Source organism: Nostoc sp., from assembly GCF_036916735.1.
In the GTDB taxonomy this organism is placed as follows: domain Bacteria; phylum Cyanobacteriota; class Cyanobacteriia; order Cyanobacteriales; family Nostocaceae; genus Nostoc.
Map to the genome: position 1 here is coordinate 1 of NZ_JBALFV010000053.1, position 57,671 is coordinate 57,671.

The following is a 57,671-nucleotide window of genomic DNA, read 5'->3' on the forward strand; positions in this document are numbered from 1 at the left end:
TGTAGCGACTATTCTCAAGTCTGTAGCGACTATTCTCAAGTCTGTAGCGACTATTCTCAAGTCTGTAGCGACTATTCTCAAGTCTGTAGCGACTATTCTCAAGTCTGTAGCGACTACTCTCAAGTCTGTAGCGACTACTCTCAAGTCTGTAGCGACTACTCTCAAATCTGTAGCGACTACTCTCAAGTCTGTAGCGACTACTCTCAAATCTGTAGCGACTATTCCCAAGTCTGTAGCGACTATTCCCAAGTCTGTAGCCACTACTCTCGTGTTCCTACCTTTTGCCTTATTATATGAGTAATTATATACCGAAATATTACCGATATAAGCTAAAAATTTTATGATCAAAAATTGCGATTTATGCTGAACCGGAATCGGGTTGAATTGAGGCAAGCTAGCTCTAGAACTATCTTAAAAGAGCAAATTTATGTCTCGTAAAAAACGTATATCCCGCGTTTTAGAAAAAGTTGAGTTAAGAGCTTCCGGGATGAAATCGATTGTTCCAAGCATTAAATTTGAACAAGATTATACTTTAGAAAAACTGATTGATTCAATTGAACAGTTACGTAACAAACTTGATGTTCATAACAGCGCTCTGGCTATAGTTGACTCTTCTTTAACAGAAGTTGAAGAGATGGAAAAAAATTTGAGTCAGCTTTCTGAAAAAATGTTAATGGTAGTTGCTATCAAGTACGGCAAAGACAGCGCTGAATATGAAATGGCGGGTGGTGTTCGCAATAGCGATCGCATCCGCAAAATGAGAGCAAGCCGCTTAAAAAATCTTGCAGAACAAGCATCAGATAAGAATAAGAAAACTGCATAAAAAATGAGATAATACCATTTTGGATTTGAGATTTTGGATTGAACAATCTAAAATCTCAAAGGTGTTTCTACCTCTAGCGGACGGAATATGCCCTAGGGAAATATTAGAGTATTGGATTGTTGACCCACATATGCAACAAATTACAATTTGCCAGTGGGTGGAGGGACAGTATGAGGATAAGGTATTTACAGGTGCGACTTGCATAGAATCAGTGGTAATTGTTGATTTAGCGCTAACAGTAGAGCGGGTGTTTAACAGCGCAAACCGACCAGAATTACCCGGCGAATAGAAAGTGGAATCGAGTTTTTTATTCTTCTTGTTTTCCTAAATATACTTCAATCACCCGAGAGTCATTTTGAACTTCCTCAAAATTTCCTTCGCACAACACCGAACCTTCATGTAACACTGTTACTTTCTGAGCAATTTGACGCACAAATTCCATATCGTGTTCAATTACTAAAATTGAATGACTCTGCGCTAATGCTAAAAGTAGTTCGCCAATATTATAAGTTTCCTCATCTGTTAAACCAGCAACAGGTTCATCAACCAGTAATAAGTCTGGAGACTGTGCTACTAACATCCCAATTTCTAAACGCTGCTTTTCACCGTGGGAAAGTAAACCTGCTCTAATGTCAGCTTTTGGCGTCAAACCGATAGTTTCTAATAATCCTTTAATACTATTTTTTTCAGCAGTATTAGAATGTCCAAACAAAGTAGAAAAGACATTTTTATTGCGGTTGCTAGTAATTTCTAGATTTTCGCGGGGCGTTAAATTTAAGTAAATTCGCGGTGTTTGAAACTTGCGCCCAATTCCTAACCGTGCAATTTGATGTTCAGGTAAAGAACGCAGGTTTCTTCCTTTGAACATAACTCGCCCTACAGTTGGTTGCACTTTCCCCGTAATTACATCCAGAAATGTTGTCTTTCCCGCACCATTGGGGCCAATTACTACCCGCAATTCACCCACATCCATATTAAAGTTAAGCTTATTTAGAGCCTTAAAACCGTCAAAACTAACAGTTACGTTTTCAGTTTCCAATATTTTCGCGTTCATGTTGCACTTCAGGGTCTTCTTCCAAGGTGGGATATGTAGCAATTTGTTGACGGCGGTGGAAAAGAGAAATATTCTGACTACGCAACCATCCCACTATGCCGTCAGGAAGCACTGTAACAACTATCAAAAATAGTGCGCCTTGGAAAAATAGCCAGATTTCAGCAAATTGTTCACTTAAAAAAGTACGGGCAAAATTTACTAATAAAGTTCCAATAATTGCCCCAATTAAAGTAGCGCGTCCCCCTACAGCTACCCAAATCACCATTTCAATCGAAAAGGCAATATCCATTGCTCTGGGTGAGACAGAACCACTCTGAAGGGTGTAAAATGCTCCTGCTATGCCTGCGATCGCACCTGAAACTGCAAACACTAATACCTTATAATCTGTAGGGTCGTAGCCAGAAAATCTTACCCGACTTTCATCATCACGAATAGCTATCAACAACCTCCCAAAGCGTCCAGTTGTCAACCAGCGACAAATTCCGTAGGTGGCTGCGAGAAACACTACCGTCAGCGTATAGAAAACAAACTGCGTTTTGGCATCGCTGACCGTTGCTCCAAACAAGGTTGTAAAATCTATCAGTCCGTTCGTACCGTTGAAAAGCTGTTGTTGACCGTTAAAGAAATTGAAAAATACAATAGTTCCGGCTTGAGTCAAGATAGAAAAATAAACTCCCTTAAGCCGATTTCGGAAAACCAAATATCCCAACAATCCCGCCAATAACCCTGGAATTAGTACCACAAAAGCTATTGTCACAGGAAAAGAATAAAAAGGTTGCCAAAACGCGGGAAGTTCTGTAACCCCATAAAGTCCCATGAAATCAGGTAACTCACCAGTAGGGACTTGCAGCTTCAGGTACATTGCGATCGCATATCCACCCAAACCAAAGAAAATACCATGTCCCAAACTTAGTAAACCAGTATAACCCCAAATCAAATCAATACCTAAAGCTGCGATCGCCAGCGACAAAAATCGCCCCAATAAATTCAGACGAAACTCCGTCAGCAACAGTGGCAGAATCATAATGAGGAAAAGTGTGATCGCAACTACCACCCCAGCTTCGATTAATAATCTTCCTCCCTTTATTCTCATTCTCTGCGTCCTTGGCGTCTTGGCGGTTCGTTCAAACATCAACAGTACGTCCCTTCTGCGGAAAAATCCCCCCAGGCTTCCATTGTAAAAACACAATAATCAGCGCAAACACCATCACCTTAGCCATACTCGTTGTTGCAAAAAAAGTAAACAAATCAGCCAAAGGCTTCACAGGAGTCAACAACAAAGCCAGAGTCCCAGAACCAATTAAAAAATTAGCCGTACCAATACCCAACGCCGCCACAATCGTCCCAGCTAAATTCCCCACACCCCCGACCACAACAACCATAAAAGTATCAATAATATAATTTTGTCCCGTATTTGGTCCCACAGAACCAAGTAAACTAATTGCACATCCAGCCACACCAGCTAAACCAGAACCCAGTGCAAAAGTAATTGCATCAACCTTTTGAGTTGGTATACCTAAACAAGCACTCATACTGCGGTTTTGCGTCACAGCCCGAATTTTTAAACCCCAGCTAGAACGTTGTAAAAATAAATAGATTCCCACCACACAGACTATCGTTAAACCAATAATAAATAATCTGGCAAAGGGTATTTGTACACCACCTAAAGACATCCCTGCTTGTAACCAAGTAGGCGCTGTTACATCCACATTTTGAGCGCCAAACCAAGGTTGAGTTACAGCTAACTGATAACTTTGACTCAATAAATTACCCGTTGTGATTGTCACCCCCAGCGATAATAAAAATATCACCGCCACAATCCAGTTACGAACTCTTCCCAAATCAGTGCGAGAATTTAAAATCCATAAACCTCCAAAAAACAATAGAGAAAATAAGCCTATATCAATTATCAATACCCAATTTACACTACGAACAAACTGCTGAAAAATTAAACTTACTCCCCAAGTTGCCAAGAGAGTTTCTAGAGGTCGTCCATAGAGATAACGAATCACGCCTCTTTCTAGAATTAATCCCACAACAGCCGTGAATATAAAAGCAATAATCAAAGCCAAAAATATATAAATTTCAAACCACACTCCGCTTAATTGTTTGCAAATATTTTGTACAACATAAGTTGTATAAGCGCCGAACATCATCAATTCACCATGCGCCATATTGATAACGCCCATCAAACCAAAAATAATCGCCAATCCCAACGCAGCAATTAATAAGACAGCGCCAATACTAATACCATTAAATATAGCTTCTAAAAATCCTGCTAACACTTTTTTCCTCACATACTAATTCGTAATTATGTTTAGGGTGTGTTACAGCACAAGTAACTAAACATAGCTACAATAAATATTTTTACCGTAACGCACCGATATAAATGGTGTATCGCACTTCGCTATAATCCCTTACAAAGTTCAGATTGACTAATTCGTAATTGGTAATTAATTACGAATTAAGAATTATTTAGGCTTTTTTGTACTTACCACCCTTAGCCGGGTCACTCCAATCACAAGCAAATCCCTTAGTCTCTTTCACAAATTGATTCCAAGGAACTGGCTCAACGGCTGTCGGAGTAGCATAGACAATATCAAACAAACCATCTAGCCTTACTTGACCAATTCGCACGATTTTAGATATGTGATGATTGGTGTCCATTGTCACTTTACCTTCAGGTGCATCTATAGTTTGACCATACGCCGCAGCACTCACTTTCGCTATGTCTGTAGTACCAGCTTTTTCTACAGCTTGCTTCCACAAATAAACGGCGATATATGCTGCTTCCATTGGGTCATTTGTTACCCGATTTTCACCGTATTCTTTCTTGAAAGCTGCTACAAATTTTTTGTTAGCAGGTGTGTCTACTGTTTGGAAGTAATTCCAAGCAGCGTAGTGACCTTTAAGATACTCTACACCAATTGCTTTGACTTCTTCTTCGGCAATACTGACAGACATGGAAGGATATCTTTCTGGTGTCAATCCAGCACCTTTCAATTGTTTGAAGAAAGCAACGTTGCTATCACCATTGAGAGTATTGTAAATTACACCTCCATTAGGCAAAGCTTGCTTAATTTTAGTGATAATTGGTGTAACTTCTGTATTGCCAAGAGGTAAATAATCTTCGCCAACTGTTTTTCCGCCCAAAGCTTCTAATTGGGCTTTAATAATTGTGTTAGCAGTCCGAGGAAAAACGTAGTCAGAACCAACTAAGAAGAATTCTTTTCCTTTATTTTTTAACAGCCAATCAACAGATGGTTCAATTTGTTGATTTGGAGCAGCACCAGTGTAGAAAATATTTTTAGAACACTCTTGACCTTCATATTGCACAGGATACCAGAGCATGTGATTTTTGCTCTCGAATACTGGCTTAACATTCTTGCGGCTAGCAGATGTCCAACAGCCAAAAACTACAGCGACTTTATCTTGATCGATTAGCTTAGTTGCTTTTTCTCTAAAAGTATCCCAGTTAGAAGCACCATCTTCGGTAATTGCTTCAATTTGTTTACCTAAGATACCACCGGCTGCGTTAATTTCTTTTATAGCTAATTTTTCAGCATCAACAACGCTTTTTTCACTAATAGCCATCGTGCCACTAAGGGAGTGCAAAATACCTACTTTGATTGTGCCACCAGCAGTAGCAGCAGCTGGAGATGCAGCAGGAGGTGCGACTGGACTCTCTGTAGCAGTTGGGGAATTATTCGCGCAAGCTTTTAAAAAAAAGCTGCTTCCAAAAGTTAAAGAACCGTAAATTAAAAACTTGCGTCTGTTAAATTGTCTTCTCATGTTTTTATAAATTTTCCTCTTGACCAATCAGCCAACTTAATAGAAAGCTGACAATATTAAACTTTAAAGTGTGATGATAGTGCGATAGGTTACTAGTAAAAAGTTACTTATTATACAAAATAGATGATTTTGTCACAAAAAAATAACTTTCCAATATTAAACTTTGTTAAGTTTAGTCTGAGAAAATTCTTGTCAGTAATGAAGAGATAGCTGGATAATAATCTCATCTTTATTGCCAGATACAAAATTAGCAAAGTGCTTTGCCAAAGGTGGTATAATCACCAAAGGATTGCTAAATCCAGAGAATAGATAAATGCTTTCACAATCTGGAATAGTACCAGTCAAGGGCAGGCGATCGCTACTAAATGCCACCAAGCAATCATGCCAAGTTCCTGGTAAATTCTCCAAAGTTGGTAAAATTTCACCAACACTTTTTCGCAGCCATTTTTCACTTTCCTCTGAGTTTACATTGGCATAAGGATCTGTGAGAACACGGCTAATTTGACCGATGCGAAAACTACCATCTTGAAACTGAATCGCACTTGCATCTAAAATTGGCGGTACTGGCTCATTACCTGATTGATTCCACAATTCATCAACTTGAGTAGATTCAGCTTCTAGTTGAAATCGTTGCAGATTAGCTGGCATAACTAAGGTGCGTAACTGCACATCAACAGGTGAGGTTTCAATAATTTCTGCATGGGTAAAATACAGTTTGACGGGAATACCAGCAGATTTTAGTAGCTGGCGGCTGAGTCCACCCGCACAGATGACAACGTTCGCACTGAGGAAAGTTCCAGTAGTTGTTTTTACACTATTTTGCAATACTTGCAATACTTGGGTAATCTGCATTTCACCCCCAGCACGCAGAAAGGCTTGAATGTAGGCTTGTGCTGTTTTTTCTGGGTGAATATGACCGTGTTTAACAGTTAAAGCACCAGATATCGCTTCTCGATTTAGCAGTGGTTCCAACTCACAAGCTTCTTGGACACTCAGTAAACGAGGTGGAATGGCAAAATGATTATATGATGCAGCCGTTGCTTCTGGGTCATTCGCGGCTGAGATAGTAAGTAATAAATCTAATTCCCGAAACTGGATATCAGCGTCTAACTCTTGAGATAGGATATGGTAACGTGCGATCGCTTCTTCGCACAATAGATTAGTTAGTGGTGTAGTACCCGACCAATAAGCAAGTCCACCATAACTATAACGAGTTGCATTCTGTGGTGTGCCGTATTGCTCCAACAAAAGTACACAAAAGCCTTTCTTCGCTAGTTCGTAGGAGAGTGCAGCACCTGTAATTCCACCACCAACAACAATCCAGTCGTAGGTTTTCATATTTTGCAAATTATGAATAAGTCATACTTGCTTTATTCTGGAGTATTATCAAAGCAATTGTACGCTTGATTGAAATTAATTCTGCTACCGAAAGCCCTACAGCATCAGCTTGCTGCTGCAAAGTTGCATAGACATCATCACTTAATTTGAGTGTTAGCAGTTGGCTCATAAGAATAAACGATTTTGATTTCAACTCAAGCTAGGGCAATTATAGCTTTTCTTTTAATATGACCAGAATCAATCTCCTGAAACAATAATTTGTACTCGGTTATATAGATATTTAAGTAACTAATATTACTAAAATTATGCATAATTTATTTCTGTTAAAACTTGAGAATTATTAATAAAAATTTTTCAAATATTAATTAACAAGGTATAAAATTATACTTTAATATTAAAGTATGATCGAGGCGATCGCTAAATCCCGCAAAGAAGACAGCCATCGCCCCTATCTAAACCCCAAGATCGATAAAGGCGATCGCCAAATCCCGCAAAGAAGACAGCGATCGCCTTTATAAAAACCCCAATATCGGAGTATGAATATCATCATGTCACAATTACCAGAATCTGCCCAGTCCAAGTTAGAACAGTTTTTGCCTGGGGAAAATTTAGATACAACCACCAGCCATCAACCAACCGGACAACCATTACCTCGGCGAGAACCGATTAAACATACATTGATTGGTTCTCCCAAAGCCGTTACCAGCACCATTCACTATTTACAAGTAATTGGCTATTCGGCAGTTGGCGACTGGAGTTCACTAGTACCCACCGAAAATCCACATGAGGTGATGAGCATTTTAATCCGCCAGATTCTTATGCAATAACCCAGATGTAGAGACTAGCAATTGCTAGTCTCTTTTTCTATTTAATTTACGAATCAGTAGGTGCGGGTTCACCGAGAGCAGGAACCACGCTTTTACGCACATTAGGCTTGCGATCGCTTTTACGAATACCTCCAGCCATCTGATACTCATAGCTATTCTTACCAAATTTATAAGCAATACCACGCAAAATTTTCTCAGAATAATCTGCCAAATCTTGCTCATTTTCAAGGATCTGGGTTAGTAAGACATCAATAGTGGAGAGGGTAGTATTGTATGCTTCTAAAGATTGTCGCAGGCTTTGGATTTTTCCAGTATAATCTTTGACTGACAATCCCTCTCCGACATCTATACTTGAATTGATAGATTTAACGCTTGCTAGACGTGTTTCAGCTTTGCCGAGAATACGTAAATTACGTTTTGGTCTTGCCATAATTGTTACTTATTTTTCAAATCTACCATAACTCTATAGTGGACAATTGTTTCAAAAGTTGTCATACGTAAAATTATTGGTTTTTATTTAAAAACCTCAAATTTAAGTAATTTCCAGCTACTTCTGATAACGTCAGAGCGGAAGTTGATACAGAGTGCGCGAAACACTCAAACGTGAAGGCGGGATTTGATCCAGGGAAGACGGAATTTGATACAGACTGCGCGAAACACTCAAACGTAAAGGCGGAAGTTGATCCAGGGAAGGCGGAATTTGATACAGACTGCGCGAAACACCCAAACGTAAAGGCGGAAGTTGATACAGGGAAGGCGGAAGCAGTTATTTCCGCAAAATGTGAATTATGTGTAATTCCAAATTTTGCACCAATTGCGGAATCTATAAAAGAAGCACAAGTTTTTGTGGTGCAAATTTGACCGATGCTGATTTTACATTTGCAACACTCAAAAGTACAGATTTCCGAGATGCTCTTCTGACTCGTACCTGTTTCTATCAAGCAAAAATGCTCAACCGTGTTTGTGCTGAGAAAACTTACCTTCAAGAAGCACAAGTGCGCCATGTGTTAGTTACAGGACAGGGAGAGGATAAGAATTTTGACCGCCAAGACTTGTGCGGTGTCAACTTCAAAGGAGCGAATTTGGTGGATGCTAGTTTTATTGGTGCAGATTTAAGTGGAGCTAATTTACAAGATACCAATCTATCCAGGGCAAAGCTAGTCCAAGCACAACTTAATGGAACGGATTTCACAGGCGCTACTCTCACCGGGGCATACATTCAAGATTGGGGCATTACCACTGATACAAAGTTTGATGGGGTGCGGTGTGAATACGTTTATATGCGACTGCCCACTAAACAGAACCCTGATCCACTTCGCAAACCTGATAATAATAAAGAGGTTTTTGCTCCGGGGGAGTTTGGGGATTTTATTCAACCAATATTTGACACCCTTGATCTTTACCACAACCAAGAAGTTGACCCAAGAGCGATCGCAATTTCCTTTAAGCAGTTAGCAGAAAATCATCCAGATGCTGAATTAGAAATTGTGGCGATGGAAAAACGGGGACAGGATAAGTTTCTGCTTCGTGCCAAAACAGCGATCGCGGCTGATAAATCCTATCTGAGTGCAGAGTATTTCGATACTTACAATGAGATAAAAGGCTTGCCGGAGCGGGAGATTAAATTACTACTAGAAGAAAAAGATAGCAGAATTCGTAGTTTAGAAAATTTTGTTAATCAGGCGCTACAACGCCCTAGTTTTTATTCAAATGTAGAACAGGTAGGTACTATGACTAATAACCCTGGTGGATTTTCAATTGATGGTTTAGTTGGCGGCAACGTCAACAACGTTCAAGGTGAAGGCAACCGAGTATTTCAAAGAGATACAACAATGTCTGGCGATGCCTACGGCGGTAAACTACGCAATATCAACACAGGTGGCGGCAACTATAACGAACGTATTGAACACGATTATATCCAAGGTAATTACTATGCTGCTGGACAACCCCAAAGTCTTGCCCAAGCTGCTGCCGAGATTCAGCTATTGCTAAAACAATTAGAGCAAACTTACCCGACCACTACTACATCACAGCAAATGGTAGTAGCAGCAGAAGCCATAAATCGAATTGAAAGCAACCCAACCTTGAAAAAACGAGTAATAAATGCTGTTAAAGAAGGTGGTTTAGCTGCGTTTGAGAAAGCTATTGATAACCCAGCAGGTGCTTTTATTGTTGGCGCTATCAAAGGCTGGCAGGAAGTGGAGTTTCGCACCGCGAACTAGTCTAAAGTCCAGTAATTACGAATTACGAACTTGTATTGAGCTTGTCCTGAGCGGCGTCGAAGGGCGCAGTCGAAATATTACGAATTACCATAAGTTGCTTGTAAACGACTTAAAAGATATTCTCCTGCCAGAATAGGCGGATAAATAGGTTGTTGTTCTTTCTGGCAACTTTCCAGGCAAGCAATTTCTGTATCATCATTAGGATGACAGAAAAAAGCCATAGAATAACGGGACTGCTTCACCTTGTTATTGTCGGGAATTATCACCCGATGCTTGGTTGAGCAAAACATATCGTTTGTCCACCGTTGCATTAAATCGCCAGTATTAACTACCACAGTATCAGGAATCGCAGGTGCGGCAATCCACTCTCCAGATGCCGTCTGTACTTCCAACCCGCCAACGTCATCTTGGAAAAGTAAGGTAATACTACCATAATCGGAATGCTCACCAGCACGTACTTGTCCGGGTTGAGGTGGTGTCTGCAATGGGGGATAGTGGAGCGATCGCAAGGTATGATTTTGTTGATTGTGTCTTTTTATAAAAAAATCCTCTGGTAATTCCAATGCCAAAGCATAAGCTTGTAACACTGTGTTAGCAAGTTCTGTGCAATTATCATAAAAGGTGACAATAGAAGCATCTATTTCTATAGCCGCTTGTTTGTTTACATTAAACGCCTCTTTTAAGTCGCCTGGTTTGTTGGGGTCAAGACGTTCTCTCTCAAGACCAACGTATCCGGTATTATTAAACTCATCACTCCAAGCTTGCTTTTGCTTGACTTCTAAAGGTAAATTGAAGAAAGATTTACTGTAACTGAATACTTGCCTAATTATGTCTTTTGATATTCCTGAATTCTGCAAGTACATGAAGCCAATTTCATGGCAAGCTTGATAGATTTGTTTGATAATATTTTGCCGAGTTATTATGTCGCCATTGCTAAAGGCAGTTAAATCTATGATTGGAATTGTAACCATTTATTATATATATTTAGAAAATTTGTGTTTTTGTTTTGTTAATAGTAGTATACTCAATACTTAGGTACGAGATAAAATGACTCTTGCTCCTTGGCGAAGCGCGATCGCTCATGCACTCCATTGCAACCGCAGCCTTGTTTATGCCCGTTACCTCCAACTAGCAACAGTACAGGCAAACGGTCGCCCTGCTAATCGTACCTTAGTATTTCGCGGTTTTCTACAAGATACAAACCAGCTAAAATTTATCACTGATACTCGTAGCACTAAAGCCGACCAGATACAGCAACAACCTTGGGCAGAAGTTTGCTGGTACTTCCCCAACACACGCGAACAATTTCGCATCACTGGCTGTTTAACTTTGGTAGGTAATGATGATTCGCACCAAGATTTACAGCCAGCCCGTATTTCCATTTGGCAAGAACTGAGTGATGCTGCACGTTTACAGTTTGCTTGGCCCCATCCTGGTAAACCCAGAGTTGAAAATCCAGAAGCCTTTGCACCACCAGCACCCGACCCCGTGCAGCCATTGCCTAATTTTTGTCTACTGCTACTCGACCCAGTGCAAGTAGACCACTTAGAATTACGCGGCGAACCACAAAATAGAAAGTTTTATCGCCGTGATGAAAATCAGAAATGGTTTTATGAAGAAATTAATCCTTAATTTGGCGTTGCTGAATTGAGGTATGAAAATGATTTTGCGTGATTTAAAAACTTTTGTCTTGACGTTGCAATGCAACGTTTCTACACCCAGATTCATACATTTAATCAGCAATGCCCTTAATTTTGTCAGTTAGGAGTTATGAGTTGGAAGGTGCAAAGAGAATTTTTATTCTTCACTCCCCACTCTTAACTCCTAACTTGATTTAAATACCCGCACCATCTAGAAACTGCTGTATTGACTTATCTTTAAGCCTGCACATAGGAGCATGTTGTGAAAAATTAGCTTGGTTAGAAGCTACACAATCTACCAATACAGGAGTTTTTTCAGAAGAGTTGTTGCGCCCAAGAGTTTGTATTTGTTCTTCCAGCGCCTCAATCCTGTCTACTAAAGCACGAATTACTTCGGCTTCTGAATCTGGTAAATTACTGTGTTCAAGAGGTGCAACTCGGACTCCAGAACGATAGATAATACGCCCAGGTACGCCCACTACTGTACAATCTGAAGGCACATCCCTGAGAACAACAGACCCAGCGCCAATACGGACATTATTACCAATTTGGATATTACCCAGAACCTTTGCTCCAGCCCCAACTACGACATTTTCACCGACAGTGGGATGGCGTTTGCCACATTCTTTACCAGTACCTCCAAGAGTGACACCTTGATAAATTAGGGCATAGTCTCCTATGATCGCAGTTTCACCAATTACTACACCCATCCCGTGGTCAATAAACACACTTTTTCCAATTGCCGCACCAGGATGGATTTCAATTCCAGTCAAAAACCGAGCCAAGTGAGAAATCAAGCGGGGAATAAAGGGAAGACCAACAGTATATAACCAGTGAGCCAGCCTATGGAATAGCAGGGCTTGCAAACCAGGATAACAAAATAAAACTTCCAACCAGTTACGAGCAGCTGGGTCACGTTCAAATATGATACGAAAGTCAGCACGCAGTATAGATAGCACGAGATAGCACCCTCGGAAAGCACAAAAAGCTACTCTCCCATATTATCGTCTCAGAGGTTACAACTCAAAATTGGGGATGGGGAATGGGGAATGGGGAATGGGGCATTGGGCACAAATTCTTTCTAATACACAATACCTAATCGTTAACTCCCAACTCCTAACTCCTAACTCCCCACTCTTCACTCTTCACTACCGCTCCACTTTCAGAGTGTAATCGCGCTTGACCCCAGGATTAAATGTACCTACCCAAATCCGATAAGTGCCACTTTTCCAGTTGCGATCGCTAACGCTAGCATCTTTACTTTTACCAGTGTCATCGCCGCAACGAATCGTAGTTTTATCTGGACCTTGGATCAGTAAAGTGGTATCATTGCCGTTGCTATCGACTTGTATTGTCATTTGGGGAAAGTTCTTTTCCAAAACCATAATATGATCTGGATTAGGATCAGCAAAACCGATACAGGCTTTTTGGTCGCGATCGCGGTTACTTATGGCAGACAATGAGTAAGAACCACCTGTAAACCCTTGCACTGTTCCTTGTGCTGGATTAAAATTTGTTGACAGGGTGAAAGTACCAAAATTCGCTGTCTGTGCTATTACAGGCGTAGCTGTGATGGCGGTAAGTATAGCCAACAACCAGCCGCCGCTAAAGTGAAGTCGGGGGCGACAGTATTTCATAGTAGCCCTCCAACAGGCTATTAAATTAGTAATGACATATACATATTTTAATGAAAAATTTCTAGTGAAATTTCAATTGGTTGTGCCACATTCAAATGTGCCACAATTGAGTATTTTTCAAGCAAGGAGATAATTGCTAGGCTGTTTCTTCATATACAGCAGATTTCAAGTCGGTGAGGTACACAACGATTTGTCTGTTACCCAGGTATAAAACATATTTTACTGCTGAATTCTGCTGTAAACAGCAGTTACAATTCCCCAACTGATGTTTTAGATGTGATTACCTCTGTTGGACGCAGGGTTTTTTATCCTAGAGAAAACCCTCGACCGACGATTTTAGTAATTGTTTGGTCTGCCATATCATTTCTGACTTCACGAGCAATAACACAGCATAAATTAAAATCTGGCTGTGTACTTTGCAGTTCTATTTCTATAGGTAAGACTTGGCACTTTCCTAGTACACTCAGAAACTTACGATTAACTGCTGCTACAAACTTGGGTAAACGCTAGATAAATTCTGGACTGGGGTTGTGGTTCTGTTCAAGATAAGCCAGTAAGGCTTCTAATGCATCACCAATTTCTAGCAATTCTAAAAATAAATCTTCAGTATTTGCTGCGGTTTAGGTTTGCTGTTCTTGTAAAGACTGTTGTAATACAACTTTGTCTTTTTTGAGGTTGTTTATTTCTTGTATGGTCAAGTCTCGCTGTTCTTGACTGATGATAAAATCAGACATGAGAAACCTCTTTTGATAACATCGCTAAAGTTTTAGTTGCCCAAGTTTGCACTTGCGGATGGGTATGATTATTCAAAAGCTGACAAAGTGCGATCGCTCTTTCTAACTGTCCAACTATTTTATACACTTTAATCAGCCACATTTGGGCTTGAATATAATCTTTACTATTCCGATCTGTATAGCCTTGGCAATAGTATTCGAGGTATTTTATCGCTTTGGGGTAACGTTCCTCTTTACAAGCTATAATGCCCTTGGTAAATAACTCTGATAAAGTCACTGGTAAAGGCTCTGGCTCTAGGCGTTCTTCTTCGGCAGATTGAGCGATCGCCTCAGTTTCCTGTCTGGAGGCGTATTATCGTTAGCTGTCAACACTTCCACTTCAGCTAACTTAAAAGCGGCAACAGAATTAGTCGTCCCTAAATCAATGCCAATTGCTTTGCCCATTACTGATCGCTACCTGGGTATTGTGTAATTTATTTATGATATATTTGATACTCACTGCCATATTGAACCTGGATTTCTAGGTCAGCAGCCAGTACCTATGCAAAAATTATAAATACAAATAGTAAATGCTACAAATAATCAACGTAAATATCCTGAAACAAGAAAATGCAGAAGATCAAAGAATATTTAACCTTCTGCACTTGAGTTTTTTTGAAAATCTCACAAGTTATTGAATTGGAAGAAAACGCCACCTTTGAGCGCTCCTGTATCATTTCCATAACTGCTGACTGTGAGCGATCGCAGATTATCAAAAAATGGTTTCCCTAAAACTTCCACTAACTTGAGAATCGGTACTTGACGCTCTAACAAATTCTGGCTTTTTGTCCAGTCAAGATATATATAGCCTTGATTTGGTTGGTGAATCGCAGCAATACTATCTTGGAATTTGGGATTGTCAATTAAGGAATTATCCTTGGCTGTGAGAATTTCATCCATCGTTTCTAAGTCAGAGGTGAAAATTTCGTAATTTCCTAAAGTTGTATGTAATCCTCGCACTTTTGTTTCAATACTGAAGGATGTTCCCTCTTTAACATCGCTTTTTTTGGTAGCCGTAGTTAACTCTGTCCAAGCAGAGATTTTTTGCTGGGGCAGAGTTAAGAGATTAATGCTGAGTCCATTTGATGAGGCGATCGCATCTAATCGAGCAACGCCTTTTTCGACACTCTGAGATTTTTCTACTACAAAAATCCAATCAGGGATTGTTTGCTCTTTTGCAGGTAACAATGCTATAGCATATTCTCCTTGTACCCAACTGAAAATATCCTCTGGTAAGTTTATACCCCACTTCTTTTGAACATCCGCCAAAGGTTTTGCAAACCGAGAAACCACATCTTCCTCAGAACCATATATAGTTGCTGTTGCTTGTCTCCAGAGTCTGGCTAAATCACTGTTACCCAAATTACTTAAATTTGAGCCAGAAATTGCCAAACCTGCGGACGCTGGAACATACTTCAATGCTCCTACAGGTTTAGATAGTGGTGCAGATGGGGAAACAATTTCCGATGAAGTTAAAAAGCTGGTTTCTGCTAGCAACCCTTTGGGGTTCGACGCCAGGGAAATAATTTCGCTATCATAACTTTGTGGCAATTCTAAACCTTGCCATTTAGCCACGATGGGAAGATTCAAGAAAGCTACAGCTAAACTCCCTTTAGAAAGTTGTTTTGTCGCTTTTTGGTATTCGAGGGAGCTAGTCAAATTTAGATCGGGCGCTTGAACGTTATTGATGGCATCTCGCAACACTTTCGGATCGTTGGCAAACAACACAAAGCCTTCACCAACAGCAGCACCAGCTAGATAATTTTGGATTTTGAATTTTGTACTTTCCTGCGGAACGCTACGCGTAGCTTGCTTCCACGAAGTGGTACGACTACGCTCAATCGAACGATTTGAGATTTTCTCTTCTGTACTTACTTCTTGATTGTCGTAAATCAGTTTTACGCCTTTGTATTGTTCAACAGCTAAGTTTGCTCCAGCTAAGGCTCGTTTAGAAAACAACAACTCAACAAACTCGCGGCTTTTTTCCGGTTGCTTGGTTGCTAGTGCTAACAAATACCCTGGCTGCTGGCCGTTTTCTTGATCGCGATCAATATCTAGGGTGGTAATAGCTAAGGTAATTTCGTCTCCTAACCAGGGTTGAACGTCTTCTTTGTAATCTATGCCACTCTTGGCGAATAAACTGGTTTTGAGTTTAGATAGTTCTCCTTCGCCCTCCAACGCCTGTAACCGATCAGGATTCGTCAGCAATGAAACCATTACAGGGGAGAGTTTCGACACAAATATGGTTGCACTAGGCTGTCCGGTAGAAGCAGTGAGGTTAGCCGGACTTTTAGCGAAAAACCAGTAAAAGCCAGCGATCGCAATTACTAGCAGTGCGATCGCACCAGCTACGATAAAACCAATAAATGAACGTTGCCTATTCACATTAAACCTTTAAAAAGACGGTTTACAGCCATTTAAGCAGAAAGCCTGCTAGAATCTATCAGCCTTCTTGAGAATGGATACTCATGCAAAGGCAGAGATTTTCTGTCACCATAAGTAGGATTAGGACTGTTTATAAGGAATTCTTTTAGTTAACCCATGAACCAGATTAGTGTACAAGAACTGGCACAACGTCTTTCTTCTGGTGATACAAGTATTCAGCTAGTAGATGTACGCGAACCACAAGAATTGGAGATTGCTAGTATTGAGGGCTTTGTCAATCTACCCTTAAGTCAATTTGCCGAATGGGGAGATCAAGTTCCTACCCTCTTCAATCCCCAAGCTGAAACCCTTGTACTATGCCACCACGGCATCCGCTCTGCCCAGATGTGCCAGTGGTTGATTGCTCAAGGTTTTACAAATGTGCAAAATATTTCGGGTGGTATTGATGCTTATTCCGTCTTAGTAGACCATTCAATTCCTCAGTATTAGCTTGTGTCTAGGTGGATTACTTAGATGGAAGAATAACTTCCATCTAGCTTTTGCTATGCTAAAAATAACAGTAAACAAACTCAGCGGCCCGCCAGAAAAGCTTGTAACTTTCTCCACTGGCTACATATTTGCGGAACTTTTTGTCCGTCCCCAATCCCAGCCGCGATCGCCGCAAAAATACGTATACAATAATACTTTTATTAATGTATAATTATGCAAAAATAAGGCAGAAAAGGATGTTGTAAATTCAAATTCTCAGCTTTTACTGCAAAGATTTGTTAAAAGAATGGTATACGTGAACCTTAAGATTAATTGTCACAATTTAATTGTATAATTTGTTATCTTAATAAATTATTAATATTCTTAGTTTTCAATCAAATCCAGAAATTTTTCGATTAAAATTTGCCTCTAGCAAAACATACTCTATGGAAGTCCAGTTAACAAATCGACAACAGCATATACTTTGGGCAACGGTACGTCACTACATTGCTACAGCAGAGCCTGTTGGTTCAAAAGCTTTAATCGAGGAGTACAACCTGGGTGTAAGTTCAGCCACAATTCGCAATGTGATGGGCGTTTTAGAAAAATCCGGCTTACTCTACCAACCACACGCCTCTGCTGGACGTGTCCCTTCAGATTCAGGATATCGCATTTATGTTGACCAGCTAATTACACCGTCGGAAACTTTAGGACGAGAAGTAGAAGTAGCATTACAAAAGCGCCTCCAGTGGGAAGATTGGAGTTTAGAAACCCTACTGCAAGGAGCCGCACAAATTTTAGCAACCTTAAGTGGTTGCATTAGCTTGATTACTATGCCGCAAACTACCACAGCACTATTGCGACATCTGCAATTAGTGCAAATTGAAGCGGGGCGGATTATGTTAATTGTTGTTACCGATAGTTATGAGACACATTCCAAGTTGATGGATTTGTCACCAATACCAGACGAAACACAACGGGATTCAGAGGTAATTGATCGCGAGTTACAAATTGTTTCTAACTTTTTAAATACCCACTTGCGGGGGCGAAGTCTGTTGGAATTAAGTAACCTAAACTGGAGCGAATTAGATCAAGAATTCCAACGCTACGGGGAATTCTTAAAACATTCAGTTGCTGAATTGACTCGTCGCACTCATGCGCCGACTGCAACCCAAATTATGGTTCGGGGTGTGTCAGAAGTTTTGCGCCAGCCCGAATTTTCCCAGTTACAGCAGGTACAAACAATTATCCACCTGCTAGAAGAAGAACAAGACCAACTATGGCGATTAATATTTGAGGAACCAGAGCTTGAGGATGTGGGTAAGTCAAAGGTAACAGTTCGCATCGGTGCAGAAAATCTTTTAGAACCGATACGCACCTGCACGTTAATTTCTTCCACCTATCGCCGAGGTTCAATACCAGTAGGAAGTGTGGGAGTTTTGGGACCAACGCGTCTAGATTATGAAAGTGCGATCGCAGTAGTAGCATCTGCTGCTGATTATCTCTCAGAAGCTTTCAGTTATTTCAATCCCTAATAGAGACAACCTGTACAGGTTTAGACAAAAGAACAATAGACACGAAACGAGTGCGTCTCGTAGAGAAGTGGCTTCCCGAATGCGAATGCATCTTTGAAGGAGAAGGGTAAGATGCAAAGAGAAGAAAGAAATGCTTAACTCAACTATATAGGAATATAGGTAAGCGCGTTTCGTAGGAACGCTATGTCAAGCGCATTAGATAAATCCAAAAGCCGCACTTTTAAATGTCAGTGCGGCTTGCAGAAATAAATATTTGTACAAAGGATCTGAGATGTTTCGATGTCCCAGTACTTAGAATAATGGCATCCCTCAATGGTTTAAGGTTCCATCCTCATCTCCAGTGTAGCTCTGTGCAAACATGAGTGGATGCACATCGAAAAAATCCCCTTGCTATCTTCAGTGGGGATAATCTCAATGTTCTTTCCATAGAAGCTACAGTGTTGCCTTCAGCTTTTTTCGTTCCTTACAAGCTGTTACAAATATATCCTTTAGCGATCGCCAGATTAACTAGGCAGGAATGACTTGAATAACTAGTGCACGTTTATCTAGCGACTGGATTTTACCTACTTGACTGAGATCATTTGCAATTCGGTCTAGCAGTTCTCCTGCTTTGTCACGATATTGATGTTCTCGGCCTCGTAAACGGATGGCAAACTTGACTGAATCGCCTTTACGCAACCACTGTCCTGCTTGTTCGATGCGTAAATTGTAATCAGCTATGCCGACATTTAGACCAAATCGAACTTCCTTTACTGTGGGTCTAGCACTCTGGCTCTGACGTTTTTTCTTTTGATACTGAAGCTTGCCATAGTTGAGAATCTTGGCGATTGGAGCCTCCTTACCTTGGGAGACTACAACTAAGTCAAGCTCTAAGCTCTCGGCTAGCTGTAGCGCCTCATTTGTGTCGATTAGACCACGATTGTTATTCTCATGGTCAATCAAGAAGACGCTAGGTGACTTGATTTGTGAATTAATCAGTTGCTTTTGGATTGCGATAACGAATTTCTCCTAATTGTTCAACATTTTACATTCCAAGTAATGCTAATTTAACACAACACTGAATCAGAGCAACTTTAACCACACAATGGGCTGCAATCTGCTACAATGTGGAACTGCGGCACTCGCTCTCAGTCTTTGCGCTACTGTCTATCCAGCTTTTTAATAATTTTTTAATCAGTTCGCCTAAGACTGACGCCGCCATTGGCAACAGGCCGATGTTATTTATGGAGTTTTATGTCTTTTTCTACTCTCGGCTTGTCCAATGAAATTATCCGTGCGGTTACCGAACGCGGGTACACTGAACCCACGCCAATTCAGAAACAGGCGATTCCTGCCATCTTGTCGGGTAGCGATTTGCTAGCTGGGGCACAAACTGGTACTGGAAAGACCGCTAGTTTTACCCTACCGCTTCTGCATCAGTTGTCGTCTGACAAGAGCATCAAAGGTACATCTAATGGATATCGGCCAATCCGGGCGCTGATTCTCACCCCGACTCGTGAACTGGCTGCACAGGTGGAAGAAAGCGTGCGCGAATACGGCAAGTACTTGCAGCTAAACTCGATGGTGATTTTCGGCGGAGTCGGTATTAGTCTGCAAAAACAGCGTCTGAAGAACCGAGTGGATATTCTAGTCGCTACTCCAGGGCGACTGTTAGACCATGTACAGCAGGGCACGCTGAACCTGTCACATATTGAGGTTTTGGTGCTAGATGAAGCAGATCGGATGCTGGATATGGGCTTTATTCATGATATCCGTCGCATCCTCTTACTATTGCCTAAAAAACGACAAAATTTACTATTCTTCGCTACTTTCTCGGACAAAATTAAGGCACTCGCCGTCGGTCTGCTTAATAACCCGACGATGATTGAGGTAGCACGCCGCAACGTTACCGCCGAGACGATCGCACAGAAAATTTACCAAGTAGACCGTGACAAGAAACGCCAATTGCTTGCTCACCTGATTCACCGAGATAATTGGTATCAAGTACTAGTGTTTACGCGTACTAAATATGGCGCTGATCGTTTGGTTAAGCAGTTGGGCGAAGACCGCATTCAAGCACTGGCAATCCACGGGAATAAAAGCCAGCCAGTGCGTACTAATGCTCTGGCAAAGTTCAAAAATGGTACCTTACAGGTATTGGTGGCGACAGACATTGCTGCTAGGGGTCTTGATATCAGCGAACTGCCTCATGTAGTTAACTTCGATCTGCCCAATGTACCGGAGGATTATGTTCATCGCATTGGGCGCACTGGGCGCGCTGGCGCGTCAGGTGAAGCCGTATCGCTGGTGTGTGTCGATGAATATCCTCTATTGAAAGATATTGAAAAACTGATCGAACAGCGCTTGCCAAGGGAAGTAGTGGCTGGTTTTGCCTCTAACTCCGATACCAACCCTGAACCAATCACAAATGGACGGCAACACAGAGCAAAACCCGGAGATGATAAGCGTCCGGCTTGTACTCCTAAACCGTTACCACAGACATCGGCTAAACGTAAAGCAGCGCCACCCGCCACCAATGGCGATAAGCCTAGTGCGCGTTCGTCTACATCGCGCCGTTCTGCTAAACGCGATCGCTAAACTATATTCTAAGTACAAGAAAGAAAAACGTAGACGCTGCATCGGCTTGCTGCGGACTACTGCAAAGGACGCAAAAGACATAAAGAAAGAAGTTAAAAGAGTTTGGCGTAGCCTCAATACGGTTCGGTTAAGCCCAAAAAATAAAAATGTATAGGTTGGGTTGAGGAACGTAGCAAGATCCCGCAGGGTAACCAAACTGTATTGGGCGTAGCCTCACAAATAAATGGTATAACAGCATTCGTGTAGCGTCTTGTAGAGAAAGAAGAAATGCTTAACTGATAATGTATTGAGGTCTGATCAAGAGTTAGACTATAACAACTCTGTAATCGAAAATAACCTTTGTCGGTCTATTTTCTTAAGCTTGATTTTTTCGGCGTAGAAAGCCTGATAATAAGATTGATACCGCTCTGGTTCAGCTTCTGGATCGGTTTGTTGCCATAGTTCCAAAAAGTGGCGATAGCGTTTTTCAAGCATTACTAAATCCATGCAAGCGATCGCAGCTTGAACTACTTGCAAAGTCCGCAGTATTTCTTTTTGGGTTTTCTCATCGATATGAAATAAATGGGAAATTAACCCTATCTCGCTACCAAATTCTAAGAACTGGTCTTGCAGGCGGGAAATTAAATCTGGTGGAGACGCAAAATTTCTCGTCTCTCCATCACCGGATGAAATTTCTAAAATTTGTTGCCATAAAAATCGGTGATGTGAAAGGCTAAATTGCAAATCTCGCTCCTCTAATTCGTCAATAATCACTTGACGCTGTTCGGGACAATGCAAGTAAATTTGCAATAATAACGCCTCTGCGTGTTCTAAAAGACCGCGATCTGTGGGGGGTGGGGAGTGGGGAGAGATGCCATTAATCGCCTCTGTACTAGAAAGTGAGGATTTGCTACTTCCCCATGCTTTTCTGACTGACACAGGCTTAGAATATGTAGCCGCAGGGGGAGCAATTTGAGTTAGCAGATTTTCGACTCGTAGGGGTATAAGTCTAGTATCTCCTAAGCTGAGTATTTCTGCACAGTAGGAAACGTAATAGTTTCGTGTATCGCTGTTAGCTATATTTTTAAGTAATTTGACTATTTGCTGAGTTACTTGCCCAAAATCAGTAGCCTGTCTCAAATCACGGTCTTGAATAATTTGCTGAATCTGCCAGTCTAGCCAAAGTGGCGCATTTTTTAGTAGTTCTCCATAATCTTCTGGGGAACGCTTGTGCAAGTATTCATCGGCATCTTTACCATCGGGTAAATTGAGAACCTTTAGCTGAACTTCGCCTTTGTATGCTAATTCGGCAATTTCACCAATCGCCCGTTCTGCGGCATTGGTTCCAGCTTTATCAGCATCAAAGTTGAGTACTAATTGTTTCGATTCGGTGTAGCGTAATATTAGCCGGACTTGTTCTAAGCTTAAGGCTGTACCGAGTGAGGCAACGGCGTTATTAATACCAGCAGCGTGGAGAGCGATCGCATCAAAATATCCCTCTACCACCACGGCTTGATCGAGTTGAGAAATTCCACCTTTGGCTTGATCGAGGGCAAATAATGTTTTACCTTTACTAAAAAGTTCGGTTTCTGGTGAATTCAGATATTTAGGCTGCTCATCAGTCAAGGTTCTACCACCAAAGGCAATCACCCGCCCTTGGACATCACGGATGGGAATCATCAAGCGATCACGGAATACATCATAATAACCGCCCCCTAAAGAGCGTGGCTTTATCAATCCCGCTTTTTCTAGTATTTGCGCTGGGTAATGTTTATCTTCCACTAAATAACGATAGAGAGTTTCCCAACCTGCGGGGGCATAACCTAAACCAAATTGCTGTATAGTTTCTTCTTTGAGTTGGCGGTTAGATTGCAAATATTGAAGTGCCTTTTGCCCTTGTGATTGTCTAAGGGCGTGTTGATAAAATTGGGCGGACGTTGCCAGAACTTCATATAACTGCTCACGCAAAGATAGCTGACGCTGTAATTCTTGGCGTTGTTCGGGTTCAAGAGTTTGCACAGGTACTTGGTAACGCCGTGCTAAATCCAGCACCACATCAGCAAAAGAACGCTTCCCCAACTCCATGACAAACTTAATGGCATTTCCTCCAGCTTGACAGCCGAAGCAATAGTACATTTGCTTTGTCTGGCTAACGGTGAAACTGGGAGATTTTTCATCGTGGAAGGGACACAAACCGACGAAATCTTTTCCACGTTTGCGTAAAACTACGTATTCGGAGACTACATCTACAATATCAGCCCGTAGTTTAACTTCCTCAATTGTATCTGGGTGCAAGCGGGGGATTTGCATATTTAGTCATTAGTCATTGGTCATTGGTCATTGGTCATTGGTCATTGGTCATTGGTCATTGGTCATTGGTCATTGGGAAGAGGACAAGGAGAATTGGGGACAAGGGCAAGGAAAAGATTTGTTGCAAGTTCTAACTTTTGTCACCTTATCCCCTCATCTTCCTCATCCCCCACTCCCCACTTCCTACTCCCTGGACATTAACTTTAGAAAAATACCAAAGGATAAATGACAAAAGACTTCTGATGGCTATTATATTCTTGTTGCTAGACCAAGAATGATCTATACAATTGCTTACACTTAATTTTATCAGAGGAAATACTTAAGATGGGGCGTATTTTTATTTCGGCAGCTCACGGTGGCAAAGAAGCCAGAGGTGTCGATCCAGGTGCGATCGCAGGTGGTACAACTGAAGCTAAAGAAATGATTTTGCTGCGGGATTTGATTGTCACGGAACTGAGGGCGCGGAATGTGGAAATTTTGGCAGTCCCTGATGACTTGAGTGCCGCCCAAACTATCACCTGGATTAATTCCCGTGGCCGCCGGGGTGATGTCGCTCTAGAAATTGAATCTGATGCGGCTAATAGTCCTTCTGTGCGTGGGGCTAGCGTTTTCTATATTTCTAATAATAGCGATCGCAGGAGTAATGCTGAACAATTGCTAGTGGCGTTGTTGCGCCGCGTACCCCAATTACCGAATCGGGGAGTCAAAGCAGATACAAATAGTGGATTGGGTAGTTTAGCATTCTGTCGCCAGACAACGCTTCCAGCCTTGGTGATGCAAGTAGGGTTTCTCAGCAATCCAGAGGATCGGGCTTTGCTGCAAAGTCGTCGCCGCGATTTTGCTTTGGGAATTGCCGATGGATTGGTGACTTGGAGTCGTGTAATTGACCCCACTCCTGGAACGCCGGCAGAACAAAATTATCCGCCAATTAATATTAATATTAATGGACAAAGTTATACAGAGCAAGGGGTTTTAGTTAATGGTAATGCTTACATCCCCATTGATTTAGTAGACCTGCTCCGAATTGACCTTTCAAAAGCAGCTAATGTCAATCGGATTACCTATCATAAAATAGTTTATGTTAAAGCCATTGAACTGCGAGATTTTAATATTGCAGTTAGTTGGGATGCTGCAACACGTACTGTTAGCTTGCGCTCGAATTTGGTGGTTTGCCCTGGTCAATTTTCGCGGGTGATGTCGAACGGTAATACTTCCGAAGTACAGTTACAATTATTTCTGAGAAACAATAATGAAAATGCTTTAGTAAGCTTTCCTGACATCCCAAAACTTTATCGGGAAGAAGCAGGGATAGAGGGAGTTAACTATGATATTGCCTTTTGCCAAATGTGTGTAGAAACTGGATTTTTACGGTTTGGTGGTGATATTAAACCTGAGCAAAATAACTTTGCAGGCTTAGGTGCGATCGGTGGTGGTTCAGAGGCTGCATCTTTTCCGAGTGCCAGAATTGGAGTGAGGGCACACATCCAACATTTGAAAGCTTACGCTAGTTTAGAACCTTTGGTACAAGAAGTAGTAGATCCAAGGTTTCGCTTTGTGACGCGGGGAATTGCACCATTAATTGATCAGCTTTCAGGGCGATGGTCAGCAGATTTAGATTATGGTACGAAGATTTCAGCAATGCTTAAACGATTATATGAATCAGCAGGACTTCTTTAAGTGATGAGTAAATAAATTTGCATTCATTAGTTGATCTCTCTCTTCCTTCGCGTACTTAGCGGTTCGTTTAATAAATATTAAGTGCATCCTTAAAGACTTCCAAATAAAAAATAATCAATCGTTTTGGATGGTGTACTCAATCACACGTAACAGAATTATGCTAAAACCTTATTCAAACCACGCCCACAAGGAACGTGGTTTTTATTGGACTAATGACTAATGACTCTCGCGTTGCGGTTTAATAATGTTTTTGGTACGTTAGCCATTCCCTACTGCCAATTTCTTAAAACGTAAAAGTAGTCCTAAGTACACCTACAGTCGTAGTCTCATTGTTGCTGTTACCTTCTGGGTTAAAGAGAACAAACGCACCAGGGGTAATGCTGATATTATCACTAACTTGAATGCGGTAATAGGCTTCTAAATGGTAAGGAGTCGCCCGATTGTCGCCTGTGGGCGTAAGTTGAGCAGCACCACCACTATCACTACGAAAAAGCGGCTGACCAAAAAGAATCCCGGCAGTGTTTCCTGACTTGAATAAATCTCTGAAATGAACTCCTGCCATCCAACTTGTAAAGGTGGTGGAAGCATCCACGCTATTGGAAGCAGCATCAACAAATATTGCTGCACCGTAGCCAGATAAGGCTATGTTGGGAGACAACCGCCATGTTAGTGTACCGCCAACAGAGTTGAGTGTGAGCGGTGTTCCAGCCGCAACCCCTGCTAAAGCACCGATATCACTACTAACTAATCCTGTAGCCAAAATATTGATTTCGTGATAACTGTGGGCATAGTTTAAACCAATATCCAGAGCAGAACTTGGCTTAAAGGTTAACTGTGTGGCAATAATACTACTACCACTAAATAAACCTGCTCCCAAAGGTGTAGTAGAAACTCCTGGTACTGCTTCATTAGCAGATTTTTCGGGTAAATTGGCATTTACACTGCCGTATAAAGCTCTTAAATCAAAATTTGGCGAAATGTTAAAAATAAATCCCGCCGCCGATGCTAAACCAGTACCCGAAGTTCCACCAGAAACCCGTAGTACAGGATTCAAGTTGCCAAAACGAGAAATTGACTCTTGTCCTTCACCATAAAAAGGCGTAATTGCTGGGAAAGCATCTGATGTTTCTGCCGCAGTTCCCGCAAACAAGGTTAATTTATTAGCGACGGGAAAGACATACAGCAATTTGTAAACCTGAATACTGTTTGCACCAACACCTGACAAAGTATTGACATTCAACCCTGGAAATTGCGGCTCAAAACTGGTACGAGCGCTACTTGCACTCAAAAGTGGCGAAGCTAATCCTAAACTTTGTTGCAGGCTACCTTGTCCATCGGCTCCACCCAAAAAGTTATAGGCTTGCAATCCAGTAATTAATGAATCTTTACCAGTAAAGCTAGTGGTAAGATTTAACCGCACTCTATTGACTAGAATGATGTTCGGGTCTCTCTGATTAGGAGCGCCACCGCTAGCACCAACACCAGCAATAATTGCCTCTCCATTAAGTTTGGTCGTAGTAGAAAACCGATTTGCTTCTAGTTCTGCTGTGCGAGCTTCTACAGCATCTACTCGACCCCGCAATGTTGCCAATTCCGCCGCAAATTGTTCTTGCAGTTTCTGCAACGTGGCTAAATCTCCTTTGTTGACCAAATCACCAGTTGCAGTCGCAATTAATTCGTTGATTCGGTCTAAACAAGCATTTAAGCCAGCAGCAAATTCGTAGCGAGTCATCGCCCGATTACCGCGATAGGTTTGATTGGGATAACCTGCGATACAACCATAGCGCTCTACTAAAGATTGGAGTGCCTGAAAAGCCCAATCATTCGGCTGTACATCAGACAATTGTGATACGGATGTTACTTGTGCAAGTTTGTCTGAGGTTGGAGATGAACTTACAGGTTGTGGTGTAATTGGCTGCAACAAGTTAACAGCAGAATCTACTCCTATATCTTGAATTTTTTGCTGTTGATTGACTGAGGGTAAGTTTTTTTGAGTTTCATTAGCTATCAGCAACTTACTGGAGATATTGTTTGCTAAATCGCTTTGATGAGAATAATTCTTTTCATAGCTGCCGTCATTTTGATTAACAGCTACGTTTTTATCTGCAATTTCTAAACTAGGAAGGGCTTGCACAGGTGATAACCCGACAATTAAACATAAAAATCCCATCCCACTAGCAGAAGCTAGTAGATATTTTGCCATCATAACTCCCAACACCTACAAAATAGTGAAAAAATTAGTTGCGATTTTAAAATTGATTGATAAGTAAATTTAAAGTAGATTTCTAAAAAAATCTTGTTGACTTTAAATTTTGGATATCAGGATTTTTTCTGAATTAACTTACCAAAACATCAGCTTATATCGCAAGTATTAAATTCTAGTAAATACTATTTTTGGAAAGAATTAACAATACATCATATTGAGAGTTTTTATAATTACGATAGTAATCCTAAATGGTTTTTGAACAATAGATTACGTAAAATGCTTGATTCATAAGCCTTCCAAATTTTCTCTGTTCAAATATAAAATAAGATTGGTATATTGACAAAATAATAATTTACATAAGTCTGATTTTGTGATAATGGATATAGATATTGAGCCGAGGATTTCGGCTCAATACCTAACAAAGAATAATTTACTCAAAAAAAATTAAGAGACTGCGATCGCTGTTCAATTTGGGTGCAGGTAAGATCAGGAGGAAAACAGTGGAAATAACTTTCAAATATTCAATCCCACCAATAACAAACAATTACCGCATCACAATCCTGGTGTATATCTTCACCCCATAGCCCCCCTGACAATCTAGTTCTCAGTCGGCGCTTCAGGCGCAAACCATAATCTTCATTCGTGCCATCACTTACTTCTACTGAGTCAGCTCGCCATTTTTTGCCCAAGTCTAAAAGCTCTGACACTTTTGTGTCTTGGTTCTCTGCAAGGATGTATAGTGTATCGGCAGGATAGGCAATGAAATGGATGATGCTGGTTTCAGACATGGGACGATAGTTTGCCATTGCAAGTAGGGTATCGACCATACCACCAAAGCTTAAACCGTTTTCATCTGGTGCAAAGATTGGTTTTGTGAACAGAAAGCTTGCCCATAGATTTCTGTGGTTGGAAAGGTCAGTAATCACTTCTTCGCCATCAAACTCATTGAACCGACGCTGCCAAACCAAGGCAGCGAAGAGTTCTTGGGGAGAATAGGATTGAGCAATCGATTGGATTTTGCCTAAATCAAGCATCATGTTGACGGTAAGTAATATTTTTAACAAAACATTTGTAACTACCCTTGCAGTTTATTTACCCAGTGCCTGCTATTCTTATAGTTACTTCGGTCTGTCATAGCAGATAGATTATCCTCGATAATGTTTTATTTGTAAGCGCTCATATACCATCGTGGTAGTGTGGGTGCTTTTACTTTATCAACAAAGGCAGAAGGCAAAAGGAATATTGCCCGGTTGTTGAGCGTAGTCGAAATACTGCCTCCTGCCTTTTTCACACGATGTCTGGTGTTTGGTACACTAAGCTGATAATGAAGCTTTGAGTTGACCAAAACGGCGATCGCGATTTTGGTAGCTCAACAAAGCTTGATGAAATGCTTCTCGATTAAAATCTGGCCAAAGAATATCGGTGAAATACATCTCTGTATATGCCATTTGCCACAAGAGAAAATTACTCAATCGCATCTCACCACTAGTACGAATCAGTAAATCGGGTTCTGGAGTATCTGCTGTGTAGAGATGTTGTTCTATAAGACTTTCATTTACTTCTTGGGCGCTGAGTTCGCCTTGTTTTACGAGTTGAGCTACTTGACGGCAAACTCTGGTAATTTCGTTGCGGCTACCGTAATTGACTGCAACAGTAAAGTGGATTGCTTGATTGTTCAACGTCTCTATCATTGAACGTTCCATTTCTGTCTGTAGAGACTTGGGTAAAGCCGATAAATCTCCAATAAACGAGATGCGTACTCTTTCTTGATGCATCTGAGCTAACTCGCGGCGTAGTAATCGCTCAAACAAATGCATCAGAAAATCCACTTCTTCAATGGGACGCTGCCAATTTTCTGTTGAGAAAGCATAGGCTGTTAACGCTTTGATTCCCCAATCTTTGCAGCAACGCAATAGTTCTTTGAGTGTCTTTGCTCCTTGGCGATGTCCAGCAATGCGTGGTAATCCTCGACTGTTTGCCCATCGTCCGTTACCATCCATGATAACGGCGATATGTTGGGGGATTTTTTGGGGGTTTAAATCAATAGGTAATTTTGATTTGTCATTTGTCATTTGTCATTTGTCCTTTGTTTTGACTTATTAGTTTCAAATAAATTTTGCAGATAGTCTGGTGTGAGGCTATTGTTCCAACTCCACAACCGATGCATTGTGTAGGTGAAGGTGAAGAGGAGAGTTATTTTGTTGGTTAATGACCAACCATTCCAATTGAGGGTACCCATCATGCGACGGAGGGTACGCATGAGGTTGTTACGCTGATAGTTTGGCAATCGCGTTTTGATTAGCGTGCGTCCAATTCGCATCAACCCAGTATCAGGGAAAGCCCAGACCCCAAACCCCCAGAATTTGGTCGTATGATTAATTTCATCCTGTGCTATTTCTTCTAAAACATCCTGGAGTGCACCAGTGGTATGAGCCATGAGCCAAATATAAAGACAGGTAGCACCGTATTCTGTGGCAATGCGGTGTAAGCCGTGGCGATATAAGTCTTCTTTGGCGTCATCTGTGGGGAGATAGCTTCTAACTGCCCGAAGTTTTGGGGTAATTTTCTCGCCTGTTAATTGGGTGTAGATTTTGATTAATGCAGGTGTATGCTGACGTTCTTCCTTTTCCCATAAACCAAGTTCCAGCAATTTGCCATCTTTACCGACAGTTCCACCAACAAACCGAGACATCTGAGGATGCAATTTTTCCAAATACTGCCGACTGGTTTGGGTATAACCGCGAATGGGAGCTTCTGTATCCATCACACCGATCAATATAGATACAAATACCTCTGCGTCTAAGCCGATAATTTGATTACGGTTAATTGTTTGCCAGTCGATGAGTTTCCAGGGACGCGGTTGGGGATTGGTAAACTGTAACGGTAAATCTTGCAGACGCTCGTGTAGTTTTTCGACTGCAATATATTTGTCTATGAGGGAACGAATGCGGCGCTGTGTTTGCAAGTAATCAGGACTAGGATAGCTTTGACCTGCTAAGTCTTCTGTGATTGGTCTGAGGGTATTAAGCATCTTTTTATACTTAATTTTTTGTCTCTATGCCTAATAGCCTAAGCGATCGCACTTGCTTTTGTCAGTCGGTGAAAGTAGGCAGTTTTATGTGATAGGGTTGCAAAAGTTGGAAAAAAGTCGGATATAAGAAGTTAACATCATATCAGTCCAGTTTTTCATGAAATTCTTTGCTGTATTCTGCTGTTTACCAATTTTTGGCAGATTTAAGGAACAGATAATGGCATATTGCTTTTGATTTCAGTAGGCGATAGCCGCGTATAAATTGAGACTGTTTACGGAGTAGAAGCGATTTTGCCCGATGCTAAAGTAGGCAACATTATTAGTACCCAAATCATCCCGCGATTGAAAAAAGGAGACTTTGAAGGTGGTACACTGGCGGGAACCAAAGCAGTAGTATTTATCTTAGACTCTGATAGTGAGTCATCTGTAAATTAGGTAAAAACTGCAAACCCAATAACAACTCCAAACCAGGTAGATTCCCCGAATCTGGAAACAACTAAAAATAACCGGATGTTGTGGAGTTTTATAACTGCGAGTAGAATATTGGTACTAGTTATCGGAGGTGGTATTTATCAGGCACGTCGTCGGAAACTTTTCATTGAACCGGAAGAATATACGCGCACAAGTAAGGGAAATTACATTTTTTTGTGTGCTGATTGTTAACAGCCGAGGCAAAAAGGTGCTAGAGTTAGCCGTTTGATTTGGCAAGCAGCACGCTCTTGAGTATGTGGCAATTCGATTTCTTGTTCAAAACTTATAGGTTGTGCTGCTAACTTCGACCAAAGACGCTCGCTCTGGGAATCTAAATTGCGGTTATAGACTGCCCGAACAATGACTCCTGTGTGCTGAAGTTGGCGAATTTTATTAAAAACGTTACCGCCCTTACCAATTAGACCATAACCTTCTTTTTTAGCCTCAATACTGCCATAATCAAGAAAACTTGTGTCTCCAACAGCACTATATCTCGTTCTTCAACAGTTTGCGCCGTCATCTGACAGTGCGGTTCAATCATGCTTGAAAATTGCACTTTTGGATTGGCAAAAACTCATAGGCTCTTTTGAGTACGGTTCCACTGCTGAAAATGGATGACACTGCTTTGCCAAATCCAAGACTTAGAGCATAGCCTATCGACATTGCACGTTCATTTAATCGGCGGTAAGCGTAGCCATGCCGTCAGGCTTATCGCCCAGTTCTAAGGTTGCAAAATTCTTCTCCCATCAGTCCAGCATTGCTTGTCACATGACAGCACCCGATTTCAATTACTGTACCGTATTTGCTGTACTGTTTCTTAAATCCTTTGCCAGCAAGCTTTTCCAGACTTAATGGAAAAATTCAGATCGCGAATAAACTGGGGGCTATACATCAACAGCGTAATTCGAGAGAATTAATGATGGAAAAAAAACGTTCAAGAAGCCAATGACACCAGAAAATAAAAAACTTTTAGATACTTACGTAAAAGAAATTGCGTCTATTTTGTATAAAAACACGCCTGCTGAAAAAATCGAAACTTTTGAAGGTATAGAAACAGCCGTTTGTTACCAAATTCTGGAACACCTCAGTCCGAAAATCGCCTTTTTTTGTCGGAGAAAAGACTGGAACAACCACAGGACCTACCCGAACTATAAGGAGTTGTATTGGTAAAATTTTTATCACTAGAAAACAAGCTTTGCGTCTTGGAATTGAACGGTATAACCGATTTAACCCCTGATTAGAAAAGTGCTGTTTGTTACTAGCAGCCAACGAGTCATTCCAACATTAAGAAAAGATTGAGAAGATTGTCAAAAACTTATGAGCAACCAAAGACCGATCACAGAAACTGTAGCGATCGCCAAGTTACCTAGTGAATTTGGTACATTTAAAATACATGGCTATCGTAATACTCTAGATAATTCAGAGAATATCGCCATCATTAAGGGAGAAGTAGAAAACTTCCATAAGCCGATCATGGTAAGAATACACTCTGAATGCTTAACTGGTGATGCTTTGGGTTCTCTACGTTGTGATTGTGGAAGCCAGTTGCAAACAGCACTGAGGATGATTGAAAACGCAGGTCAAGGAGTGATAATTTATTTAGCACAAGAAGGGAGAGGTATTGGCTTGTTGAATAAGGTCAGAGCCTACTCCTTGCAAGATTTGGGATTGGATACAGTAGAAGCAAATGAACACCTTGGATTCTCTGCTGATCTCCGAGACTACAGCATAGTAGCACATATACTCAAGGATTTAGGAGTGAAGCAAATTCGCTTAATTACTAATAATCCTCGTAAAATTGCTGGTTTAGAGAGCTATGGTATTGAAGTAGCTGATCGAATTCCATTAGTAATCGAACCCAATAACTACAATTTCAACTACTTGAGTACTAAAGCAAACAAATTAGGGCATTTACTCAAATTACAACACGTACAACCTTTAGCACTAAATGAGCTTGTAATTGACCAGCATTTAGAAGATATTTGGCCAGCACTGCTAGAATGCAAGGAGGCAATCAAAATCGCCTCTCCTCAAAAAAATGAGTATTGGGCTTTTTTTGGTAATACTAAAAGTCCTTGGAGCTTCCAAAAACTTTCTCCTGAAAATATTCCCTTTTTCTTAAAAAGCGATTTTTTGATTATCGTTGATTTATCAAATAATTTTTTGCAAGACTTGAATTTTGTCAATCAGATATTTTCTCAAGTACAGTATGCCGTTGTATTTAGAAACAGTTCCCTTTTTCCGAGCGATCTCGTGCAAGATCCTAAATATTTTAAAGGAATTTGGAGTAACAGTGGATGGAAAACTTTTTCCATATATTTGGGAATTCTACTTGCTCAACGAGCAGCTTACTTGGAAAAGCGTCCATTTTTGATGGCTCACTTAGCACAATCTCTAGACGGTAGAATTGCAGCAATCAATGGAAACTCTCAATGGCTTAGTAATGAAGCTAACTTGAAACACGCCCATCGTCTGCGCGCGCTTCATGATGCTGTTATGGTAGGCTCAGTAACAGCAACACTAGACAACCCTAAACTAACGGTTCGTTTAGTAACTGGCAAACATCCAATTCCTGTGATTATTGAAGGACAAAGCAATTTGAAGTTGGATGATTTGCAGATGGTAGCGCTTCATGAAAAAATTATAGTTTTATATCCTCAAGGAAAGCAGCATCAAGACATACCACAAGCAATAAAACAAAAAATTCTCAAGCTTCCTATCTCTGCTGTAAAAGGTTCTCAAAAAAATTCCCTTTTGGCTCCTTCAGAAATTTTAAAAGTTTTACATGAAAATTCTATTTTTAGTATATTTTTAGAAGGTGGAGGAAAAACTGTATCCAATTTATTGGAAGCTAATTGCATCGATCTACTGCATCTGCATATTGCTCCTCTAATTTTGGGTTCTGGACGGTCGAGTTTTATCCTTCCAGTCATAAATTACATCGATCAAGGATTACGCTTTAAAATGAAACACTTCGATTTTGAGGGAGAAATTCTGATGGAACTTTTGCTTCTGAAATAAGCACTCACGCATTTAATTTGCTCGTTAAAACCAATTGAAAGGTGATACTAAGTTGCGTTCAGAAATAGCAACTATAAATAGGGCATTGGGCATCCATAAGTGCTGAGTCAAGAGTCAAGTACAGACAAGGGTTAACCCTTGTCTGTACAAGAGTCAAGAGTAGTATTTCTTCTCCTTATCCCCCTTGTCCCCTTGTCTCCCTCATCCCCCCTCATTCCTCCGAGTTTCTGTTCGTCGTACCCCTACGGGGAAGCAAGCTACGCGTAGCGTCTCGTAGAGAAGACGTTGGCGTTCGCGCAGCGTCTTGTAGAGAAGCCAGACGCTCGAAGACTCGCTAACGCTACGCTATCGCCAAAAGTCGGCGCTCAGACTTCTCTCCTCATCTCCCCCATCTCTAATTTGAGCGCAACTCGGTATGAGGAGAGAGATTAACCGTTTTTGCTCTTATCTCAGACTACACAATTTAAGATGTCTACAAATTCTTCAGCTTATGCCTACTGGTTAGTCTCTCCTAACCAAGGTGAAATTAGAGAAACCTCAGTAGTATCTTTCCTTAAAGAACCTCTCTTTTTAGAAACACTTTACAGTGGTATCAGTCCTGGTACAGAGCGGCTAGTAGGTTTGGCAAAAGTCCCCAAAGAGTGCTGGGAAACGATGCGCTGTTGGTATATGGAAGGCAGTTTTGCCTTGCCTTTAAAGTACGGTTACAGTCTTGTTGGTCAAGCTGATGAAGGTTCCCATCAGGGGAAACGATTTTTTGTCATGCATCCCCACCAATCGAGAGTTGTCGTCGAGAGTTCTGATGCTTTAGAATTGCCAGATTGGTTACCTAGCAAGCGAGCGACTTTAATTCCAAACACGGAAACAGCCCTGAATGCAGTCTGGGATGCCCAAGTTAGTCAGGGCGATCGCATCTTAATTGTTGGTGCAGGTATTGTCGGTATTCTCATTAGCTTTGTCCTCAACAAAGAGTATGGTATTGGGGCAGATTTTTTAGAACAGGATCAGCAGCGAATTCAATATCTAAAACAACTACCCTGGCTGCAAAATTCCTATTTGGCAACCGACTTTAAGGAAGACAATTACAATATCGTTTTTCATACTAGCGCTTCTTCTTCTGGACTTCAAAGTGCAATTAATGCCTTGACTTTTGAAGGTCGTTGTATAGAAATAAGTTGGTATGGAACGGAATTAGTATCCTTGCAATTAGGAGCTTCCTTTCATTACCAACGCAAACAAATTATCGCTTCTCAAGTTTCCGCGATCGCCAAACCGATGCGAAAGCTGATTGACTATCGCCAGCGCAAAGAACAGGTTTTGAGCTTGCTTGCAGATGCAGTCATAGATAGTCTCCTGGAACCTGTGATTTATTTTAAAGACTTGCCCCAATTTATGTCACTCTTATATCAGCGTCAAGTGCAGCCAGTTTCGCCGTTAGTTGAGTATTAAAAATCATGTTTTCTGTTGCAGTAAAAGACCACATCATGATTGCCCACAGCTTCCAAGGGGAAATTTTTGGCCCCGCTCAAAAGCTGCATGGAGCTACCTATATAGTCACAGCTGAATTCAAAGTCGCTCAGTTAGATAAAGATGGCCTAGTGATTGATATCGGTCAGGCGATCGTAATTCTCAAAGAAGTTTTAGAACCGTTAAATTACCAAAATCTAGATACTCTTGAACAATTTAAGGGTATAAATACAACCACGGAATACATGGGTTATTACATTCACCAGCAAATTAGCAAACGCGTAAGCTCTTTTTTCAAAGGCTCTCTCAAAATCACGTTAGAGGAAAGCCATATAGCTTGGGGAAGCTATGAAGCCGAGGTATAAACCAAACATGATCTATTTTATTCAGCCGCAACTAAATTTCATATCAGGAGGCTCGCTCTACAATTTAGAAATTGTCAAGCGCTTGGAGCAGGAAGGCAAAGGAGAGAACTTTTTTTATCCCTTAAATAAATCTGTTTTTGGGCTTCTTGAACAATTGAGTGCTTTGCCCTCTAATTGCATTCTTGTGATTGACGCACTTTACTTGACAATTCCTGAGTTCAATGCTTCCTTAAAAGAATTTCTTCCCTATGCTCAACGAATTTATCTCATGCTCCACCATCTGGAGTCATTGAATACCTACTACTCAACTAAGGAAAAAAAAGCCCTTTGGAGTGATGAAGCACGGTGGTTAAAAGCTATGAAAGGTATTATCGTTCCTAGTTTCCAACTGCGGAATTATATCTTAAGTGGTGGCATCGAAACAGATAAAATCGTGGTAGCATCACCAGGTATCGATCCGGCGCTTTACCTGCCTAATATCAAAGAGCGATCGCATGAGCAGATAACTCTAATTAGTATAGGAACCTTCTATCGACGCAAAGGCCAACTTGAATTAGTAGAAATGTTAGCCCAGATGGAAACAAAGAATTTTAAGCTGCATTTGATTGGTGATTGCGAAGAAGAAGCTTACAAAGACAAAACTCTCGCCTTAATCAAGCGTGCAGGAATACAAGATGCCGTCATTGTTCATGGCCGCGTTCCTCAAAAAACTATGCTGGAGTTGTTGTCCCAGTCCGATCTGTATATTTCCGCATCTACCTATGAAAGTTATTCTATGTCCACTGCAGAAGCAGTTGCTCACGGGCTACCAGTATTAGCTTATGTAACTGGAGCAATTGCTGACTGGATTGAGGATGGAGTTAATGGGATACTGATTGAGCTAGGCAAGCAGGAACAATTTTTTATGGCACTGAAAAAATTGCTTACAGATCCTAATCAACTGAATCAGTTACGCAAAGAAGCTTTCAATCGTACTGCAAATCTATCCTTTAATACTTGGGAGCAAACTTATCGAGATTTTTTACAAGTATTTACATACTAGTTAGTAATCTTAATATTTTTTCAATCACTAAAACTACTGAATCATCAGCAGGAAACAATTAACATGTCATCTTTATCGCAGCAGGTGGGGATTCTTCGCTCATTAATAATGTACTACGGTATTCCCTTTCGCATCCGTCAGTTGTCACACTTTTATTCACTGTTTGTCCAATCAGGCGACCTTTGTTTTGACATTGGTTCTCATGTTGGCAATCATCTTCTTGCCTTGTCTCGTCTTGGTGCCCACGTTATTGGCATCGAGCCTCAACCTCAGTGTATGCAACTGTTAAAACGCTGGTACGGCAATAATTCCCAGATAACCCTTGTTGAACAAGCTGTTGGCTTAGTTCCTGGGACGCAAGACTTATTGGTGAGCCAACGTACCCCAACTGTAACCACCCTCTCCCGTGATTGGATGCAAGCTGTGCAACAGGTTGACTCTTTTGCTCATGTGCGCTGGGATACAACCGTATCTGTTTCGGTAACAACCCTTGATAGCCTCATCGCCCAGTATGGTAAGCCCGCTTTTTGCAAGATTGATGTTGAGGGTCACGAACTCGAAGTTTTACGTGGCTTGTCGCAACCTATTCGTGCCCTTTCGTTTGAATACACTCCGAGTGCAATAAACATTGCTCTGGCTTGCATTGAACAATTGAATTCTTTGGGACCTTATGAATTCAACTGGAAACCGGCAAAGTTCGGCGAATCGTATCAATTGCAGTCACCTAACTGGTTTAATTCTCAAGAAATGGCCGCTCAACTTAAAAGCTTGCCTGTTGATGCAAACTCTGGTGATGTATATGCACGTTCTCTGCTTACTCTCGATACCGTGTAAACTACCCGTTACTCTATCCTGAAGAGTGTTGGTAATGGGTAGTTTACCCAATGTAATTTTATTTCAATAAATAATTCTAAATCTTGATTTAATGATTGTTAAAATTCAGCAAGCATTTTATCTGCTTTTGTGGGAATTTTTCTTTAAAAACCAAAATTCTTTTCTTTGCAAGAAGTCTAATGAATAAAAATGAGAAATTTGCCAAATGGCTAGAATTGCGTATCCCCTATGATGCCAAGGGGCGTAACTTAACTGTGGAAGCAAGCTGTCAACAATACCTGAAAAAGCGCAAAAGCCTTAAAATCGTTGATTTAGGAGCTGGTACGGGTGCTAACTGTCGCTACTACCTGAGTAAGATTTCCCAGGATCAGGAGTGGTTTTTGGTCGAACAAAATCAAGAACATTTAGAAATTGCCTTTGAGCGGCTAATCGTCTGGGCACAGGAAAATGGATATGAGTCACAAATGCAAGACTCAATATTAGTCTTAAAAAATGAAGTCGATAAAATTACTATTCAAAGAATTGTCGGCTCTATTTTGGATCTGGAGAATCTCATAGACTTAAAGACTTTCGACTTAGCTGTCGCCAATGCGGTGTTCGATTTATTTAGCGAAAAGCAGTTTCAAACACTACTGGAATGTTTAAAAAAATACCAATTGCCACTGCTAGCTACTGTTAACTATACTGGCACAAATTTTATTCCTCAAACTGAAGGTGATTCTTCCTTTATAGGATACTACAATCAGCATATGCAGCGCCCTCAAGATTTCGGCAGGGGGATGGGGCCTGACTGCGGTGACTCTATGGGGGAAGTAATGAAACGTATCGATATGAAGGTAATCCAAGGAGAAAGTCCCTGGGAAATTAGTAGCAGCGATCCTGTCTTTCTTCAGTTCATGTTAAGGTTTATGGAAGAATCAATTCCAGAAATTCTGGAAGAAGCAACTTTACAGCATGAGCTAAACACCTGGTTGCAAAAAAAACAACAGATGATTGCTCAAAACCAACTTAGTTGTAACGTCACACATCAAGATTTTTGGGGTTACTGGGAGTAGCTATAATTTCACTCACATTCATATTTTTGACGTAACATCGGATATCTATCAAGCCTGCAAAGAAAGTACTACTCAAAAACATACTTAAGAACGATTAACTATTAAAATTTACTCAAAAATAATTGACAAAAATTTATTTTTCATTGACATTCAGCAATCATTTTTATTCCAAGAGGATTAAAAAAGAGAAAATCGCGCTCGTCAATTTATTTTATAAGAGCGATCGCCTACAACGCACTCTCCGGCAATGGCATTTTGCCCACCATAGGCGATGCCTGCGGCGGGCGGAGCCATCGCATTTTTGATTGCTTTGCTTAACTTTTTAGTTCTAATGTACTATATATTGACTGCTCAAGGTTTGGGTGGATGCGCTTGTATTTGATTTACATCAGTTACTATAAAGGTTTGGAGTTTTGCACTCCTGACTAGTCTAAACTCCAGAATATTACTTACCCCAGAATTGTCAACTGGTTGCAAAAGTTTTAATAACAGCAATTTTTTCTAGAACTTGCTGCTGAATTTTGAATTAAGTTTGCAAAAGTCGGGAAAAAAGTCGGATTTACAGAATCTTATTCGAAAACTTCAGCAACATAACTGTAGATTGATTTATAGTTCTCCTTAAAATCTGACCTACCCTCGTCGTTACACAATGGACGCCCAAGCAGCATTAGCATGGTTAGACGCCATAATTCCCCCTCAGACTGGGGAACGGTTGAGCGATTTGCAAAAAGTGATTCTTGTGCAAGTTTGGTTGGGTAGAAAATACTTGGATATCGCTCATTCTTACGGTTGTACGGAAGGACACGCCAAGGATGCTGGTTCTCAGTTATGGAAGCTGCTTTCTAAAGTATTGCGCCAAAAGATTACTAAAAGTAATTGTCGTGCTACTTTGGAGCGAGTTCTGAGAAAAACTACTGCGATATCATCAAGTTTGATTGATTACTCGCGATCACCACATTCCACCCTAAAATTAGAGGATACCAATTTTATTGGACGAACAGAAGCGATCGCTCACCTGAATACTTTGATAAATCAGGGATCGAAAGTGATTGTTATCCAAGGTGAAGGCGGTTTAGGTAAAACCACTCTAGCGCAGCAATATCTCCATCAGGAGTTTGAGTTGGTTTTAGAACTATTGATGGCGAAGGAAACACAGAATATTACCCCCGCCGAACGAGTAGTAGAAGAATGGCTCAAACAAGATTTTGATCAAGAACCTGGGGTAGAATTTGGGGTGACATTGGGACGACTCAAGCGCCAACTTCACAATCGGCGAATTGGGGTGTTAATTGACAATCTCGAACCTGCATTAGATCAACAAGGTGGGTTGATTGCTTCTCACCGCAACTATGTAGAACTATTGCGGGTTTTGGCTGATGCTAGGGTGCAGTCTGTTACCTTGATTACTAGTCGCGATCGCCTTTGTGAACCTGAGTTGAATGTGAATCACTATCGGCTTCCTGGCTTAGATGAAAGCGCATGGCAAAAGTTTTTTAGCAACCGGGGATTAGCTATCAACTCACCAACTTTGCAAATTATGCATCGCACTTATGGCGGTAATGCTAAAGCAATGGGAATTCTCTGTGGTTCGATTCTGGAAGATTTCGACGGTGACATGGTTCTTTATTGGCAAGAAAATCATGCCGATCCTTTAGCAGCAACCGCCTTAAAAAATTTAGCAGTTAGTCAAATCAATCGTCTGCAAGCCCTCGATCCCCAAGCATATCGCCTGCTTTGTCGTTTGGGATGTTATCGTTACCAAGATATACCCACCATTCCATCTCAAGGATTGTTTTGTTTACTTTGGGATGTCCCATCTGAGCAGCATCGTCAAATTATCGCCTCGTTGAGAAATCGGTCTTTAGTGGAGTGTGATAAAGGTGAATATTGGCTACATCCGGTGATTCGGAAAGAAGCGATCACACGTTTACGCCCCAGCAATGAATGGGAAATTGCCAACGATAAAGCCGCAGAATTTTGGACAACTAGTGTTAAACAAATTGAGACCTTTAAGAATGCTTTGCAAGCTTTAGAAGCATATTATCACTACATAGATATTAATGAATTTGAGTTAGCAGGTAAAGTCATTTTAAAAAGCCGAAATAATCAATGGCAGCAGTTTCTACCTCTTGGGAGTACGTTGTATCGAATGGGTTTAATTCAACCGATACTTGCAGCAATTGAGCGAGTTGTTAATAATCTGCAAAATGACCAACATCTCAGCGAACTTTATAATATATTAGGCGATTTATATTGGATAATAGGTAAAATTAGTCAAGCGATTGCCTGTCAAGAAAAGACTATTACTCTGGCAACCCAAGCACTCAAATCACTTATACCTCAGCCAGAAAATAAACATACAGTTTACTATCTAAGAATGCTAGAAGTAGATTCTTTATTAAGTATTGGTCTTTACAAAATAGATTTGTGGGAACTAGAGACAGCTGCAAAATTATTTCAGCAAGTAATTTACCTAGCTCAAAATACCGAGCATCATCGTTGGGCAGAAAAAGCTTCAGTCTGTTTAGCTTTAGTATATTCTTATTTAGGTTTGCGTGATGCCTCTTCTGCATTAGCAGATGTAGCTTATCAAAATATGACGAACGAAAAACTGGTAGAACAAACTGGAAGATTTGTTTATTTCATGCAAATTTTAGGTCAAACCTATGTAAATTTAGTAGATTTTTCTAAGGCAAATAAAATACTCCACCAAGCTTTGACCTTTGCTGAAGAAAGCCACTATATGCAAGTAAAAGCAAAAACACTTAATGGTTTAGCAGAAATCTATCGACAACAAACAGATTTTGTATTAGCCCTTACTCATCATACAGAAGCAATCGAGCTTTTGGATAAAATAGGTGCTAAGTGTGACCTAGCTGAAGCTTATTTTCAATTAGGTTTAACTTATCAAAAGATGACAAAGCCTGATGAGAGTCAAATGAATTTTAATCGAGCGACTGAGCTATTCACTGAAATAAAAGCTCCGAAGCAAGTTGAAAAAATTTCCAACTGCACTGCTCAAGGTTGTGTCAACTATTCCTAACATTGTTGATTGGATATCCCTGCTTTCTGGTGCTGAACTATGGGTAAACGCTTAACTAAGGCATATTGCTAACACACATCATACAATTTGCTTCATTGCGTTTCCGTAGCGTGCCGTAGGCGATCACTATTGACTTAAGTAGAAATTATTTTGTTAAGCGATCATCGCACATCCTCGATAAAAAGCAATATCTGACGACAAATTGAGGAAATGTCTACAGTTTTGCAATTTTTTAGATAAATACGATTGCTCACCTCACCTTTTGATATCAACTAATTATAGGGTTATCTGATTGCCAAAAGTTTCTATAGACTAAATCCTAAATTTGTCAATATCTACTGTCTACAGCTAAAATTTAATCTTAGAATCAAGTCCTCAGCTAAACTAGATACTAACGAGGTTGGCGTAAATCATTATCGTTGAGATAAAACAGGGGGCAGTGTTTCGACTACGCGGCAATCGAGTTTCGGCTACGCTCAACTGCCGCGAAGTCGAGATTCAACAACCGGGCAGGGAGCAGGGGGAAAAAGGGTTTGAGCCTTGTTTACTTTTCTTTACACAGTTTGCTTTTATTGTGCCGACTTACTTACATTGTGGCGGAAGTTTGCCTACCTTTAACAAGGGGCAAAATCCCCCTGTTAGTCTGGTTAATTGAGATGGTAGCTGGATTTACGCCGTGCTTTACTAGTTGCTATGTCTTTCGCTCTCGAAGGAAATCTGGTCAAATGGTAGAGATAATTTGTCAGTTAGCGCGTCTGTCAAGTCAACTAATACTACGAAAATGGCTTAATAGTTTAGGGATTGTGACAGTTAGTTTGTCTGATTGCTCATAATAATAAAAGTAACCCTTCAGCAATTTACTGTTGTACTCTATTAGTAATTCATAACTATATTTTTAACTATGACTACGCAAACACTACCTCCACCAGAAGTTTATCAAGGTCAGTTTGGGGAATTTACAATTACTCAGAGTGATCGCACTGGCGTAATTATCTACCGCGCTGGGTTAATGGTAGCAGCACTGAGCTTTGCCATAGGCAGTGCTTTGGTTTTGCTCAACAATAACCCGACTATTTTTTCCGCACTCACACCTCTATATACTTGTTTTAGTGTCGCTCTTGGTGTAAGTTTATTTACCATTCACATCTATATGGCATCACTGCACCGAATATTACAAATTTTTTGGGCGATCGGTAGTATAGCATCAGTGATTCTGGCAATCTCTAGTGGTGAACCTTTGGCTCTTACTATTTACAATCACCCTCTTACTTTATTTGGAGTTGGATTTATCTTCGTTGCTTTGACAGGTATTTATTTTAAAGAAGCTTTTTGCTTTAATCGCCTGGAAACCAAAATATTAACTTTAATAGTACCGCTAGTATTGTTAGGACATTTGGTGAGAATTTTACCAACTCAGGGGGAAAGTGTTTTATTAGGAATTTGGGCAACATTGTTTTTGGTATTTGCCCTGCGAAAAACAGTGCAAGCAATTCCTGCTGATATCGGAGACAAGTCCGTATTTACTTACTTGAAAGAACAACGTTTAGCTAAGGTTTAGTGCAGACAAAAAATCGTCGGTGTCGAAAATTTCCAAAAATCAAACTAATAAAACGCCAAGAAATGTGGACACTTACGGCTCAGGGGTGGGCGATTGCAATCGCTTCGATTGCTTATTTAATATTTTTCACTATTACTCATGTACACTCATTTCTCGCCGTGACTTCCCCGATAAAATCAGCAGAAGTATTGGTTGTTGAAGGATGGCTACCAGATTATGCCATACAACAAGCTTTGACTGAATTTAAAAACGGTTCTTATAGTCTAGTAATTACTACCGGAGGCTCAATAGAAAAAGGAATTTATCTTAGTGAATACAAGAACTTTGCAGAAGTATCAGCCGCCACCTTCAAGAAACTCGGTTTAGAATCAGAGAAGGTGGTAGCTGTGCCGACACCTGTGGTAATCAAGGATCGTAGTTATGCATCTGCTGCCGAATTTAATCGTTGGCTATCCGATTCCAATTTAAAGCTACAATCAATTAATGTTTTTTCTTTGGACGTTCACACCCGTAGGAGTTGGTTGCTGTTCAAAAAACTACTTAGCCCTAATAACATCAAAGTTGGTGCGATCGCTGCCAAAACACAAGATTATGATCCAAATAAATGGTGGGATTATAGCCAAGGTGTACGGACAATTATTGATGAAGGCATAGCTTATATTTATGCGCGATTTTTGAATTGGAAATCCTAAAAGTAATAATTCGTAATTCGTAATTTTGAGTTACGAACTACGAATTATTGCAGATTTTTTCTTAAGTTGACACCGATGGGTTTAGTACTTAGTCAGTTAAGAACCGCTATCTAAAACGTAACTTTGGTGGGGTGCTTTTACTATAGGCAATTAGACAGACATCATATTACTTTTCTAGAATTTGTAATAATGCTTGTCGGTAAATTTTAAGGCCCTCTGCGTTCAGATGATCGCCATCGCTCGACAAATTATCTTTAAGAACATTGTTCTCATACAATGGTGCTACTCCTGCTGCTGCAACTGGCACTTTTTCTATTTCAGCAACTTTATTAATCAAAGCATTAATTTGTTCAACTCTAGAATTTGGGGCTGATATAGTTGGATCTGAGCTTGCTGCAACTGTTGAATAAAAAGCTGGAATCAGAAAAATCTCTTTATTTCCCATTGGGCGGACAAGTGCGATCGCTTCTTGCAGATTTTTGCTAAACAACTCATCACTAATTCCATACCAAGCATCATTTCCACCCACGGCAATAATAGCTTTTTCGCATGTAACCTTGGTAGGAATTAAACTTTTCAGTTGTTCTAGTAATGAAATTGTACTCAAGCCATTTAACCCAAAATTAAAAGTATCATTTCCAAGAGTATTACCAAGTCCAGCCGAAATAGAATCGCCAAATAAGCAACCTGAGAATTGTTTATTTTGGGCGGCAAGTATTTGATATTGCAGTGCAATTTTTCCTAAAGGTGAAGAACTTACATTGTCCTTGGGAGGTGCATCAGCAGAACCAGAAGAGGAATTTGCCATGCTAACTAGCTTAGAAATTTTTGACGCATCAACAACTAGTTGATTACTAGGATAGGCTGCTAGAAAGCTGACTAATCCTAAACCTTCTGGTGATTTTGCTCCTATGATAATGGCAGCTCGTAGGGCTTGTATACTGGCTTGATCGCGACGGGCGATCGCTTGGGATGCAAAAGATAAAATTTGCTTGCCCATTCCTGTATTTATCAGCTTATCTAAAGCCACAATATCAAGAGACATTTTTACCTGAAGGGCATCTTGGAACTTCTGTTTCTCCTTAGGACTGAGGTAATGTAAGAAAGATTGCAGATCGGCAGAAACCTTTTGGTTGTCGGCATAGTTGCGTATATCTGCCACAGGAATCGATTGCTCAAACAATCCGTATCTGATAGTAACTTTCTCAGCCGCCAAACTAGGCAACGAACCAAGTCCACCGTGCAACAGTAAAAATATTAAACACCCAGATAGGCTTATTAAAAGACGATAGAAATATTTCATGACACAAAATAAGAAGATAGTCAATAGTTAATAGTCAAGAGTCAAGAGTCAAAAGTCAAGGGATTGGGCATTGGGAATTGAGTAATAATCATTCTTCTTCCTCTTGTCCCCTTGTCCCTCTACTCCCCACTCCCTACCCCCTTAATATCAACATCCAACCACAATTTGGGAATACTCAATCCAGTAGTGAGGATGAAACCGTGGTAGAAGAAGGCGCATATTGGCTAGCTTGGGCGCAAATTTCGGGAGTAGGCCCAGTGTTACTGCGGCGACTAGAACAGCATTTTGGCACGTTAGCAACAGCTTGGAACGCTACTAAAGTACAGTTGGGGGAAGTAGAAGGTTTTGGTTTTCAAACACTAGAAAAAGTGGTACAACAGCGATCGCGTTTGCACCCAGAACAACTATTTACCAAGCACCAGCAGGAAAATTCTCATTTCTGGACACCAGCAGATGCAGATTATCCCCGCTTACTGCTGGAAACTCCGAGTCCACCGCCGATTTTATACTATCGCGGTGAAGTCGAACTTCAAGAAAATCTCGGACAAAAACCGATGGTTGGAATTGTCGGAACCCGCCAACCCTCAGAATACGGTATCCGTTGGACTCGCCAAATTAGTACAGCTTTGGCTAAAAATGGCTTTACAGTTGTTTCTGGGATGGCAGAGGGAATTGACACAGAAAGCCACATCGCCGCCATGAAAGCAGGTGGACGGACGATCGCAGTTTTAGGAACTGGTGTAGATGTCATCTATCCACATAAAAATCGGGATTTGTACAAGCAAATTTTGACGACTGGCTTAGTCGTGAGTGAGTACCCCACGAAAACCCCACCTGATCGCACCCACTTTCCCCGCCGTAATCGAATTATTGCAGGCTTAAGCCGCGCTATCCTCGTAATGGAAGCGCCGATAAAATCTGGTGCTTTAATAACAGCTACCTATGCGAATGAATTTGGTAGAGATGTCTATGCATTACCTGGAAGGCTGGATGATTATCCATCCCAAGGGTGCTTAAAGTTACTGAATCAGGGAGCAAGTTTTATTCTTAAGGAACTAGATGAACTGTTAACAATGCTAGGAGCAATACCGCAAATTGATGGAGTCGAGGCTTCCACACCAACAGAACAGTTAATGCCTACTTTGTCGCCAGAATTGCAAACAGTAATGGATGTGTTGGCAAGTGAAGTTTTACCCTTCGATTTTATTGTCCAACAAACCGACATGGCTTCTGGTTCAGTTTCCGGTGCGTTGTTACAGTTGGAACTTATGGGTTTTGTTTCGCAATTACCAGGAATGCGGTATCAAAAAAGTTAAGAGTTAAAAGATAATAGTATAGTTGAGCTTTTTAACTTTGTTTTTAGCGATTTGACTAACAGATTTATGGGAATGTAAAAACTGTATTTTTATATAAAAACCAACTACTGAAAATCATGAATCAATGGACTTTTGAATACAAAGTAAAAAATATAGGTAAATCTGTTATTTTGTACGCAGACTGTTTTGAATGGCTGAGTAGAATACCAGAAAATAGCATTCATGCAGTAGTTACAGATCCCCCTTACGGGGTGAAAGAATATGATTTTGACCAGTTGCTAAAAAGAGCAAATGGAAACGGAGGTATTTGGAGAATTCCACCATCATTTGATGGACATCAACGCGCACCTCTACCACGATTTACCGCACTTAGTACCAAAGAACGTTTAATTTTAAAAAATTTCTTTGTAGAATGGGCAAAACTAGTAGTACGTGTACTTCGTCCTGGTGGTCATGTTTTTATAGCAAGTAATGCATTTCTTTCCCAGTTAGTTTTTTCTGCTTTAGTTGAGGGCGGTTTAGAGTTTCGTGGAGAATTGATTCGCCTGGTGAGAACACTTCGTGGTGGCGATCGCCCAAAAAATGCCGAAGATGAATTTCCTCATGTGTCTTCCATGCTCAGAGGATGTTATGAGCCGTGGGGTATTTTACGAAAACCAATACCAGTAGGAATGAAACTCAGCGAATGTTTACGAGAATTTCAAACTGGAGGGTTAAGACGCAACAAAGATGGTACACCTTTGGGTGATGTTATTGCCAGTGAGAGGACACCTCAGAAGGAACGAGCTATTGCAAATCACCCAAGTCTGAAACCACAGTCTTTTTTACGTCAGGTCGTTTATGCTGCACTGCCTTTAGGCGAAGGTATAATTGCTGATACTTTTATGGGTTCTGGTTCGACAGTTGCAGCAGCGGAAGCTGTTGGTGTTCGCTGCATTGGTATTGAGCGTAATTTAGATTATTACGAGATGAGTTGCACCGCTATTCCTAAGTTGGTAACTTTAGAAACACCTTCCCAGAACATCACAGACTTGCAACTAACGTTATGGTAGATTAGGAATTTGATAAATCCAGTTGGACATCATTTTTTGATATCCAGATTTAGTAACACTGGCAGTTATTGTTCTGCGACTAATTTCCGAACGTCCAGAGAATGACCAATCATTTTTTGTAAGGCTAGCACCAACAACCTTGAGAAAACGAAAGGGCTTTGGCTGAATACCTTGAACAGCGTCATTAGGACGGTTGCTATCAAAAACAAATACCATCAGCCAAGTATCTTCGGGATTATGACCCTGCCATCCACTCTGATAGGAGAAGCTTTTACTTCAATACCAACATGAGAATGCTGTACAGAGTTTTTAGGAAACATCCCAGCAGGAATTAAGTCAGGATGTCCGTTATGATATTGATTTTTAACCAGGCTAGAGCAGTATTTTGGAATATTTGAAATCATGAATTCTCCAACCATACTGCTAAAGTTGGCTGGCATCAGCATTACCTCAAGACGTTCCATTTCTTTACTGTAAAGCTGTTGATTGAGAAAGCCTAAAAACTCTACAAAATTATTCATTGCCAAAACGATGTGTTCAATTTTACAGTCGTATGGCAGAGTTGCATTAAGATTAAAACCGTTACTCTCAATGGGGTGAGGTTGACAAGCAATCAACTCTAGTTCGCCGCTCATTTATGAGGGGGTGATGGATGTCATAAACAATACAAAATTCCAAAATCTCAAATTAATTATCTTGAGGGATAATACTGCGGATTCATAACTGGAGATTGATAACCATTTGTCGGCACAGTACTTCCTATGCCATTGGGTACAGGGCTGACAACAGGAGGCTGATAAATGCTCATGGGCGCAGTGCCTGTCGTACCGTTGAGTAAAGCAGGATTCACAACAGGGGGTTGATAACCATTTACAGGTACAGTGTTTGTAATGGTGTTAGGTGCGACAGGATTTTGGCTAAATTCTTGGTAGGCAGCACGAGAAATTGAGCTAATCAGTTTTTCGGCACGAGGATCGTTTTCGGGGCGTTGTATCATAACAGCGGCTACGTAGCGCTTGCCAGTTGGAACAGCAATTAAACCTGCATCTGCCAACATTGTGCCAATATCACCCGTTTTGTGATATATTCTTGCACCTGTTCCCAAACCCGATGGTAGCAAAGTGTCTTTTTGAGTGCGACGCAAGATATCGAGCATGAGATCGCGTGATGGCATACTGACTAAATTTCCCTGACTGACAATCGCCATTAAATTCCCTAGTTCCTTGGGACTAATGGTATTTGTCCCTTGCAAATCTGGGAGTTGATTACGAATTGTTGTGGTTGTTAATCCCCAAGTGCGGAAACGCTGGTTTAACGCCTCTATTCCTCCCAGTCGCGCAATCAGCATATTTGTTGCGGTATTGTCGCTGATTGTAATCATTTTAGTGACGACATCTAAAGCGGCATACTGCGTTCCGGCTGGTTGGCGTTGCAGAGTTCCCGAACCACCAGCAATCATATCCTGTTGCATAGTTAGCATTTCATCCAGGCGAATTTTACCCGCGTCCACATCCTGGAAAAAAGCAATCAGAATCGGTACTTTAATTGTGCTAGCCGCCGGAAAACTGCTAGAGCCATTGATATCTACATAATTACCAGTATCTAAATCTACTAAGAAAACTCCGGGTGTAAGATTTGGATTAGTCGCCGCCAAAGTTTGCACGGAATTTTTTAAAGAGATCATTTCCTGAGACAGGTATAAGCTCGAAGGTGCAACTAGGGGAGTTTGGGTAGGTTGTGGCTGCGATCGCGCCACATTACTATCAGATTGCGGCACAGAAGTTGTGCTGATCCGATTAGCAGGGTCTAATACTGACAATGCTGTGCCAACAATTGCACCCATGCCAACACCCACAATCAACAACCGCACAATATACAACAAGGTTTTGGCCATTGGCTTTAACCGCGTCTTTTGCGATGAACGCCTGCCGATTCTTGGCTTTTCCATCCGCACTGTTTTCACCATCACAGCATTTGGTCGAAAGGGAGGAATTTTGCCTTTCACACTTGGTATTGGTTTTACTGCCGTTGGCATGACTAACCCCGATTTTACCCTACGTGTAGCACCAGGGATTGGGGGAGGACTGCTCGGATTTTTTGGGCGTGTTAGCGCCGCTTCTCGCCCATTTGCAGCTTGCTGCTGACTGTTAGCTTTAACTTTCTTCTTGACCACTTTTTGAACTTTTTGTGGTGGCTGGCGGCGATTTAAGGGTTGACGCCGCGAAAAAGCTGTTAGTTCGTCACTTGACTCTGACACAGTTACTCCTTGTGACCCACTTGGCTGTTTTCTTGCAGACTCCTAACCCAAAACTTAATTTTTAAGCAAATATTAATACTTAAATTTCACTTTGCCACTAAGTAGCATTTTTGTGTTTAGTTTAAGCCATATTAAATATTTTGGGGGATGATTGCGTATATATTAAACAAATAATTACAAGTTTTCACCATCCCTCTGGTTTTTAAGGGCCCATTCTACCTGCTGCAAAATCCCTCGCAGCATATATACTTCCCCTGTTTTCAGGTGAGAACGATTATATAGTTGACGAAATTTTTCCATCCGACTAGCTGCTGTATGGGGATATATATAACCAATTTTTAATAATAATGATTCTAAGTGCTGATAGTATCCTTCCACAACATCTAAGGGAGCAAGTTCAGTTTTGGTTAAGGTTTTAGTGTCAGGTTGCTGGGTAGATTGTGACAATTCATAACAGCAGATTGCTACGGCGGTAGCCAAGTTTAGGGCTACATAATCTGGACTCGTGGGAATGCCAACAAATCTCTGTGCATAATTTAATTCTTCATTGCTTAATCCCCGGTCTTCTCTGCCAAAAATTAGTGCTGCGGGTTTTTCTGGTTCCTCCAGTAACCAGGGTAGTGCAGTGCGAGGGTTTTCTAAGGGCGTTTCCCAACTGCGAACGCGACCCGTAGTAGCGATCGCCCGTACACATCCATGCAATGCTTCTGGTAAAGTCGGCACTAATACCGCAGATTCGATAATTTCTCGAGCATGAACAGCCATCATCAAAGCTTCCGTCGATAGCGGATCGCATTGGGGGTTCACTAATACTAAATTATATAGCCCGAAATTTTTCATTACCCTGGCGATCGCTCCGATATTTATCGGCCCAGCTGGCTCTACCAACACAATTCTTAATCCAGCCAAGCTCATTTTTTGCCTCCTGGGATCGCACAAAATGATATTTTTAGGCTAATTCTCAGCATTGTTATGTTCTGCTAAAAAGTTTCCTTGACATCATTCTAAACTTTGTAGGTAAATGCCTACGGCAGATGTGATGAACAATTACCTCTTTTACCTGATAACTGATAACTGTTGACTGTTTACTGATTTAATGCTTCCAAGCTCTACAAGCGTCTAATCCACTCGGTCAAACTCAGACTAGAATTAGAATGGACGTGACGTTTTCTAGTAGCTAAAGTGCCAGACTCTTTGCCATTGCGCGATCGCTATCTTGGATTAATTGATGAAATTGTCGAAACCACCCTCAAGGGCAAAATTAGCTCTGTTGAGATGGTGTATCAAATGCTGCTTAAAAGAATTACTTCCGGTACAGGAGAAGTCTTTGAGTTAGCTTTGAGCGATCGCTTGAATACTCTCCAAAATCAAGTCGATAGTGAAAAAGACGAACTCAAAAAAGCTAAGGCTACTCGGAGTTTGAGAGCCATTAAAACCATTCAAAGTCAATGGCAACGGTGGGAAGAGCAAAACAAAGTCACAGAAGTGATCGCCTCCGCAGTTACAGAAATTACCACATCTCCTGCTGGTGAGCGTCTAGCAGTATTTTTACGGGTTACTGATCCCAATCAGAAGTATCCGCTAAATTTGCAACAGCTACAGCAATTATCAAAAGCATTACAGCAATTTGCCCAGGCAGATGCTGATTTACAACAATTTTCTGAAGGGATTACCCGTGGTTTAGCTTCTTGGCAGCGATTGCAAGACAACTTATTCAGTTGGATGTACGAGCAAAAAGAATCTTTGGGATTTGGTGGCGTACCCGGAGAACGTGGGCCTTGGGCAAGTTGGGCCAAACAACTCAACAGTGAGTTACCCCAAGCACTGCTTCGCGCCTTAGCTATGGAAGAATCTGCAATAGAGTTTGCTGAGCAACAACGGGGAATCACCCTTAGAGATTGGGTGGAAATGGCATTGATTTTACAGTACTTGCAACGGGGACTAATTAACTGGTTTGATCAACAAGCTTACGATATTAAGTCCGGGCCAAAGTTGTCCATTTCCACTTTTTTGACCTTTGCTGTCATTTGGAGTCAGTTAGCAAGTGGTTTTAGGAGCATTGGGACAGTATACAGCGATGCCTGTTCTCAAATCATGCTCCAGATTTTGCGAACCTTTGCCCAGCGTCCGTATTTTCCCTTTTACGGCGGAATTTTTGCCTCTTTTACTGGCACTTATTTGCGAGATGCCCTAGATTATTTGGATGAACCGCTACGACAAGGCGAGGGAACTCAAGAAAAGGCGCGGATTTTGACACTTTTAGGTTATTCTCAACGTGCTTTAGGACAATACCAGCGCTCTATTGATTTTCATCAGCAGGCATTAGAGATCGCCAGAAATGCAGGCGATCGCGTCTGTGAAATTGCCAATCTCAACCACCTCAGCCGTACCTATGTGCAACAGCAAAATTATACTGAGGCAATTAACTACAGTCAAAGAGCATTGATACTGAGTCGGCAAGCAGGCGATAGTACAGGCGAAGCAAACGCGCTGGTAAATTTAGGTTACAGCGAAGTTATGCAGGCTCAGGAACTGGAAAACTTAGAACCAGAAACATACCAAGCCGCAATTAACTATTTGGAACAAGGTTTAAAATTATCAGAAAAATTAGGCGATATTCAAAGTAAAGCTTTATGTGTCAGCAGCTTAGGAATCGCCTATCTAGTAATTGGACAATACCAAACTGCAATTACATATCTTGAAGATGGCTTTAAAACAGCACAAATTTCTGGTGATTTGTATCTCCAAGGGCGTAACTTAGCTTATCTAGCAGAAGCTTATTATCATCTACAAAATTCGGAAAAAACTGTTTATACTGGCTGTTTGGGAATGTATCTTTTGGAACAAATTGCTTCTCGTGAATGGCGTCAACCAGCTGGGTTGCTAACAATTTTGCAAGGACAAATAGGAGCAGAAACTTTCCAAAAACTATTACAACAACATCGCCCTAAAATTATTGCGGTTATTGGTGTAGATGGGTACGATCACATTCCGCAATTGTTACAAGAATATAAACAAGATATATAAAAAAGTAATTTGATTCAGGTTTAACTGCTTCCAAGTACCGTAGCTTTTGTGTTGAGCGACTTCAAGAGCAAAAGTAGTGAATTAAACCTCCCTTTTTAAGCTATGCTTTACCCACATTTTTCTTTACAATCCTGAAACCCATGTTTTATAACCGTCTTAGACACTGAGTAGTTAGGCATACATGAGAAATTCGCTTTTAAGATTCTTGCTAATACTGCGTTTTTATTGAGAATGAATCACGAAGGAATCAGGGTTATAAAAACGTAAGTCAATACTCTCACAATCGTCCTACAGATAACCTAATTATTTCTTTTACTTGTTTTACTAGTTTGATTTAAAATTTGGTGCTTTTGTATAACCCGTTCAATTTGGTAAGTCACCGCATCTATTCTATATTTAATCTTATCAAAATCAATATTCACCCAAATATAGGATTTGTCAGGTCTTTGCTGTTTATAATTCATATATAGCTTTACTTGTCAAGATATTTTGTTATATCTATAAAATATAGCTATCTTAATTTTTAAACTACTTTCTCTAGACGTATAAGTAGAAATGCTTAATATTTACTTAATATTTTACCTGGTGATTTGTAGGGCTACAAGCTGTACTATCCCACTAAAAAAGACGCGATATTCCGCGCCTGTGGCAGCTAAAATCCAAATTTTAAGTGTTAGCTTAAACCTTTGTTTGTAAATATTGCACTAACTGCGGTGCTTGCATCACTCCCTCTATCCGATCTACAGGCTGACCCTGCTTAAATAGTACTAAGGTTGGTAGAGCGGCAATTTGATACTGAGTAGCCAGATCTGTATATTTCTCTGTGTCGATTTTGACAATTCGCAGGCGATCCTTAAGTTGGGCATTGACTTGCTCTAAAATTGGCACCATCATTTGGCATGGGCCACACCAGTCAGCGTAAAAATCTACTAATACAGGTACATCAGAAGCAGAGAGCATCTCTTCAAAGCTGTTAAATTGCTTTTTAGTTGCCATGTGATACACACCGATTTTCAATTGCTTGTTTCAATAGTAATTCTTAGAAAATAAAAACGGTATAAATTTATGGGTTTTTGTTGGGAAAAGATTAAATTAATCAATATAGAATGATTTGCCAGCAAAAATCTTAAATAATTATAATAAAATCTGTTCCCTAAATCACCATAAGATAATTAGCGCGGTATTTCTAAGATTGAGGAACATATAATGGCATTATTACAAGATAAAGTCGCAATTGTCACAGGTGCATCACGAGGAATTGGACGAGCGATCGCAATTGAATTAGCCTCACAAAGAGCGATCGCAGTTGTTAATTATGCCAGTTCTAGTGCCGCAGCTGAAACAGTTGTTACAGAAATTATAAATGCGGGAGGTCAGGCGATCGCAATCCAAGCTGACGTTTCTAAAAGCGATCAAGTAGACGCACTAGTTAACGCCGTCATGGAAAAGTTCAGCCGTGTGGATATTTTGGTCAACAACGCAGGTATTACCCGCGACACCCTGCTTTTGCGTTTGAAGCCAGAAGATTGGCAAGCAGTGATAGACCTAAATCTAACTGGTGTTTTCTTATGTACACGCGCCATCAGTAAAATCATGCTCAAGCAGCGATCGGGGCGGATTATCAACATTACTTCCGTTGCTGCACAAATGGGCAACCCAGGTCAGTCAAACTATAGCGCCGCCAAAGCAGGTGTAATCGGCTTTACCAAAAGCGTTGCCAAAGAACTTGCTTCTCGTGGGATCACTGTTAATGCCGTCGCTCCTGGATTCATCACCACCGACATGACCAGCAATCTTAACAACCTCGAAGCTATTCTCAAATACATCCCACTTGGTCGCTTCGGTCAGCCTGAAGAAATCGCTGGAATGGTGCGCTTCCTGGCTGCCGACCCCGCCGCCGCCTACGTTACTGGACAAGTTTTTAATGTCGATGGCGGTATGGTCATGGCCTAAATAGTGCTGAGTTAGGAGTTTATGATTTTTGTAGGGTGCGTTACGTGTAGGCTAACGCACCGATTTGATCTGTGCCTGACTTCAGCGAATTTTGATATCATATCATGTCCGGCTAAATACTTGTCATTACGAACGCAGCGATAGCGAAGTGAAATAATCGCATCCGAAGTGATTGCTTCTTTCCACTCTATTCCACTCGCAATTACATATCGTAATTGATTAAGCGGACATGATATCAAACATCTCTAAAACGCCCTTCTAACAGTCACTTTGTCGTTGTTAACCAGAATGGCATCAGCCCAGCCATGCCATCCCTGGTTACATCAGCGAAGAATGTTCCCGGCTTCCGTAGTAAGGGTAGGGATTCTGCATGAAGGACTCTTCCACAGAATAAATTATTCCAGAAAAAACAAGAGGCAGTAGCTATTAAAAAATGATAATCATTATGATTTGGTGAGAAAATCGGTTGTCACCGGAAATTTACTATGCTTTATAATTTAACAAATCCTTTTTTAAAATCAAATCCTATCTTTTGCCACAATAGAGAATAAATCTAGTAGGGCTAGCACTGCAATGCTCACCCTACAAGCAACTAAGGCTGTTGACGTATCCTTTGCCAGATAGTAAAGCCTAAAAGAATAATAATGCTACTGGCAGTAGTCAGCATCACAGCCAAACTCATGCCTTGTATTCTCATAGCCAGCAAGTTGAAAACTAACGTAATTGACCAAAGTGTGAACGCAGCATGGCGCTGAGAGAGTCCCCAAGCAAGTAAGCGGTGATGCAGGTGATCTTTTCCAGGAGTACTGAGGGGGTTATTTCCTGCTAATAGCCGTCGTACAAATACTTGAGTAGTATCTAGTACTGGCAATAACAGAAATAAAACTGTAGGAATTAACGCATAAACTGTGTTTTGTTGCAGCCTACCTAAAATACTAGTTGCGGCCAATACATAGCCGAAAAAGTATGCTCCGGCATCACCCATAATGATCCGCGAGGGGTGAAAGTTGTGACGTAAAAAGCCTAGTGCAGCACCTGCCAAGGCTGCTAATACCAAGATTGCTGCTGCACGATTGTTAAATTGGGCTGCAACGGCCAACAAACTCATGGCGGTAATAAAGCTGATTCCTCCCGCTAAACCATCCATACCATCCATCAAGTTGATGGCGTTGGTAATTCCTACTACCCAAATTACTGTTAACGACATAGACAGGAGCGAGTCTATGGGAGTGCCAAACATGACATGAATACTGATGCCATTAGCTACGAGCAACAGCGCCGTGACAATTTGTGCCCACAATCGCACAGAGGGCGGTAAGCCGAACTGATCGTCAATAAAACCCACAAGGACTAATATCGAACCCCCCAACAGAATAGTGAGTACCTGAGCCAGTACGTTTTGGAGTTCGATAGGTCGTAAAAGGCTAGCTAATACCAGTGCGGCAATCACACCCGCGTAGATAGCTAGTCCCCCTGCATTGGGTAAAGGTTCTCGGTTGAGCCGCCGTGCGTTGGGTTGGTCAGCCCAACCTACCCGCAAGGCGAATTTGCGTACTATCGGAATTAAACGCCACGTTACAAGCCAAGCTAAGAGAAACGTAAATACTACCGCCAACCAGCCGGTGCCGCTAGGGTCGGCAATACCGAGGGACTTAAGGGAGTTGTCTAGATTCATCTCCCAATTCAAGCATTACTGCCTGTATGTAATATGAGCATCACCTGTATATTAATCAATTTTTTTATTTCCATTTGTAACTTGAGCCGCTAGGGAGATTAGCACTCTGGCGCTGCGAGTGCTAAATTGTCTAATGGAAGCGCTAGAGAAATAAAACATGGCGAAAATTATTGCATTTGACGAGGAATCGCGGCGATCTCTAGAAAGGGGTGTTAACGCCCTTGCCGATGCCGTAAAAATCACCTTAGGGCCCAAAGGTCGCAATGTCCTTTTAGAGAAAAAATTTGGCGCACCTCAAATTGTCAACGATGGTATCACTGTTGCCAAGGAAATTGAATTAGAAGATCCTTTGGAAAATACTGGTGCAAGACTCATCCAGGAAGTGGCCTCAAAAACTAAAGATGTCGCTGGGGATGGTACAACCACCGCCACAGTTTTGGCACAGGCCTTGATTCGGGAAGGTTTGAAGAACGTTGCGGCGGGTAGTAACCCAGTTAGCTTGAAGCGCGGGATCGACAAGACTATCGAAGCGTTGGTAGAAGAAATTGCCAAGATAGCCAAGCCAGTAGAAGGAAGTGCGATCACTCAAGTTGCTACTGTCTCTGCTGGTAACGATGAAGAAGTTGGCAATATGCTAGCCCAAGCAATGGAAAAAGTCACCAAAGATGGTGTAATTACCGTTGAAGAATCTAAATCCCTGACAACTGAACTAGAAGTAGTTGAGGGGATGCAGATTGACAGGGGTTATATTTCTCCCTACTTCGTCACCAACAACGAGCGGCAAATAGTCGAATTTGAAAACGCTCGGATCTTGGTTACTGATAAAAAAATCAGCAGCATCCAGGATTTAGTGCCAGTGTTGGAAAAAGTCGCTCGTTCTGGTCAACCTTTGCTGATTATCGCTGAAGATGTCGAAGGTGATGCTTTGGCAACTTTGGTAGTGAACAAAGCGCGGGGTGTACTAACGGTGGCTGCGATTAAAGCGCCTGGGTTTGGCGATCGCCGCAAAGCTTTGTTAGAAGATATTGCTATTCTCACCGATGGACAGTTGATTTCTGAAGAAATCGGCTTAAGTCTAGATACCGCTTCTCTAGAAGCACTGGGAACTGCCCGCAAAATCACCATTGACAAAGAAAGCACCACCATTGTTGCTGGCAGTGTGACTAAGCCAGAAGTACAAAAGCGGATTGGTCAAATTCGCAGACAGTTGGAAGAAACCGATTCTGACTACGATAAAGAAAAACTGCAAGAACGCATCGCCAAGCT

Annotated in this window: 55 protein-coding genes and 3 pseudogenes (1 of these 58 running past the window's edge); 29 read left to right on the forward strand and 29 right to left on the reverse strand. The window is 41.1% G+C overall.

Translation table 11 applies throughout. The features are described from left to right. On the reverse strand, window positions 1-261 hold a 261-nt coding region (locus V7L20_RS13090), incomplete at its 3' end, for a hypothetical protein (protein ID WP_334744496.1). A gap of 166 nt (window positions 262-427) precedes the next feature. Here V7L20_RS13090 and V7L20_RS13095 point away from each other — a divergent pair. Beyond that, complete coding sequence (locus tag V7L20_RS13095; RefSeq protein ID WP_334744497.1) at window positions 428-823, forward strand: hypothetical protein; 396 nt, start codon at window positions 428-430, stop codon at window positions 821-823. Between the two features lie 130 nt (window positions 824-953). Next, on the forward strand, window positions 954-1,112 hold the full coding sequence (locus V7L20_RS13100; protein ID WP_334744498.1) for a hypothetical protein: 159 nt from the start codon (window positions 954-956) through the stop codon (window positions 1,110-1,112). Between the two features lie 18 nt (window positions 1,113-1,130). Here V7L20_RS13100 and urtD read toward each other — a convergent pair whose 3' ends face one another. The 6 genes from urtD to V7L20_RS13130 form a co-directional block, all read right to left on the reverse strand. Then, entirely contained in the window at window positions 1,131-1,877 is a 747-nt protein-coding gene (urtD, locus tag V7L20_RS13105; protein ID WP_334744499.1) for an urea ABC transporter ATP-binding protein UrtD, read from the reverse strand. Beyond that, window positions 1,852-2,970 carry an urea ABC transporter permease subunit UrtC gene (urtC, locus tag V7L20_RS13110; RefSeq protein ID WP_334744500.1) on the reverse strand — a complete coding sequence of 373 codons (1,119 nt, stop codon included), beginning with the start codon at window positions 2,968-2,970 and terminating at the stop codon, window positions 1,852-1,854. The genes urtD and urtC overlap by 26 nt, the downstream gene beginning before the upstream one ends. Window positions 2,971-3,001: 31 nt before the next feature. Beyond that, window positions 3,002-4,162, reverse strand: coding sequence for an urea ABC transporter permease subunit UrtB (gene urtB, locus V7L20_RS13115; RefSeq protein ID WP_334744501.1), 1,161 nt, complete (start codon window positions 4,160-4,162; stop codon window positions 3,002-3,004). A 190-nt stretch (window positions 4,163-4,352) separates the two neighbouring features. Next, complete coding sequence (gene urtA, locus V7L20_RS13120) at window positions 4,353-5,669, reverse strand: urea ABC transporter substrate-binding protein (RefSeq protein ID WP_334744502.1); 1,317 nt, start codon at window positions 5,667-5,669, stop codon at window positions 4,353-4,355. Window positions 5,670-5,861: 192 nt separating this feature from the next. Further along, window positions 5,862-7,007 carry an NAD(P)/FAD-dependent oxidoreductase gene (locus tag V7L20_RS13125; RefSeq protein ID WP_334744503.1) on the reverse strand — a complete coding sequence of 382 codons (1,146 nt, stop codon included), beginning with the start codon at window positions 7,005-7,007 and terminating at the stop codon, window positions 5,862-5,864. Between the two features lie 10 nt (window positions 7,008-7,017). Beyond that, window positions 7,018-7,176 (reverse strand): hypothetical protein, encoded by a 159-nt coding sequence (locus V7L20_RS13130; RefSeq protein ID WP_334744504.1) that lies wholly within the window; start codon window positions 7,174-7,176, stop codon window positions 7,018-7,020. Window positions 7,177-7,543: 367 nt separating this feature from the next. Between V7L20_RS13130 and V7L20_RS13135 the strand changes: the two genes are divergently transcribed. Beyond that, window positions 7,544-7,834 (forward strand): hypothetical protein, encoded by a 291-nt coding sequence (locus V7L20_RS13135; RefSeq protein WP_334744505.1) that lies wholly within the window; start codon window positions 7,544-7,546, stop codon window positions 7,832-7,834. 46 nt (window positions 7,835-7,880) lie between these two features. On the opposite strand, the gene V7L20_RS13140 is transcribed toward V7L20_RS13135, so the two are convergent. Further along, the gene (locus tag V7L20_RS13140) at window positions 7,881-8,264 is read right to left on the reverse strand and encodes a hypothetical protein (protein ID WP_334744506.1); all 384 of its coding nucleotides are present in this window, start codon (window positions 8,262-8,264) and stop codon (window positions 7,881-7,883) included. A gap of 173 nt (window positions 8,265-8,437) precedes the next feature. On the opposite strand from V7L20_RS13140, the gene V7L20_RS13145 reads away from it, so the two are divergent. Further along, entirely contained in the window at window positions 8,438-8,695 is a 258-nt protein-coding gene (locus V7L20_RS13145; RefSeq protein WP_334744507.1) for a hypothetical protein, read from the forward strand. Then, a complete protein-coding gene (locus tag V7L20_RS13150; RefSeq protein ID WP_334744508.1) occupies window positions 8,692-10,056 on the forward strand; it encodes a pentapeptide repeat-containing protein in 1,365 nt (454 codons plus the stop codon). Before V7L20_RS13145 ends, V7L20_RS13150 begins: the two co-directional genes overlap by 4 nt. A gap of 77 nt (window positions 10,057-10,133) precedes the next feature. Here the strand turns inward: V7L20_RS13150 and V7L20_RS13155 are convergent, their stop codons facing one another. After that, window positions 10,134-11,027, reverse strand: coding sequence for an isopenicillin N synthase family dioxygenase (locus V7L20_RS13155; protein ID WP_334744509.1), 894 nt, complete (start codon window positions 11,025-11,027; stop codon window positions 10,134-10,136). A 76-nt stretch (window positions 11,028-11,103) separates the two neighbouring features. On the opposite strand from V7L20_RS13155, the gene V7L20_RS13160 reads away from it, so the two are divergent. Next, a complete protein-coding gene (locus V7L20_RS13160) occupies window positions 11,104-11,688 on the forward strand; it encodes an Npun_F5749 family FMN-dependent PPOX-type flavoprotein (RefSeq protein WP_334744510.1) in 585 nt (194 codons plus the stop codon). Window positions 11,689-11,890: 202 nt separating this feature from the next. On the opposite strand, the gene cysE is transcribed toward V7L20_RS13160, so the two are convergent. The 5 genes from cysE to V7L20_RS13185 form a co-directional block, all read right to left on the reverse strand. Next, window positions 11,891-12,655 carry a serine O-acetyltransferase gene (cysE, locus tag V7L20_RS13165; RefSeq protein ID WP_334744511.1) on the reverse strand — a complete coding sequence of 255 codons (765 nt, stop codon included), beginning with the start codon at window positions 12,653-12,655 and terminating at the stop codon, window positions 11,891-11,893. Between the two features lie 189 nt (window positions 12,656-12,844). Continuing rightward, window positions 12,845-13,333: a hypothetical protein gene (locus tag V7L20_RS13170; protein WP_334744512.1), complete on the reverse strand. Its 489-nt coding sequence runs from the start codon at window positions 13,331-13,333 to the stop codon at window positions 12,845-12,847. 726 nt (window positions 13,334-14,059) lie between these two features. Continuing rightward, window positions 14,060-14,344 (reverse strand): hypothetical protein, encoded by a 285-nt coding sequence (locus V7L20_RS13175; protein ID WP_334744513.1) that lies wholly within the window; start codon window positions 14,342-14,344, stop codon window positions 14,060-14,062. A gap of 17 nt (window positions 14,345-14,361) precedes the next feature. Next, entirely contained in the window at window positions 14,362-14,511 is a 150-nt protein-coding gene (locus tag V7L20_RS13180; RefSeq protein ID WP_334744514.1) for a hypothetical protein, read from the reverse strand. 219 nt (window positions 14,512-14,730) lie between these two features. Beyond that, on the reverse strand, window positions 14,731-16,491 hold the full coding sequence (locus V7L20_RS13185) for a DUF3352 domain-containing protein (RefSeq protein WP_334744515.1): 1,761 nt from the start codon (window positions 16,489-16,491) through the stop codon (window positions 14,731-14,733). A 156-nt stretch (window positions 16,492-16,647) separates the two neighbouring features. Between V7L20_RS13185 and V7L20_RS13190 the strand changes: the two genes are divergently transcribed. The 4 genes from V7L20_RS13190 to V7L20_RS13205 all read left to right on the forward strand — a co-directional run bounded on the left by V7L20_RS13190 (window position 16,648) and on the right by V7L20_RS13205 (window position 19,015). Further along, a complete protein-coding gene (locus V7L20_RS13190) occupies window positions 16,648-16,980 on the forward strand; it encodes a rhodanese-like domain-containing protein (protein WP_334744516.1) in 333 nt (110 codons plus the stop codon). 55 nt (window positions 16,981-17,035) lie between these two features. After that, complete coding sequence (locus tag V7L20_RS13195; protein ID WP_334744517.1) at window positions 17,036-17,191, forward strand: hypothetical protein; 156 nt, start codon at window positions 17,036-17,038, stop codon at window positions 17,189-17,191. Between the two features lie 214 nt (window positions 17,192-17,405). Next, window positions 17,406-18,494 carry a heat-inducible transcriptional repressor HrcA gene (gene hrcA, locus V7L20_RS13200; RefSeq protein ID WP_334744518.1) on the forward strand — a complete coding sequence of 363 codons (1,089 nt, stop codon included), beginning with the start codon at window positions 17,406-17,408 and terminating at the stop codon, window positions 18,492-18,494. Between the two features lie 362 nt (window positions 18,495-18,856). Next, window positions 18,857-19,015 (forward strand): hypothetical protein, encoded by a 159-nt coding sequence (locus V7L20_RS13205; RefSeq protein WP_334744519.1) that lies wholly within the window; start codon window positions 18,857-18,859, stop codon window positions 19,013-19,015. Here V7L20_RS13205 and infC read toward each other — a convergent pair. Next, window positions 19,002-19,490 (reverse strand): translation initiation factor IF-3, encoded by a 489-nt coding sequence (gene infC, locus V7L20_RS13210; protein ID WP_334744584.1) that lies wholly within the window; start codon window positions 19,488-19,490, stop codon window positions 19,002-19,004. The genes V7L20_RS13205 and infC overlap by 14 nt on opposite strands. A gap of 237 nt (window positions 19,491-19,727) precedes the next feature. Here infC and V7L20_RS13215 point away from each other — a divergent pair, with 237 nt between their 5' ends. After that, entirely contained in the window at window positions 19,728-21,071 is a 1,344-nt protein-coding gene (locus V7L20_RS13215; RefSeq protein WP_334744520.1) for a DEAD/DEAH box helicase, read from the forward strand. 309 nt (window positions 21,072-21,380) lie between these two features. On the opposite strand, the gene dnaG is transcribed toward V7L20_RS13215, so the two are convergent. Next, window positions 21,381-23,360, reverse strand: coding sequence for a DNA primase (gene dnaG / locus V7L20_RS13220; protein ID WP_334744521.1), 1,980 nt, complete (start codon window positions 23,358-23,360; stop codon window positions 21,381-21,383). Window positions 23,361-23,684: 324 nt separating this feature from the next. Here dnaG and tftA point away from each other — a divergent pair, with 324 nt between their 5' ends. Further along, window positions 23,685-25,037 carry a hormogonium tapered terminus morphoprotein TftA gene (tftA, locus tag V7L20_RS13225; RefSeq protein ID WP_334744522.1) on the forward strand — a complete coding sequence of 451 codons (1,353 nt, stop codon included), beginning with the start codon at window positions 23,685-23,687 and terminating at the stop codon, window positions 25,035-25,037. Window positions 25,038-25,320: 283 nt separating this feature from the next. Here the strand turns inward: tftA and V7L20_RS13230 are convergent, their stop codons facing one another. From V7L20_RS13230 to V7L20_RS13245, 4 genes are all read right to left on the reverse strand, one after another. Further along, a complete protein-coding gene (locus V7L20_RS13230; protein ID WP_334744585.1) occupies window positions 25,321-27,240 on the reverse strand; it encodes an iron uptake porin in 1,920 nt (639 codons plus the stop codon). A gap of 524 nt (window positions 27,241-27,764) precedes the next feature. Beyond that, complete coding sequence (locus tag V7L20_RS13235; RefSeq protein WP_334744523.1) at window positions 27,765-28,307, reverse strand: hypothetical protein; 543 nt, start codon at window positions 28,305-28,307, stop codon at window positions 27,765-27,767. Between the two features lie 249 nt (window positions 28,308-28,556). After that, the gene (locus V7L20_RS13240; RefSeq protein WP_334744524.1) at window positions 28,557-29,315 is read right to left on the reverse strand and encodes an isoprenyl transferase; all 759 of its coding nucleotides are present in this window, start codon (window positions 29,313-29,315) and stop codon (window positions 28,557-28,559) included. Then, window positions 29,312-30,274, reverse strand: a complete 963-nt coding sequence (locus V7L20_RS13245; protein WP_334744525.1) for a ferritin-like domain-containing protein — start codon at window positions 30,272-30,274, stop codon at window positions 29,312-29,314. The genes V7L20_RS13240 and V7L20_RS13245 overlap by 4 nt, the downstream gene beginning before the upstream one ends. 261 nt (window positions 30,275-30,535) lie before the next feature. On the opposite strand from V7L20_RS13245, the gene V7L20_RS13250 reads away from it, so the two are divergent. After that, window positions 30,536-30,709, forward strand: a complete 174-nt coding sequence (locus V7L20_RS13250; protein WP_334744586.1) for a TPM domain-containing protein — start codon at window positions 30,536-30,538, stop codon at window positions 30,707-30,709. Window positions 30,710-31,163: 454 nt separating this feature from the next. Here the strand turns inward: V7L20_RS13250 and V7L20_RS13255 are convergent, their stop codons facing one another. Next, complete coding sequence (locus V7L20_RS13255; RefSeq protein WP_334744526.1) at window positions 31,164-31,286, reverse strand: hypothetical protein; 123 nt, start codon at window positions 31,284-31,286, stop codon at window positions 31,164-31,166. Next, window positions 31,283-31,408 carry an IS4/Tn5 family transposase DNA-binding protein gene (locus tag V7L20_RS32615; RefSeq protein ID WP_442943539.1) on the reverse strand — a complete coding sequence of 42 codons (126 nt, stop codon included), beginning with the start codon at window positions 31,406-31,408 and terminating at the stop codon, window positions 31,283-31,285. The genes V7L20_RS13255 and V7L20_RS32615 overlap by 4 nt, the downstream gene beginning before the upstream one ends. A gap of 282 nt (window positions 31,409-31,690) precedes the next feature. On the opposite strand from V7L20_RS32615, the pseudogene V7L20_RS13260 reads away from it, so the two are divergent. The 11 genes and pseudogenes from V7L20_RS13260 to V7L20_RS13310 form a co-directional block, all read left to right on the forward strand. Continuing rightward, a pseudogene (locus tag V7L20_RS13260) lies at window positions 31,691-31,979 on the forward strand (ISKra4 family transposase); the annotation flags it as partial. A gap of 101 nt (window positions 31,980-32,080) precedes the next feature. Next, a pseudogene (gene ribA, locus V7L20_RS13265) lies at window positions 32,081-32,695 on the forward strand (GTP cyclohydrolase II); the annotation flags it as partial. Between the two features lie 426 nt (window positions 32,696-33,121). Then, window positions 33,122-33,766, forward strand: a pseudogene (locus V7L20_RS13270) (RibD family protein); the annotation flags it as partial. A gap of 468 nt (window positions 33,767-34,234) precedes the next feature. After that, window positions 34,235-35,215, forward strand: a complete 981-nt coding sequence (locus tag V7L20_RS13275) for a zinc-dependent alcohol dehydrogenase (protein ID WP_334744527.1) — start codon at window positions 34,235-34,237, stop codon at window positions 35,213-35,215. Window positions 35,216-35,220: 5 nt separating this feature from the next. Continuing rightward, on the forward strand, window positions 35,221-35,598 hold the full coding sequence (locus V7L20_RS13280; protein ID WP_334744528.1) for a 6-pyruvoyl trahydropterin synthase family protein: 378 nt from the start codon (window positions 35,221-35,223) through the stop codon (window positions 35,596-35,598). Beyond that, entirely contained in the window at window positions 35,582-36,640 is a 1,059-nt protein-coding gene (locus tag V7L20_RS13285; RefSeq protein WP_334744529.1) for a glycosyltransferase family 4 protein, read from the forward strand. Before V7L20_RS13280 ends, V7L20_RS13285 begins: the two co-directional genes overlap by 17 nt. Before the next feature lie 63 nt (window positions 36,641-36,703). Continuing rightward, window positions 36,704-37,474 carry an FkbM family methyltransferase gene (locus V7L20_RS13290; RefSeq protein ID WP_334744530.1) on the forward strand — a complete coding sequence of 257 codons (771 nt, stop codon included), beginning with the start codon at window positions 36,704-36,706 and terminating at the stop codon, window positions 37,472-37,474. Between the two features lie 179 nt (window positions 37,475-37,653). After that, window positions 37,654-38,529 (forward strand): class I SAM-dependent methyltransferase, encoded by an 876-nt coding sequence (locus V7L20_RS13295; RefSeq protein WP_334744531.1) that lies wholly within the window; start codon window positions 37,654-37,656, stop codon window positions 38,527-38,529. 649 nt (window positions 38,530-39,178) lie between these two features. Continuing rightward, entirely contained in the window at window positions 39,179-41,572 is a 2,394-nt protein-coding gene (locus tag V7L20_RS13300) for a tetratricopeptide repeat protein (protein WP_334744532.1), read from the forward strand. Between the two features lie 901 nt (window positions 41,573-42,473). Continuing rightward, window positions 42,474-43,130, forward strand: a complete 657-nt coding sequence (locus V7L20_RS13305; protein WP_334744533.1) for a DUF2301 domain-containing membrane protein — start codon at window positions 42,474-42,476, stop codon at window positions 43,128-43,130. Further along, complete coding sequence (locus V7L20_RS13310) at window positions 43,130-43,822, forward strand: YdcF family protein (protein ID WP_334744534.1); 693 nt, start codon at window positions 43,130-43,132, stop codon at window positions 43,820-43,822. The genes V7L20_RS13305 and V7L20_RS13310 overlap by 1 nt, the downstream gene beginning before the upstream one ends. 166 nt (window positions 43,823-43,988) lie before the next feature. Here V7L20_RS13310 and V7L20_RS13315 read toward each other — a convergent pair whose 3' ends face one another. After that, entirely contained in the window at window positions 43,989-45,125 is a 1,137-nt protein-coding gene (locus tag V7L20_RS13315) for an alpha/beta hydrolase (RefSeq protein ID WP_334744535.1), read from the reverse strand. A gap of 200 nt (window positions 45,126-45,325) precedes the next feature. On the opposite strand from V7L20_RS13315, the gene dprA reads away from it, so the two are divergent. Further along, window positions 45,326-46,441 carry a DNA-processing protein DprA gene (dprA, locus tag V7L20_RS13320; protein ID WP_334744588.1) on the forward strand — a complete coding sequence of 372 codons (1,116 nt, stop codon included), beginning with the start codon at window positions 45,326-45,328 and terminating at the stop codon, window positions 46,439-46,441. A 116-nt stretch (window positions 46,442-46,557) separates the two neighbouring features. After that, window positions 46,558-47,493 carry a DNA-methyltransferase gene (locus V7L20_RS13325; RefSeq protein WP_334744536.1) on the forward strand — a complete coding sequence of 312 codons (936 nt, stop codon included), beginning with the start codon at window positions 46,558-46,560 and terminating at the stop codon, window positions 47,491-47,493. On the opposite strand, the gene V7L20_RS13330 is transcribed toward V7L20_RS13325, so the two are convergent. The 4 genes from V7L20_RS13330 to V7L20_RS13345 form a co-directional block, all read right to left on the reverse strand. Next, on the reverse strand, window positions 47,485-47,709 hold the full coding sequence (locus V7L20_RS13330) for a hypothetical protein (RefSeq protein WP_334744537.1): 225 nt from the start codon (window positions 47,707-47,709) through the stop codon (window positions 47,485-47,487). The two genes, V7L20_RS13325 and V7L20_RS13330, sit on opposite strands and share 9 nt — an antisense overlap. Continuing rightward, window positions 47,709-48,128: a hypothetical protein gene (locus V7L20_RS13335; protein WP_334744538.1), complete on the reverse strand. Its 420-nt coding sequence runs from the start codon at window positions 48,126-48,128 to the stop codon at window positions 47,709-47,711. The genes V7L20_RS13330 and V7L20_RS13335 overlap by 1 nt, the downstream gene beginning before the upstream one ends. Window positions 48,129-48,184: 56 nt before the next feature. Beyond that, the gene (locus V7L20_RS13340) at window positions 48,185-49,750 is read right to left on the reverse strand and encodes a serine hydrolase (RefSeq protein WP_334744539.1); all 1,566 of its coding nucleotides are present in this window, start codon (window positions 49,748-49,750) and stop codon (window positions 48,185-48,187) included. Window positions 49,751-49,924: 174 nt separating this feature from the next. Continuing rightward, window positions 49,925-50,665 carry an RNA methyltransferase gene (locus tag V7L20_RS13345; protein WP_334744540.1) on the reverse strand — a complete coding sequence of 247 codons (741 nt, stop codon included), beginning with the start codon at window positions 50,663-50,665 and terminating at the stop codon, window positions 49,925-49,927. 267 nt (window positions 50,666-50,932) lie between these two features. Here V7L20_RS13345 and V7L20_RS13350 point away from each other — a divergent pair, with 267 nt between their 5' ends. After that, entirely contained in the window at window positions 50,933-52,777 is a 1,845-nt protein-coding gene (locus V7L20_RS13350; protein WP_334744541.1) for a tetratricopeptide repeat protein, read from the forward strand. A gap of 678 nt (window positions 52,778-53,455) precedes the next feature. Here V7L20_RS13350 and trxA read toward each other — a convergent pair. Further along, window positions 53,456-53,773, reverse strand: a complete 318-nt coding sequence (gene trxA, locus V7L20_RS13355; protein ID WP_334744542.1) for a thioredoxin — start codon at window positions 53,771-53,773, stop codon at window positions 53,456-53,458. 210 nt (window positions 53,774-53,983) lie between these two features. On the opposite strand from trxA, the gene fabG reads away from it, so the two are divergent. Beyond that, window positions 53,984-54,730, forward strand: a complete 747-nt coding sequence (fabG, locus tag V7L20_RS13360) for a 3-oxoacyl-[acyl-carrier-protein] reductase (protein ID WP_334744543.1) — start codon at window positions 53,984-53,986, stop codon at window positions 54,728-54,730. A gap of 592 nt (window positions 54,731-55,322) precedes the next feature. On the opposite strand, the gene V7L20_RS13365 is transcribed toward fabG, so the two are convergent. Continuing rightward, window positions 55,323-56,405: an MraY family glycosyltransferase gene (locus V7L20_RS13365; protein WP_334744544.1), complete on the reverse strand. Its 1,083-nt coding sequence runs from the start codon at window positions 56,403-56,405 to the stop codon at window positions 55,323-55,325. A gap of 157 nt (window positions 56,406-56,562) precedes the next feature. On the opposite strand from V7L20_RS13365, the gene groL reads away from it, so the two are divergent. Next, window positions 56,563-57,671, forward strand: partial view of a chaperonin GroEL gene (gene groL, locus V7L20_RS13370; RefSeq protein ID WP_334744545.1) — the 5' portion only. The gene runs 592 nt beyond the window's last position; only the first 1,109 of its 1,701 coding nucleotides appear in the window; it begins with the start codon at window positions 56,563-56,565; the stop codon falls past the right edge of the window.

Bases quoted from the DNA above. Each gene is read 5' to 3' on its own strand.
- V7L20_RS13130 (WP_334744504.1), bottom strand. From the start codon at position 7,176: ATGAGCCAACTGCTAACACTCAAATTAAGTGATGATGTCTATGCAACT.
- V7L20_RS13180 (WP_334744514.1), bottom strand. From the start codon at position 14,511: ATGGGCAAAGCAATTGGCATTGATTTAGGGACGACTAATTCTGTTGCC.
- V7L20_RS13255 (WP_334744526.1), bottom strand. From the start codon at position 31,286: ATGATTGAACCGCACTGTCAGATGACGGCGCAAACTGTTGAAGAACGA.
- V7L20_RS13330 (WP_334744537.1), bottom strand. From the start codon at position 47,709: ATGGTATTTGTTTTTGATAGCAACCGTCCTAATGACGCTGTTCAAGGT.
- V7L20_RS13280 (WP_334744528.1), top strand. From the start codon at position 35,221: ATGTTTTCTGTTGCAGTAAAAGACCACATCATGATTGCCCACAGCTTC.
- tftA (WP_334744522.1), top strand. From the start codon at position 23,685: ATGGGGCGTATTTTTATTTCGGCAGCTCACGGTGGCAAAGAAGCCAGA.
- urtA (WP_334744502.1), bottom strand. From the start codon at position 5,669: ATGAGAAGACAATTTAACAGACGCAAGTTTTTAATTTACGGTTCTTTA.
- V7L20_RS13155 (WP_334744509.1), bottom strand. From the start codon at position 11,027: ATGGTTACAATTCCAATCATAGATTTAACTGCCTTTAGCAATGGCGAC.
- V7L20_RS13170 (WP_334744512.1), bottom strand. From the start codon at position 13,333: ATGAAATACTGTCGCCCCCGACTTCACTTTAGCGGCGGCTGGTTGTTG.
- V7L20_RS13335 (WP_334744538.1), bottom strand. From the start codon at position 48,128: ATGAGCGGCGAACTAGAGTTGATTGCTTGTCAACCTCACCCCATTGAG.
- V7L20_RS13095 (WP_334744497.1), top strand. From the start codon at position 428: ATGTCTCGTAAAAAACGTATATCCCGCGTTTTAGAAAAAGTTGAGTTA.
- urtD (WP_334744499.1), bottom strand. From the start codon at position 1,877: ATGAACGCGAAAATATTGGAAACTGAAAACGTAACTGTTAGTTTTGAC.
- V7L20_RS13140 (WP_334744506.1), bottom strand. From the start codon at position 8,264: ATGGCAAGACCAAAACGTAATTTACGTATTCTCGGCAAAGCTGAAACA.
- V7L20_RS13195 (WP_334744517.1), top strand. From the start codon at position 17,036: ATGCTAAAAATAACAGTAAACAAACTCAGCGGCCCGCCAGAAAAGCTT.
- V7L20_RS13190 (WP_334744516.1), top strand. From the start codon at position 16,648: ATGAACCAGATTAGTGTACAAGAACTGGCACAACGTCTTTCTTCTGGT.
- urtC (WP_334744500.1), bottom strand. From the start codon at position 2,970: ATGAGAATAAAGGGAGGAAGATTATTAATCGAAGCTGGGGTGGTAGTT.
- V7L20_RS13365 (WP_334744544.1), bottom strand. From the start codon at position 56,405: ATGAATCTAGACAACTCCCTTAAGTCCCTCGGTATTGCCGACCCTAGC.
- V7L20_RS13285 (WP_334744529.1), top strand. From the start codon at position 35,582: ATGAAGCCGAGGTATAAACCAAACATGATCTATTTTATTCAGCCGCAA.
- V7L20_RS13275 (WP_334744527.1), top strand. From the start codon at position 34,235: ATGTCTACAAATTCTTCAGCTTATGCCTACTGGTTAGTCTCTCCTAAC.
- V7L20_RS13295 (WP_334744531.1), top strand. From the start codon at position 37,654: ATGAATAAAAATGAGAAATTTGCCAAATGGCTAGAATTGCGTATCCCC.
- dnaG (WP_334744521.1), bottom strand. From the start codon at position 23,360: ATGCAAATCCCCCGCTTGCACCCAGATACAATTGAGGAAGTTAAACTA.
- V7L20_RS13345 (WP_334744540.1), bottom strand. From the start codon at position 50,665: ATGAGCTTGGCTGGATTAAGAATTGTGTTGGTAGAGCCAGCTGGGCCG.
- V7L20_RS13300 (WP_334744532.1), top strand. From the start codon at position 39,179: ATGGACGCCCAAGCAGCATTAGCATGGTTAGACGCCATAATTCCCCCT.
- V7L20_RS13240 (WP_334744524.1), bottom strand. From the start codon at position 29,315: ATGACAAATGACAAATCAAAATTACCTATTGATTTAAACCCCCAAAAA.
- V7L20_RS13135 (WP_334744505.1), top strand. From the start codon at position 7,544: ATGAATATCATCATGTCACAATTACCAGAATCTGCCCAGTCCAAGTTA.
- V7L20_RS13160 (WP_334744510.1), top strand. From the start codon at position 11,104: ATGACTCTTGCTCCTTGGCGAAGCGCGATCGCTCATGCACTCCATTGC.
- hrcA (WP_334744518.1), top strand. From the start codon at position 17,406: ATGGAAGTCCAGTTAACAAATCGACAACAGCATATACTTTGGGCAACG.
- V7L20_RS13245 (WP_334744525.1), bottom strand. From the start codon at position 30,274: ATGCTTAATACCCTCAGACCAATCACAGAAGACTTAGCAGGTCAAAGC.
- fabG (WP_334744543.1), top strand. From the start codon at position 53,984: ATGGCATTATTACAAGATAAAGTCGCAATTGTCACAGGTGCATCACGA.
- V7L20_RS32615 (WP_442943539.1), bottom strand. From the start codon at position 31,408: ATGTCGATAGGCTATGCTCTAAGTCTTGGATTTGGCAAAGCAGTGTCA.
- V7L20_RS13325 (WP_334744536.1), top strand. From the start codon at position 46,558: ATGAATCAATGGACTTTTGAATACAAAGTAAAAAATATAGGTAAATCT.
- V7L20_RS13230 (WP_334744585.1), bottom strand. From the start codon at position 27,240: ATGGCAAAATATCTACTAGCTTCTGCTAGTGGGATGGGATTTTTATGT.
- V7L20_RS13100 (WP_334744498.1), top strand. From the start codon at position 954: ATGCAACAAATTACAATTTGCCAGTGGGTGGAGGGACAGTATGAGGAT.
- V7L20_RS13315 (WP_334744535.1), bottom strand. From the start codon at position 45,125: ATGAAATATTTCTATCGTCTTTTAATAAGCCTATCTGGGTGTTTAATA.
- trxA (WP_334744542.1), bottom strand. From the start codon at position 53,773: ATGGCAACTAAAAAGCAATTTAACAGCTTTGAAGAGATGCTCTCTGCT.
- V7L20_RS13305 (WP_334744533.1), top strand. From the start codon at position 42,474: ATGACTACGCAAACACTACCTCCACCAGAAGTTTATCAAGGTCAGTTT.
- V7L20_RS13125 (WP_334744503.1), bottom strand. From the start codon at position 7,007: ATGAAAACCTACGACTGGATTGTTGTTGGTGGTGGAATTACAGGTGCT.
- V7L20_RS13215 (WP_334744520.1), top strand. From the start codon at position 19,728: ATGTCTTTTTCTACTCTCGGCTTGTCCAATGAAATTATCCGTGCGGTT.
- V7L20_RS13290 (WP_334744530.1), top strand. From the start codon at position 36,704: ATGTCATCTTTATCGCAGCAGGTGGGGATTCTTCGCTCATTAATAATG.